Source organism: Actinosynnema sp. NPDC004786 (genome assembly GCF_053601135.1).
The window spans coordinates 163091-220761 of record NZ_JBSGBG010000008.1 but is presented as its reverse complement, the minus strand read 5'-3'; the positions used below and the strand labels follow the sequence as shown (position 1 = coordinate 220761).

The window sequence follows — 57671 nt, the reverse complement described above, 5'->3', positions numbered from 1 at the left end:
CGCGCCCCGCTGCCTTTCCCTCCGACTCCACCCGCCTCGAAGCAGCGTGCATTCATCCGATCTTTATCCGCGTTTGCGGGAAGTTCCGGAACGATTGCCCGGTGTTGACGGTCGATCCCTCCGATGTTATTCCTGGATGACCCCCGGAGAGGAAACGATCGATGAGGATCTTTCTTCGCACCCTCGCCACGCTCGCCACCGGCGCCCTGCTCGCCGCGGCGGTCGCGCCGGTCGGACCGGCGACCGCCGCCCCGACCGACCACGCGTTCAACGCCGCGACCGGAGCCCTGGACGTGGACCTCGCGAGCTACCTGGCCAAGCACGACGTGGTCTACAACCGACCCAACACCAACAACCTGCACGGCCTGACCGTCGGCAACGGCCGCGTCGGCGCGATGGCGTGGCAGCAGAACGGCCTCACCATGCAGGTGTCCAACGTGGACGCCTCGCAGCAGACCGCGTTCGGCGCGGGCCTGCTCAACCTCGCCACCACACCGGCCATGGACAGCGGGTACACGGACCACCGGCAACGCCTGTCCCTTTACGACGGCACCCTGACCACCCGGTACGACAACGACCGCACGGTCACCGTGATGGGGTCGCCGAACTCGGAGGTGATGGGCGTCCACGTCGAGGACTCGCGTGCCACCGTGCAGTCGGTCGTGCTGGACCTGAGCCTGTGGGACGTCTCGCAGCTGCCCAACAGCGGGGACGTGCCCAACCTCGACACCTGGAAGACCGTGTCGACCTACGCCGACTCGACGGGCGTCGGCCTGAGTCGCGGTCAGGGCGACCCGCAGGGTTTCGGCTACACGCTCGCCGCGACCGTCGAGGGCGCGAACCACACCGCGCAGGTGGTGGACGGCCGCAAGGTCCGCCTCACCATCACGCCCGCGCGCAGCTACACGGTCTGGTTCACCGCGACGAGCCGGATCAACGCGCCCGACCGCGACTCGGTCCGCCAGGCGCGCGCCGCGTTGGCCGCCGTCAAGAGCGCCGGCTACCAGGCCACCCTGGACGCCTACCGCGCCTGGTGGCACGCCTTCTGGGGCAAATCGTTCGTCCAGTACTCGGGCCTCGGCGGCGACGCCGACTACCTGGAGAACGTCTACTACCTCAGCACGTACATGATCGCGGCCGGCGGGTACGGCAACTACCCGTTCCACTTCATCAACGGCGTGTTCCGGGCGACCGGCGACACCACGAAGTGGAGCAACGCCTACTGGTACTGGAACCAGCGCGACGTCTACAACTCGTTCCTCGCCTCCAACCACGTGGACCTGATCGCCACGTTCAACCGCTCCTACAGCCGCAACCACAACGCCCTGAAGGACCTCACGCGGTCGCGCTACGGCGTGGACGGGATCTGGGTGCCGGAGACCATGGGCTGGGACGGCAACGCCCGCGGCACGGTGAACTCCGACTACACCAAGAACATCTTCTCCACGGGACCCGAAGCCGCGTTCAACATGTACCTGCAGTACCGGTACACCAACGACGAGAACTACCTGCGCGGCACCGCGTACCCGTTCATGCGCGAGACGGCGAAGTTCCTCCAGAGCCGCTTCTCGTACGACGGCGACAAGTACCACATGGCCGGCTCCAACGCGCACGAGACGTACTGGAACGTGCCGAACGCGATCACCGACCTGGCCGCCGTGCGCAGCCTGTTCCCGGTGCTCATCCAGACCTCGCAGCAGCTCGGCCTGGACGCCGACCTGCGCCCGCAGTGGCAGCGGCTGCTGGACAACCTGGTCGCGTACCCGACCGACGGCAGCGCCTACCTGCCGCACACGCCGCCGATCGCGCCGACCCGCAACAACGAGAACGTGGCCGTGGAGCTGGTGTGGCCCTACAACCAGACCGGCATCGGCTACCCGGACCACCAGACCGCGGTGAACACCTGGAACCGGCGGCCGTTCCCGTACGGCAACGTGTGGGCGCCCGACGCGATCCAGGCCGCGCGCCTCGGGCTGGGCGACCAGGCCTACCAGGGCATGAAGCAGATGCTGCGCCAGTACCAGAACTACCCGAACGGCATGACCAACAACACCAACGGCGTGTTCGAGTACCTGGGCGTGCACCTGTCGGTGGTCAACGAGTCGCTGATGCAGTCCTACAACGACAAGATCCGCGTGTTCCCGGCCGTGCCCGGCGACGCGTCGTTCGCGGGCCGGTTCACCCTCCTGGCCAAGAACGGGTTCCTGGTCAGCTCCGAGCGCGAGGCGGGCGAGACGAAGTACGTCGGCCTGCGGTCGCTGCACGGCAAGACCACCAGGGTGGTCAACCCGTGGGGCTCCCAGCAGGTGCGGGTGCGGCGCGCCGCGGACGGCGCCGTCCTGCTGACCACCTCGGCGGGGGAGTTCGACCTCGCCACCGCGGCCGGCACGACGTACGTGGTCGAGCGCACGGCCAAGCCGCTCACCGCCTACTCCGGGACGCGGCTGACCGGGTACGTCAACCAGGACGCGAAGTCGTTGAGCGGCACGGCGTCCACGCTCGGCCTGGGGCGCGCCGCCAACCCGATGGTCAACAACACCGAGCTGACCTACGACGGCAACTGGCACCACACGACCAACCGCGGTTACGGCGACTACAACGACGACACCCACCACAGCACCGTCAACGGATCCGTCGCGCAGCACACCTTCACCGGCACCGGGGTGCGCTACTACTCCGAGCGCAACGGCGACATGGGGCCGGTCGACGTGTACCTCGACGGCGCGTTCCAGGCCACCGTCAACCTCAGGGCCGACGGACCCCGGCAGTCGCAGCAGGTGGTGTGGGAGCGGTCCGGGCTCGCCCGGGGACAGCACACCATCCGCATCGTCAACCGCAGCACGTCGGTCGGGATGGTGGACGCCCTCTACATCGTCCCCTAGCGCGGCCCCGCTGCCCCCTGCCACCAGCCCGTGAGCCACCGGGCGCACGTCCGCCGACAACGTTGTCACCCCCGTTGGGAGAGCCCTGCCATGAGCCCGCGAAGGTCGCGCCCGGCCGTCGTCCTCGCGTTGGCGCTGGTCGCGTCCGCGACGACCGCCACCGCGCAAGCCCAGCCATCCCCGGTCACCGACCCGACGAGCCTCGTCAACCACTTCATCGGCACCGGCAGCGGCGGCGAGCACGTCGGGTCGGTCAACACCTTCCCCGGCGCCGTCGCGCCGTTCGGGATGCTCAGCTGGAGCCCCGAGACCACCTCCCGGCCGGCGGGCGGCGGCTACGACCACCGCGACAACGCCACGATCGGCCTGAGCGTCACGCACCTGTCCGGCGTCGGCTGCCCCGTCCAGGGCGACCTGCCGATCCTGCCTACCGTCGGCGAGGTCACCGGCGAACCCGCCCGCGCCACCCAGCCGTTCAGCCACGCCGACGAGAAGGCGAGCCCCGGCCTGTTCGAGACCAGGCTCGGCGGCGCCATCACCGCACGGGTCGCCGCCACCACCCGCACCGGCGTCGGCCGGTTCGCCTTCCCCGCCGCGGAGAAGGCGAACCTGCTGTTCAAGGCGGGCTCATCCCAGGTCGCCAACAGCGCCGTCCAGGTCCGCGTCACCGGCCCGGACCAGCTCGCCGGCACCATCACCGGCGGCCGGTTCTGCGACCAGCCCAACACCTCCACGGTGCACTTCGCCGCCGTCTTCGACCGCCCGTTCACCGGGACGGGCACGTGGCACGACGACGTGCTCACCCCCGGCGGCACGGCGGTGGACCACCCGCGCGGCGGCGCGTGGGTCACCTTCGACACCCGGCAGCAGCGCCAGGTCGGCGTGAAGGTCGCGATCAGCTACGTCAGCCAGGCGGGCGCGTTGGCGAACCTGCGGGCCGAGGCGCCGGGCTGGGACGTGGACGGCGTGGCCCGGCAGACCCGCGCGGCCTGGCACCGGCTGCTGTCGAAGATCCAGGTCGGCGGCGGCACGCGCGACCGGCAGGCGCAGTTCTACACCGCCCTCTACCACTCCCTGCTGCACCCCAACGTGTTCAGTGACGTGGACGGCCGCTACACCGGCTTCGACCGGCAGGTCCACACCTCGAACCGCGTGCGGTACGCCAACTTCTCCGGCTGGGACACCTACCGCACCCTGGTGCAGCTCCAGGCCGTGCTGGCGCCGGCCGAGACCAGCGCCATGATGCAGTCCCTGGTGGACATGGCCGCCGAGGGCGGCTGGCTGCCGAAGTGGCCGGTCGCGAACGGCTACACGGGCGTGATGAACGGCGACGCCGCCGCGGCGCTCATCTCCTCGGCTCACGCGTTCGGCGCCCGCGACTTCGACACCCGCGCCGCGCTGGCGGCCGTGGTGAAGGGCGCGACCAGGGTCCCGACCCCCGCGGAACTGGGCCAGGGCTGGTACGAGCAGCGGCCCGGCCTGGCCGAGTACCTGCGCGACGGCTACGTGCGCAACACCAGGGCGTTCGACATCTCCCACGTGCCCAACGGCGCGTCGGCCACGCTGGAGTACGCGCTGGCGGACTTCGGCATCTCGCGGTTCGCCGCCGCGCTCGGCGACGAGGCCACGGCCCGGACCTTCCTGACCCGCTCCCAGAACTGGACCACCCTGTTCAACCGCGGCTCGGGCTTCCTGCAACCCCGGGACGCGAACGGCGCGTTCCCGGCGGGCAACCCGGTCACGACCGGCATGGGCGTGTTCGGCCAGTCCGGCTTCCAGGAGGGCAACGCGGCCCAGTACCTGTGGCTGGTGCCGCACAACGCCCGGGGCCTGCTGGACGCGATCGGCGGCGACGAGCGGGCGGTCGCCCGGCTCGACCGGTTCTTCACCCAGGACAACGCGGGGCCGAACAACCCGTTCTACTGGGCGGGCAACGAGGTCAACATGCACGTGCCCTACCTCTACAACTACGCGGGCACGCCGTGGCGCACGCAGGAGGTCGTGCGCCGGACCCTGGAGACCCGGTACGCCAACACCCCCGGCGGCGAGCCGGGCAACGACGACCTGGGCGCGCTCAGCTCCTGGTACGTGTGGTCGGCCATGGGCCTGTACCCGGCGACACCGGGCACGGACGTGCTGACCGTGACCTCGCCCCTGTTCCCCTCCGTGCGCATCGACCTGCCCGGCCACCGCACCACGATCACCTCGACCGGCAGCGGCGCGTACGTGCGCGGCCTGTCGGTGGACGGCGTGGCGACGCAACGCACCTGGTTGCCGGGGTCGGCGCTGCTGGGCGACGGTCCCGGCGGGCGCACCGGCACCGCGCTGACCTTCGCCCTGACCGGGCAGCCGGACCGCTCGTGGGGCACGTCCCGGGACGCCCGACCGCCGTCCTTCCCGGCCGGCGCGCCCGCGTTCCCGCCCGGTGTCACGCCGGTCGAGCTGACCACCACGCCCGCCCGCCCCACGGTGGCCGTCGGGTCGCCGTCCACGGCCGCGCTGTCGTTCGCGGTCGGCGTGGGCGCGGAACCGGCGACGCCGGTGTCCGTGCGCTCGGTGTCCTGGCGGGCCACCCCGCCGGCCGGGGTCACCGTGACGCCGGCGGAGGGCACGGCGCAGGTGGTGGACGGCGTGGCCACCGCGCAGGTCGCGCTGCAGGCGGCCGAGGGCGTGGTGCAGGGCTTCACGACCATCCCGGTGACGCTGACCGCGGACGTGGCGTTGTCGCCGGTCTCGGTGCCGGTCGCCGTGGTCGGCGCCGGCGCCGCGGCCCGCGTGTGCGGAGTCCTGGGCACGACCAACCAGGCCAGGGGCATCACGCACATCGAGAGCGGCGGCGACGGCGTCACCACCCCCGTCACGGTCGGCGGGCGCGAGGCCCGGCGGATGGTCGAGCGCGTGCCCGGCGGCCTGCACATGTACTTCTCGGTCGACCAGCGGATCGCGTCCGACGGCCGGTTCCCGACCACGTTCACCGTCGACTACCTCGACGAGGGCACCCACTCCTGGAGCCTCCAGTACGACTCCCGCGACGGCGGCGCCTACCGGCACGCGGGCAGCGTCGCCAACACCGGCGCCGGCACGTGGAAGACCGCCACGTTCACCGTGCCCGACGCGGCCCTCGCGCACCGCCAGAACGAGCGCGCCGACTTCCGGCTGGCCTCGGCGTCGCCCGTGACGGTCCACCGGGTCACCGCGGTGGTCGACGGCCCCGGCGTGCTCCCGATGGACCTCTGCGGCTGAGAAACCGCCCACGAAAGGAAACCCTGCGATGTCCGAGTCCCCACCGCGGTGGACGAGGGCGTTCGGCGCCTCCCTGCTGACCGCCTCCCTGCTGCTGCCCTTCGACCAGGCCACGGCCGCCGCGGCGATCCCGCCCGGCGACTACCAACAGGTGCAGCTGGCCGCCGGCGCCGCCAAGCTCGGCGAGCCCATGTCCCTCGCCGTCCTGCCGGACCGGTCCGTCGTGCACACCGCCCGCGACGGCACGGTCCGCGTCACCAACGCCGCGGGCAACACCACCACCGTGGCCGGGAAGCTCAACGTCTACACGCACGACGAGGAGGGCCTGCAGGGCGTCGCGGCCGACCCGGGCTTCGCGACGAACCGCTGGCTGTACCTGTACTACTCGCCCCGGCTGAGCACCCCGGACGGCGACGCGCCGACCGAGGGCACCGACGCGACGTTCGCGCCGTGGCGCGGTGAGCTGTACCTGTCGCGGTTCACCCTCAGGACCGACAACACGCTCGACCCGGCCAGCGAGAAGATCGTGCTGCGGGTGCCCAACGACCGGGGCCAGTGCTGCCACGTCGGCGGCGACATCGACTTCGACGCCCAGGGCAACCTCTACCTGACCACCGGCGACGACACCAACCCGTTCGTGTCGGACGGGTACACCCCGACCGACGAGCGCACGAACCGCAACCCGCAGTTCGACGCGCAGCGCTCGTCGGGCAACACCAACGACCTGCGCGGCAAGGTGCTGCGCATCAAGCCGCAGCCCGACGGCACCTACACCATCCCGGCGGGCAACATGTTCGCCCCCGGCACCGCGCGCACCCGGCCCGAGATCTACGCCATGGGCTTCCGCAACCCGTTCCGGATGAGCGTCGACAAGGCCACCGGCGTGGTCTACCTCGGCGACTACGGCCCGGACGCGGGCGTGACGAGCCCGACGCGCGGCCCGAGCGGGCAGGTCGAGTTCAACCGGATCACCCGACCGGGCAACTTCGGCTGGCCGTACTGCACCGGCACGAACACCACGAACGAGACCTACGTGCGCTACACGTTCCCCAGCGGGCCGTCCGGGGCGCGTTACGAGTGCGGCACGGGCGTCACCAACACCTCGCCGCGCAACACCGGCCTGACGACGTTGCCGCCCGCGCAACCGGCCTGGATCCGGTACGCGGGCGACGCGGGCTCGCCGCCGGAGTTCGGCAGCGGCTCCGAGTCGCCGATGGGCGGCCCGGTCTACCGCTACGACCCGAACCTCGACTCGGCCACGAAGTTCCCGCAGTCGCTGGACGGCCACTACTTCGCGGGCGAGTACGGCCGCCAGTGGATCAAGGCGATCGGCGTCAACGGCGACGGCTCGCCGGGCGTGATCGAGGCGTTCCCGTGGAGCGGCACGCAGGTCATGGACATGCAGTTCGGCCCGGACGGCTCGCTCTACGTGCTGGACTACGGCACCGGCTCGGGCAACCAGGCCATCTACCGGATCGACTACAAGGGCAACCAGCCGCGCAACCCGGTGGCCCGCGCGTCGGCCGACAGGGTCTCCGGCCCCGTGCCGCTGACCGTGCGGTTCTCCTCCGCGGGCAGCTCCGACCCCGAGGGCGGCGCCCTGCGCTACCGGTGGGACTTCGGCGACGGCGCCACGTCCACCGAGGCCAACCCCACGCACACCTACACCAGGGCGGGCAACTACTCGCCGACGCTGACCGTCACCGACCCGCAGAACCTCACCGGCACGGCCAGCGTCCTGGTCACCGCGGGCAACACGGCCCCGTCCGTGACGCTGCAGGCGCCCGGTGACGGCGCGCTGTTCGCGTTCGGCGACACCGTGCCGTTCCAGGTGACCGTGTCCGACCCCGAGGACGGCGCGATCGACTGCTCCCGCGTCAAGGTCACCTACCTGCTCGGCCACGACAGCCACCGGCACCAGATCACCCAGGCCACCGGCTGCTCCGGGCGGATCGCGGTGCCCGTGGACGGCGAGCACGACGCCGCGGCGAACATCTACGGCGTCTTCGACGCGGAGTACACCGACAACGCGGGCCTGACCTCGCACTCGGTGAGCATCCTCCAGCCGCGCCACCGGCAGGCCGAGCACTACGGCGCCCAGCAGGGCATCGAGCCCGCCAACCACGGCGGCGCCGAGGGCGGTCGCACGGTCGGGTTCACCGACAACGGCGACTGGATCTCCTTCCAGCCCTACCGGCTGGGCAACGCCCGCTCGGTGACGGCCCGCGTGTCGTCCGGCGGTCCCGGCGGCACGATCGAGGTGCGCGCCGGGTCGGCGACCGGGGCGCTGCTCGGGACGCTCACCGTGCCCAACACCGGCGGCTGGGACACGTTCACCGACGTCTCGGCGCCCCTGTCCGGCGCACCGGCGGGCACGTCCGCGCTGTTCCTCGTGTTCAAGGGCGTGACGGGGCAGGGCAACCTGCTCGACCTGGACGCGTTCACCTTCACCACCGGCTCCGAACCGCCGCCGGCCGCCGAGGTGCTGGTGTTCAGCAAGACCGCCGGCTTCCGGCACGACGCCATCCCGGCGGGCATCCAGGCGATCCGCGAACTGGGCGCCACGGGCGGGTTCGCGGTCACGGCCACCGAGGACGCCGGCGTGTTCACCACCTCCGGCCTGTCGCGCTACGCGGCGGTGGTGTTCCTCAACACCACCGGTGACGTGCTGAACGCCTCCCAGCAGACGGCGTTCCAGTCCTATGTGGACGGCGGCGGTGGTTATGTCGGCGTGCACGCGGCGGCGGACACCGAGTACGACTGGCCGTACTACGGCCAACTGGTGGGCGCGTACTTCCACTCGCACCCGAACATCCAGCCGGCCACCGTCCGCCCCGAGGACCGGTCCCACCCCGCCACCGCGCACCTGCCGACCGCGTGGAACCGCACGGACGAGTGGTACAACTACCGCACCAACCCGCGGGCCACGTCCCGGGTGCTGGCGAACCTGGACGAGTCGAGCTACAGCGGCGGCGCCATGGCGGGCGACCACCCGATCTCGTGGTGCCGCACGCAGGCCGCGGGCCGGTCGTTCTACACCGGTCTCGGCCACACGATCGAGTCGTACGCCGACACCGCGTTCCGGACCCACCTGCTGGGCGGCATCCGGTACGCGGCGGGCCTGGTCGCCGCCGACTGCTCGCCGCAGTCGCAGCCGTCGCAGCGGGTGGAGGGCGAGTCCTACACGTCGTCGTTCGGCGTGCAGGTCGCCTCGCACGGCACGGCCAGCGGCGGTCAGACCGTCGGGTACATCGACGGCGGCGACTGGGCCGGCTACGGGCAGACCAGCCTCGCGGGCAAGCGGCAGTTCGCCGCGCGGGTGTCGTCGGGCAACGCGGGCGGCCGCATCGAGGTGCGCGCCGGTTCGCAGACGGGCCCGGTGCTCGGCTCGGTCGCCGTGCCCGGCACCGGCGGCTTCGACCGGTTCGTGGACGTGTCCACGGCGCTGACCGGCAGCGGGACGGGACCGGTGTTCCTGGTGTTCGTCGGCACGGGCGCGGGCGGCCTGTTCGACGTCGACCACTTCACCCTGTCCTGACCCGTGCCCGGCTTCGCGGGTCGGAACGGCTCGGGGCCGTTCCGACCCGCGAGGAGCTTCACCGGCCGAACCGGTCGCCGCGGACCGTGTGGCCCGGTGATGTGGTGGCGACACGCCCTCCGGCCCCTTCGGCGCCACAGTGCGCGGCATTCCGCGCCGGGTGTCCGGTCCGACGGCGCCGGCGGGCCGGGTCCCCGGAATGGCGGTTCCGCCAACTCCGGTCGGGTGCGGGGGAGGGCGGGTCCGCGCCGTGGTTCGACGTCGCCGCCGACGTGCGCTGCGCGCCATGCGGCCAACGACACGGCTGATTCACACCTTCCGGTGAACAGGTCGATCTTTTGACCGGACGGGTTCCGCCTTCGACATCATGGGGCCTGGCACCGGACACGGCGGCGGGACGGCGGCGCACTCCGGCCGGCGTCCCGCCGCGACTTCTCGACGGGAGATGGAAACGTGAACCACGCTCAAGCGGCGTTGAGCCGGGTGGACCTCGTCTTCGACTTGTTCGACGCCGACGGCTCGGGCGCGATCGAGGCGGTGGACTTCGAGGTCATGGCCACCCGGGTGACCGAGGCGGCGGTGCTGTCCGACGCGGGGGCGAAGGGGGCGATGACCGCGGCGTTCCGCCGCTACTGGGAGACCCTGGCCGCGGAGCTGGACGACGACCGCGACGGCCGCGTCAGCCGGGAGGAGTTCGAGGACGTCGTGCTCTCGCCCGAGCGGTTCGACGCCACGATCGACGAGTTCGCCCGCTCGCTGGCCGGGTTGGGCGACCCGGACGGCGACGGGATGGTGGAGCGGCGGATCTTCACCGCGCTGATGTCCGCCATCGGCTTCGGGCGGCGGAACATCGACACGCTCTTCGACGCCCTGGGGCCCGACCCGGACGACCGGATCCCCGCGTCGGACTGGGTGGACAGCATCAAGGACTTCTACCGACCGGACGCGGCCGGGATCCCGGGCGACCACCTGGTGCCGAGTGCCGGATGACGGCGCACGTCGGACTCGCCGTGGGCCGGGGCACGGGCCCGGAACTCGCGGCCGTCTTCGAACGGGTGGTGGACCGGCTCGCCCGGCTGCACGGCGTCGAGCCGGTCATCACCCGCTCGTCCCGGATCTACCACTCCTACCACTCGCTGCGCGCCGAAGCCGGGGGGATCGAGGACCTGCGCCGGCTCACCGACGACGACGCCGGGCACTACGAGCGGTTCTGCCGGTCGCTGGCCCGGCAGGGCGCCACGGCGGTGTTCCGCACGGCGGTCAACGCCCAGTCGCTCTACCTGGTGAGGGAGCGCCTGCGCGCGGTGAAGGTCGACGTGATCGCGGCGCCCGGGTCGGCGCCCGACGCGGCGCTGCTGCTGGTCCGGGACCAGGCCCAGGGCTTCTACACGGGGGAGAACCGGCACGCGCCCGGCGTGCTGACCCGCACCACCCGGTTCAGCCGTGAGGTCACCGACGACGTCATCGCCCACGCCCTGGCCCGCGCGCGGCGGCAGTGGCCGGACGGCGGCCCCGACCGGATCGTCATGGCCTACAAGCACCACCTGCTCGACGGCGCGCTGGACGACTGGGTGCGCGCCGCGGCCGACCGCCACCGGGTGCGGATCGAGCTGACCCAACCCGACACGGTGAACCGGAACCTGATCCAGCACGGGCTGCCGCGGCGCACGGTCGTGGTGGCGGGCAACGAGTGGGGCGACATCATGCACGTCGTCCTGCTGGACCGCTACGGCGTCGGCAAGCAGGAGAACCGCTGCACCGAGAACGCCTACCTGCACCCGGACCTGGCCGGGCTGGTGGAGTACCAGACCGTGCACGGCTCCGCCGACGACCTGGCCGGCCGCGACACCGTCAACCCGGTGGCCACCGTGCGGGCCGCGGCGGCCGTCGTGGAGCGGCACTGCGGCGGCCCGGGCGCGATCGGGGCGGTGGAACGCGCGCTCGCCGCCCTGACCGCCCGCGGCGTCCGCACCCCCGACCTCGGCGGGCGGCACTCGACCACCGCCGTGGTCGACGCGGTGCTCGCGGAGCTGCCCCAACCGCGCGGCGGGCGGCCGACGAGGCTGGAGGTCGGCACGTGACCCGGACGGCTCTGATCGTCGTGGACCTGCAGAACGACTTCTGCACCGGACCGGCCGCGACGGCCAGGTACCGCAAGGACCCGGCGCGCCTGGACGAGGTCACCACCAACGCCGCGCGCGCGGTCGACCTGGCGCGCGACCGCGGCGTCGAGGTGGTGTTCGTCCGCTTCGTCGGCGACGAGGCGTACCAGGGCCCGAGCTGGCGCCGGCGCAACGAGCGCAAGGGCCGGGCGGCGACCTGCGTCGAGGGCAGCTGGGGTGCGCGGTTCCACAAGGTCGCACCGGCGCCGGGCGAGTTCGTGGTCACCAAGCGGGCGTGCTTCGACGCGTTCCTGGCCGCCGGTTTCGAGGAACACCTGCGGCGGCAGGGCATCGGGCACCTGGTGCTCGCCGGGGTGTACGCGGACGTGTGCGTGGACTCCACCGCCCGCACCGCCTTCCAGAAGGGCTGGCACATCACGCTCCTGGTCGACTGCACCACCAGCCTGCTCCAGCGCGACGAGGACACCGTGCGGTTCATGGCCGAGCTGTACGGGGCCCGCACGACCACCCACGACCGCCCGGACACGTGGTGCGGTCCCGTCGGACGAGAGGATGAACGGTGCTCGGTGACGGCGTCGCGCTGACCGCGCTCATGGTCGCGGCCGCCCGCGCGATCGAGACCCACCGCGCGGACTGCCTGGCCCGCGACGACTACGCCGAGCACTTCGTGCGGTCCGCGCCCGCGTCCGCGGACTGGCCCGTGCGCCCGGAGGACGTCCCGGCCGGCGACGCGAACCCCCTGTGGGGCAGGCTGGCCCGCTATTTCGGGCTGCGCACCAGGATGCTGGACGACGTCGTGCTCGCGGCGGGCAACCGGCAGGCCGTGCTGCTGGGAGCCGGCCTGGACACCCGGGCGTTCCGGCTGGCCTGGCCGCCCGACTCCGTCGTGTACGAGGTCGACCGGCCCGCGGTGCTCGCCTTCAAGCAACAGGTCCTGGACGGCCTCGGCGCACGGCCGCGCGCCACCCGCCACCCCGTCGCCGCCGACCTCCGCGACGACTGGGCGCACCTGCTGCCGGGGTTCCGGCCCGACGAACCGACCACCTGGGTGGCCGAGGGCGTGCTGCTGTACCTGCCCAGCGCCGCCGAACGCCGGCTGATCGACACCGTGGACCGGCTGTCCGCGCCCGGCAGCACCCTGGCCTACGAGGTCAAGCCGCTCCCGGAGAACGCCTCGGCGCGCGACAGCCCCGTCTACACCTCGACCAAGGACCAGATCGGCATCGACCTGCTGGCCCTGTTCGACGCCGAGCCGCGACCGGACTCGGCCGCCACCCTCGCCTCCCGCGGCTGGACCACGCACGTCCACACACCGTTCGAGTTCACCCGCCGGCACGGGCGCGGACCACTCCCGGAACCGCACGACGCGCTGGCCGCGAACCGCTGGGTCATCGCCACGAAGACGTGATGCGCGCATCCCGCTGTCAGGACGCGTCCCCCTCGCCTCGCGCTCGGCGGCCACCCATCCCGGGGCATACCGGTCGATAATGGCCCAATGACGGCATGGCGCATGGTGGTACCGCGTGGGGGAAGGCCCCAGGCCCGGCTGACCGCGGTCCTCAGCGGTCTCTTCCTGGTGGTCGCGCTGGTCGTGACGGCATGGGGCCGGGGTACCTGGGGCACGGTGTTCCTGGCCTCGATCTTCACCGTCTCGGGTGTCGTCTGGTGGCGCATCGCGCGGACGGGCATCTACGTCAACTCGCGCGGCGTCAGGATCTGCGACACGATCAAGCGCGCCGTGGTGGTGCCCTGGGGCGAAGTCGTGCGGTTCGAGGCGCACCCGGTGCACGTGCCGAACCTGCCGGACGTGGGCGCGACCATCTCCCTCGTCGGGTCCCGCGTGCACCCGACACCGGTCAAACTGGCCCGCAACCGGAAGTTCGACGTCAAGGCGTACCGGCCGAACTACGACGTCGTGCTGGCCGAGGACGAGTTCTTCGCGGCGGTCGACTACCTCAACATGGAGATCGGTCCGCACCTCGGGCAGTCGTCCCGGCCGGACGGGGCGCCGCCGCCTCCCGCCGAGTGACCGCCGGGTCGGCGTGATCACCCGGGGAGCCGGGGTATCCACCTCCCGGGTGGTCCGACGGCGTCCGCGACGGGGACCTCGCTGCGGTGATCCGAGCGTTCGGGCCCGGAACCCCTGTCGGCCACCGGCGGGCGGGGGCTACGGTCGGACCGGTTGCCGGCCAAGGGGATGAGGTGCGCGTGGCCCGCTTGCCCGTCGTCGTCGGCCTGCTGGCCGCGCTGCTCGTTCCCGGGGCCACCGCGTCGGCCGCCCGGGCCGGCACGATCGAGCCGGTGGCCGAGTGCGCGGACCTGGTCCACGACTTCGCGATCCCGGGGACCCGCGTGCACGTGACGGGCGCCGAGCCGGTGCGGGCGGGCGCGGAGGCCGCGCACTGCGCGGTGCTGGGGTACGTCGAGCCGCGGGTGCGATTCCACCTGAAGCTGCCCACCACCACCTACACCGGCCGTTACCTCCAGTACGGGTGCGGCGGGTTCTGCGGCTCGCTCGCGGCGCCGGCGTTCCCCGACTGCGGCGCGGACGTCGGCGGCCTCGCGGTCGCCACCACCGACGACGGGCACGTGAGCGACGCCCCGGTGCCCTCCCTGGACGGCGCCTGGGCCGCCGACGACCGGGCCGCCCGCGACGACCTGGCGTTCCGCGCGCCGCACGTGGTGTCGATGGCCGCCAAGCGGCTCATCGAGGAGTTCTACGGCGATCCGCCGTCGTTCTCGTACTTCGGCGGGTGCTCCAATGGCGGGCGGGAAGGGCTGCTGCTGGCCCAGCGCTACCCGCACGACTTCGACGGGATCGTCGCCGGCGCGCCCGTCAACTACATGTCCGCGCTGCTGCTCTACCAGGCGTGGCTGGTCCGGGCCAACACCGGCGCGGACGGCCGCCCGGTGCTCACCGCCGACCGGCTGCCCGCGCTGCACGACGCGGTGATGAGGCACTGCGACCACCTCGACGGCCTGGTGGACGGCCAGATCGACGACCCGCGCCGGTGCGACCACGACCCGGCCGCGCTGCGGTGCCCGCCCGGCGTCGACCGGCCGACGTGCCTCACCCCGGCCCAGGTCGACGTGGTCCGCCGGCTGTACGCCGGACCCACCGACGCGCACGGCGCCAGGCTCTACCCGGCCGGTCAGGAACGCGGCTCGGAAGCGGCCTGGGCCGGCTGGGTCGTCCCCATCCCCGGGTTCGGCGACACCTCGACGGCCGCCGTGCTGGCGGACAACTACCTCCGGCACATGGGCTACCCGACGGGCACGCCGCACTCGTCGTTGGCCGAGGTCGAGTTCACCACCCGCGAGTTCGCCCGGCTGGCCGTGGAGGGCTCCCGCGGCAACGCGATGAGCCTGGACCTGAGCGAGTTCCGCCGCGCGGGCGGCCGGTTGATCCTCTGGCACGGCTGGAGCGACCAGGCCGTCCCGCCGCGCGGCCTGCTCGACTACTATGAACGGCTGGCGCGCCACGACGGCGGGGACGTGCGGCGCTGGGCGCGGGTGTTCATGGTGCCCGGCCTCCGGCACTGCGGCGGCGGCGCCGGGCTGACCGGGTTCGACCCGGTGCCCGCGCTGCTGGCGTGGGTCGAGCACGGGACCGCCCCCGACCGCATCACCGCCGCCGGCCGGGACGCCGCCGGGCGCGTGGTGCGCACCCGGCCGGTGTTCCCGTACCCGCTGACGGCTCGCTACGACGGCACCGGGAGCGTCGACGACGCGGCCAACTTCCACCCCGCCCCGCCAACCCGCCCGACGCGCGACGCGGTCGACTGGGTCGGCTCGTCCCTGCACCACAGGTCGGGCCCGGTCGCACCCTGACCCGCGGCTCGGCCACGACGGTCCCACGGCCGGCCCGGCGCGGTCCTACCGGTCGGCCAACCGCCCGTGCAGCACGTCGAGCGTCGGCCAGGGCGGACCGTCGCGCAGCGCGCGCAGCAGTCCCTCGCCGAACAGCCTCCCGTTCGGGAACTCGTCGCCCCGCTCCCAACGCCACGCCGCGACCATCGCGAGGACGAGCTGCCGGCACTCGTCCAGCAGCCCCCGGTCGAGGCCCGGGTAGCGGTCGCAGACCGCCTCGGGCACGTGGGCGAGGTCGAACTCGACGGGGCCGCGGCAGCACGTCTCGAAGTCGATGAACACCGGACCGCGCTCGGTGCCGAGCACGTTGCCCGGGTGCGGCTCGCCGTGGAGCAGCTGCTCCGGGGCACCGCGTTCCTCGATCGCGCGGCGCAGTGCCGCGAGCCTGCCGCCGAGGAAGGCGCGGTCCGCGTCGGCGAGCCCCGGCGAGCGATCCGGGTCGGCGACGACGTCCTCCGCCTGCGTGACCCGGTCCGTGAACCGCGGACTCGGCAGGTCGACCTCGCGCATGCCGGCGTGCAGCAGTTCCAGCGCCTTCGCGAAGTCCTGCGGCGGGACGTGCGCCACGGGCTCGCAGTAGGTCCACAGCGTCACGGCGAAGCCGTCGCGCGTGTGCACGCGCGGGTCCACGCGGGGCTCCAAGGGGCACACCGGGCCTCCGACCTCGGCGAGCCGCCGGGCCAGCTCGACCTCGAACCGCGCGACCTCCTGCCCCACCGGGGCGACCCGGGCGAAGACGTCGCACGGCGTCAGCCGCAGTGCCAGCTTGTTCGAGTTGTGGAGCACCTCCGCGCCGCCGACCGGCAGGCCGAGCGACGCGGCGACCGCCGTCGCGGCCGCCGTCGCCCGCGTCACGGTGGACATCTCCATCCGCGGATCCTGGCACACCGGCCACCGTCCTCTGGAACCACTTCTCCCCGGCGAGGGCCTGCCGCGGGTTGCCGTGCGGCGGGCCGGTCGGATGTCGCCTGCTGCGGCTTGCCCGGCGGGCCGGTCGGTCGGCGTCTGCCGCGGGTTGCCCGGCGGGGGCGACCCGCGGCACGCCGGTCAGACGTCGCGCCAGCGTTGACGCGGGTCGGCCGGGTTGCAGGCGGTCACGCCCAGCCGGTCCGCGGCGACGTAGTCGCGGGTCAGGCACCAGTTGGTGGTGTAGTAGCGGTACTGGTACTCCGTGGAGCCCCACCGGTCGGTGCCGACGGGGGTGGTGGTCCACAGCTGGTTCACCGGGTACGCCACGCCGGGTTGTGGTGCTCCGGGGCTGCACCACGCCCAGGACACCGGAGCGCCCGTGCCGGTCAGGGCTCCCACGGTCAGGCACGCGTCGCGCCACTCGTTGTGGATCCGGTTGATCACGTGGCCGTCCGGCAGCGTCCAGCGGAACTCGAGGCTGAGGTCCTGCTCCAGCAGCATGGCGAAGCGCGACATGACCGCCGCGCCGGACGACGTGTAGGTGATGACCTTCGTGGTGGGCGGGTCGGTGATGGGCACCGGGTTGACCAGCGGCCGGATGTAGTCGAACGCCTGGCCGTCACGGCTGCCGCACACGTCCTGGTAGAGGCTCTGGCCGCGCACCGCCGGCATGGTCAGGCACAGGCCGCTGCCGCGGTTGACGTAGCGCTGCAACGTCGTGCCGGGCAGCCACTCCACGCGCCACAGCTGCGCGTCGAGGCCGTTGCAGGGCCACTGCCACACCGGCGCGCCGATCGCGTGGCTGCCCCACTGGACGTCCAGGCACTTGCCGCTGAAGGCGTTCACGACGTCGTAGTAGCCGGCGGCGGGCTTGCGCCGCCACCGCCAGAACTCGTTGGAGTAGCCGACGAACCCGAAGGGCGCGATGACCGCGCCGTCCTCGCGGTTGAAGTCCTTGACGTGCACCGTCATGCCGAAGTCCACCGAACCCATGACCACGGGCCAATCCGTGCGGTCGAACGTGACCGGCAGCGCTTGGGCGTTCGGCGCGATGGCCGCGGTCAGCGAGGCGAACAGGGTGGCGACCACCACCAGGGCACGAGCACGTGGGGCGAAGCGCAACGGGACCAGCTCCTCTCACCGGCTTGATCCGGTCGGTCGGCACGGGGGCCGACCGCAACAGTGACCGCGGGCGCCGCCGCCGCGCCTCCGGGGAAACCACGAGATTCGGCCCGCGAAGATCCCTCCGCCGCCACGGAGCAGCAGGATGGGGGTGTGCGAGCGAGCGTCCTCCTGGTGGACGACCACGCGGGGTTCCGGCGCGTGGCCCGTCGACTGCTGGAGTCCGAGGGGCTGACCGTGGTCGGCGAGGCCGCCGACGGGCGGGAAGCCCTCGCCCGAGCCCGCGAACTGCGGCCCGATGTGGTGGTCCTTGATGTACTGCTACCGGATGTGGACGGACTCACGGTGGCCGAGGAACTCGCCGCGCTCCCCGTGCCCCCGCGGGTGGTGCTGATCTCCAGCCTCGCCCGCGCCGAGCTGGGGGAGCGGATCGACGCGTCGCCGGCGGCGGGGTTCCTGCCCAAGGACGAGTTCAGCGGCCTGCGGGTGGCCGGGCTGGCGGGCCTGCCGCCGTGGTGAGCGTGCCCGTCCGGGTGGTGGTGGCCGCGGGCCTGGGCCTGACGGCGGTGGACGCCTGGCTGGCGGGCCGGTACGGCGCCTACGGGTTCCTGTTCGACCTCAAGGAGATCGGTCAGGTCCTCACCTGGCTCGTCGCCGGCTACCTCGCCGCCCGGATCCGGCCCGGCAGCCGGATGGGGCTGCTGATGACGATCCTGGGGACGTTGCTCGCGAGCACCGCACCCGCCGCGTTCGCGCTGGAGACCGGCTCGGGCGCGGTGAACGGCGTCGTGGCGGTCGCGTTCGTGCTGACCGCGTTCCAACTGCCGCTGGGCGCGCACGTCTTCCTCGCCTACCCGTCCGGGGTCGTGCACGACCGGCTCGGGCGTGGGGTGGCGGTCGCGGGGTGGGTGTTCGGTGGCGTGACGGCCCTGGCGCAGGCGCTGGCCGGGCCCATCCGGCCGGAGGGCCGGTGCCGCGACGTGTGCGCGCCGATGCCGCTGGTCGACCACCCGGGCCTGGCCGCGGCGACGGCGCAGCTGTCCGGGCTGGGCTCGGCGGTGCTCACCCTGGTCGGGGCGTCGGTGATCGTGCACCGGCTCGTCCGGGCGAGCCGGCGGCAGCGGCGGGTGCTGGCCTTCCCGGGGGTGGCGATGGTCGCGACGGCGGTGCTGTTCGCCGTGGTGGGCCTGCTGGCGGCGGCCTCGCCGGACGGGGTGGACCAGGCGCTCGCGCCGGCGCAGTTCGCCTCGCTCGTCGCCGTGCCGCTGGCGTTTTTCCTCGGGCTGCTGCGGGCGCGCCTGGACGAGGCGCGGGTGTCCGACCTGGTCCGGCACATCCGGTTCGTGCGGGCCGACCGGCTGCGGGAGGCCCTCTCCACCGCGCTGGACGACCCCGGGCTGCGCATCGGGTTCCCCACACCCGGAGGTTGCGTGGACGCCGCGGGCGAGGCCGTCGACCTCCCCGACGACCCGGCCCGGCGCACGGTGGTCGGCGACGCCGACGACCCCCTGGCGGTGATCGTGCACGACGCCGGCCTGCGGACCGAACCCGCGTTGCTGGAGTCGGCGGGCGCGGCGGTGCGGCTGGCGCTGGAGAACGCGCGCTTGCAGGAGGCGATGTGGCGTCAGCTCGAGGAGGTGCGCGCGTCCCGGGCCAGGCTGGTCACGGCGGGCGACGACGCCCGCCGCCGGCTGGAACGCGACCTGCACGACGGCGCCCAGCAACGGCTGCTCTCGGTCGGCCTGATCCTGAACCTGGTGCGGCAGTCGCTGAGCCCCGACGGCACGAGACCCGAGACGGTCGCGCTGCTCGACGAGGTGGAGGCCGAGCTGCGGCTGGCGACCCGGGAGCTGCGCGAACTGGCCCGCGGCATCCACCCCGCCGTGCTCACCATGCAGGGCCTGCGGGCAGCCGTCGAGCAACTGCTCGTCCGCGTCCCGCTGCGCTCCGACGTGCGGATCGGCGAGCTGCCGCGGCTGCGGCAGGCCGTCGAGGCCACCGCGTACTTCGTGGTGAGCGAGGCCGTGGCCAACGCGGTGCGTCACGCGCGGGCCGCCCGGATCGGGGTCGAGGTGCACGTCGAGGTCGGCGGATGCCTGGTCGTGCGGATCGCCGACGACGGGGTCGGCGGCGCCACGCCGGCACCCGGTTCGGGGCTGTCCGGCCTCACCGACCGCGTCGCCGCCGTGGGCGGTCGGCTCACGCTCCACAGCCCCGCCGGGCACGGCACGACCCTGACCGCGGAGCTGCCGTGCGGGTGATCATCGCCGAGGACTCGTTGCTGGCCAGGGAAGGGCTGGTCCGCGTGGTGACCGGGCTGGGCCACGAGGTGGTCGCCACCGCGGTGCGGTCCGAGCAGGTGCTCGGGCTCGTCGCCCGCCACGCGCCGGACGTCGCCATCCTCGACGTCCGCCTGCCGCCGACGTTCAGCGACGAGGGCCTGCGCCTGGGCGTCGCCATCCGGACGCGCCACCCGCGCGTCGCGGTGCTCGTGCTGTCGCACTACGCCGAGCACACCTGGGCCACCGCGCTGCTGGACGGCGGCGCGACCGGGGTCGGCTACCTGCTCAAGGACAACCTGTCCGACGGCCGGATGCTGGACGACGTGCTGCGCCGCATCGCCGGGGGCGGCACCGCCGTGGACCCCGACGTGGTGTCCACGCTCGTGCCGGCCGGGGGCCGGGAGCTGTTAGCGCACCTCACCCAGCGCGAGCGCGACGTGCTCACCCTGATGGCGCAGGGACTGTCCGACCAGGGCATCGCCGACCGGCTCAAGATCGCCCTCACCACCGTGGGCACCCACACCGGCAACGTCTTCCGCAAGCTCGGCATCGCGGCGGGGCCGTCGGGCAACCGGCGCGTCACCGCGGTGCTCGCCTACCTGACCGACCGCGACCGCGCCGCCCCGTAGGCACCGACGGGATCCGCTCGGCGATGGTGCCGCCCATCGCTCCGGTGAAGCCCTTGGTGACACTGGGCCCAAGCCCAAGCCCAAGCCCAAGCCCAAGCCCGAGCCCCAGGCCCAGCCACAGCCCCAGCCCCAGCCCCAGCCCCAGCCAGAGCCGAAGCCCGAGCGAGCCCAAGCCCGAGCCCGTGGGCGCGGTCGCGGTCGCCGAGCCGTGGGAAGGGGCGAGCGCGGTGTCGGAGGTGTTCCTCGGCAGGCCGCGGCCGTGGTCCACGACGCGCAGCTCACCCCGTCCGCGCTCGGGCATGCCTACCCGGCGGCCTCGACCGCGCGGTTGAGCGCGGTGACGTTGACACCCGGCTCGCCGAGGAACCCCGCGGCGCGTCCCTCGGTGCTCTCGGCGACCAGTCGGCGCACGACGTCCTCGGGCAGCCCGTTCTCCCGGGCCACCCGCGGCACCTGGAGTTCCGCGTACGCCGGGCTGATGTGCGGGTCCAGGCCGGACGCGGAGGCGGTCACCGCGTCCGGCGGCACCCGGTCCTCGGGCACGCCCTCGCGCCGGGCGACCGCCGCACGTCGCTCGGCGATCACCGCGTCGTACTCCGCGTTCAGCTCACCCTTGTTGGAGCCGCCCGAGGCGGGCGGCGTCGCCGCGGAGGGGCGGGTGCGGAACCACTGCCCTCCCTCGCGGTCCACGCCGACCAGGGTGGTGTCGACGGCCTCGGCCTTGGCGTGCAGGCCGGGCAGCCGGGACACGCCCCACACCGCCGCCGGGTAGAGCACGCCGGTGATGGCGGTCAGCACGACGAGGACGCGCAGCCCGGCCAGGGCCTGCTTGACGAAGTTGCGCACGGTTGTCACCCGATCCCGGGGATGAGGCGGACGAGCAGGTCGATCAGCCAGATCCCGGCGAACGGCGTGACGACGCCGCCCAGGCCGTAGACCAGCAGGTTGCGCCGGAGCAGCGCCGCGGCGCCGGCCGGCTGGTACCGGACCCCGCGCAGGGCCAGCGGGATCAGCACCACGATGATCAGCGCGTTGAAGATCACCGCGGACAGGATCGCCGACTGCGGCGAGCCCAGGCGCATGATGTCCAGCCGGTCCAACTGGGGGTGGATGGCGGCGAACATGGCGGGCAGGATCGCGAAGTACTTCGCCAGGTCGTTGGCCACGCTGAAGGTGGTCAGCGCGCCGCGCGTGATCAGCAGCTGCTTGCCGATCTCCACGATCTCGATCAGCTTGGTCGGGTCGGAGTCCAGGTCGACCATGTTCCCGGCCTCCTTGGCGGCCGAGGTGCCGGTGTTCATGGCCACGCCGACGTCGGACTGGGCGAGGGCCGGGGCGTCGTTGGTGCCGTCACCGGTCATCGCGACCAGCTTGCCGCCCTCCTGCTCCTCGCGGATCAGGGTCATCTTGTCCTCGGGCCTGGCCTCGGCGAGGAAGTCGTCCACCCCGGCCTCGTCGGCGATGGCCCTGGCGGTCAACGGGTTGTCGCCCGTGACCATGACCGTGCGGATGCCCATGGCGCGCAGCTCGGCGAACCGCTCCCGCATCCCGGGCTTGACCACGTCCGACAGGCGGATCACGCCCAGCACCACGTCGTTCTCGGCCACCACGAGCGGGGTGCCGCCCTGCTCGCCGATCGCGTCGACCACGGCCCTGGTGGTGTCATCCAGGGTGAACGCGCTCGCCGCGCCCTTGCGGATGCGGCGGCCGGCCAGGTCGACACCGCTCATCCGGGTCTGCGCGGTGAACGGCACGAACTCGCCGGCGCGCTCCGCGTCGGCGGGCTCGGCGGAGCGGCCGTGCCCGGTCACGCACAGCTCGATGATGCTGCGGCCCTCGGGCGTGCCGTCGGCCAGGCTCGACAACCGGGCGGCGTCCACGAGCACGTCCATCCCGGTCCCGTTGACCGGGATCAACTCCGTCGCCCGCCGGTTGCCCCAGGTGATGGTGCCGGTCTTGTCCAGCAGCAGGGTGTCGACGTCACCGGCCGCCTCGACGGCCTTGCCCGACGTCGCCAGCACGTTGCGCTGCACCAACCGGTCCATGCCCGCGATGCCGATCGCGGACAGCAGCGCGCCGATCGTGGTCGGGATCAGGCACACCAGCAGGGCGGTCAGCACGACCACCGACTGCTCGCCGCCGGAGAAGACCGCGAACGGCTGCAACGCCACCACCGCGAGCAGGAAGATGACCGTCAGCGTGGACAGCAGGATCGTCAACGCGATCTCGTTGGGCGTCTTCTGCCGCCGCGCGCCCTCCACCAGCGCGATCATCCGGTCGACGAACGACTCGCCGGGCTTGGTGGTGATCCGCACGACGACCCGGTCCGACAACACCGTGGTGCCGCCCGTCACGGCCGACCGGTCGCCGCCCGACTCCCGGATGACGGGGGCGGACTCGCCGGTGATCGCCGACTCGTCCACCGTGGCGATGCCCTCGACCACGTCGCCGTCACCCGGGATCACCTCGCCCGCCTCGACCACGACGAGGTCGCCGACGCGCAGTTCGGCGCCGGGGACGCGTTCCTCGCCGCCGTCCTCGGCGAGGCGGCGGGCGACGGCGTCCCTCTTGGTGCGGCGCAGGGAGTCGGCCTGCGCCTTGCCCCGGCCCTCGGCGACGGCCTCGGCGAGGTTGGCGAACAGGACGGTCGCCCACAGCCACGCCGCCACCGCGATCGTGAACACGCCGGGGTCGCCGATGGCGAACACGGTCACCAGCAGCGAGCCGATCCACACGACGAACATGACCGGGTTGCGCAGTTGGTGACGCGGGTGCAGCTTGCGCAGCGCGTCCGGGAAGGACTCGACCAGCTGCCGGGGGTGGAACGCGCCCGCGGCGACCCGGCGGCCCGGGTTCCGCGCGTGGCGTTCGCGGATCTCCCGCGAGTGTGCGGTCGTGGTGGTCACAGCAGGGCCTCCGCGATGGGACCGAGGGCGAGAGCGGGCACGAAGGTCAGCGCGGCGACCAGCACGATCGCGCCGCCCAGCAGCGTGGCGAACAGTGGGCCCGTGGTCGGCAGGGCACCGGCCGTCTCGGGCGCCTTCCGCTGCGCGGCCAGCGAGCCGGCCAGGCACAGCACCGCGATGATCGGGACGAACCGGCCCACCGCCATGCACACGCCCAGCGACGCCTGGAACCAGTCACCGGTCACGGTGAGGCCCGCGAAGGCGCTGCCGTTGTTGTTCGACGCCGACGCGTACGCGTAGAGGATTTCCGACAGGCCGTGCGCGCCGGGGTTGTTGAGCGAGCCTCGGGTGCCGGGCAGGATCGTGGCGACGCCCGCGCCGAGCAGCATCACCGTCGGCATGGCCAGGATCGCCACGGCCGCCGCCGTGACCTCCCGCCTGCCGAGCTTCTTGCCCAGGTACTCCGGCGTGCGGCCGACCATCAGGCCCGCCAGGAACATCGCGATGACCGCCATGACGAGGATGCCGTAGAGACCGGTGCCGGCACCGCCGGGCGTCATCTCGCCGAACAGCATGTTCAGCAACGCCGCGCCACCGCCCAGCCCGGTGAAGCTGTCGTGCATCGAGTTCACCGCGCCGGTCGACGTGCCCGTGGTGGAGTTGGCGAACAACGCCGAGCCGGGAACGCCGAACCGCAGCTCCTTGCCCTCCAGGGGGCGCAGGCCGGCCGCCTCCGCGACCCAGATGACGGTGAGCATCAGCGACCAGATCACGCCCATCACCGACAGCAGCACGTAGCCCTGCCGGCGGTCGCCGACCAGCGTGCCGAACGTGCGGGTCAGGCTGACCGGGATGACCAGGATCAGGAACACCTCGATCAGGTTCGACCAGGCGTTGGGGTTCTCGAACGGGTGCGCCGAGTTGGCGTTGAGCACACCGCCGCCGTTCGTGCCCAGCTCCTTGATCGCCTCCTGCGAGGCGACCGGCGCGGTGGCCACGGTCCGCCCGTCGACGTCCACCCCGGACTTCAGGCTCATCACGACCCCCGTCACGACCAGCACGACCGCGAACGCGAACGACACCGGCAGCAGGACCCGGACCGTGCCGCGCACCAGGTCGACCCAGAAGTTCCCCAACCGATCGGTCCGGTGCCGCACGAACCCGCGCACCAACGCGACCGCCACCGCCATGCCCACCGCGGCGGACACGAAGTTCTGCACCGTCAGGCCGGCCATCTGCACCGTGTGCCCCATGACCGTCTCGGGGACGTAGGACTGCCAGTTGGTGTTCGTCACGAAGCTGACCGCGGTGTTGAACGCCATGGCGGCCGGCACGTTCCCGCGCCCGTGGTCGAACGGCAGCACCGACTGGATCCGCTGCAACGCGTACAGCACCACCGCGCCGACGAACGAGAACGCGATCACACCCTGCGCATAGGTCCCCCAGCGCTGCTCGGAAGCGGGATCGACCCCGGCGAGCCGGTAGACGGCCCGCTCGACCCGGGAGTGCCGGGTGCCGGTGTAGACGCGGGCCAGGTAGTCGCCGAACGGCCGGTGCACCGCGGCCAACGCGACGATCAGCACGCCGACCTGGAGCAGACCGGCCACCGTGGTGGGCATCAGAACTTCTCCGGTCTGATCAGCGCGACGAACAGGTACACGATCAGCGCGAGCGCCAGGACACCGCCGACGACGTTGGCGACCGGCCCGGTGCCGCTCACAACCGCCCCAGTCCGCGCACGGTCAGTGCCAACAGCAGGAACACACCGATCAGCAGCACCACGTAGGCCATATCGGCCATGTGCGCGCTCCCTTCCCGACGCTCGAACCCACGAGGGTGATGACACCGAACAGGGTGCATCCCCGGACCGGGCATTCCGTGCGGCCTGACGGGGTACTGACACCCCCGATCGGGTCCTTTACGCCTTGTTGACGACGACGAGCCCCGTGCCGTGTTCCGTCACACATCCGTGGCGGCACGAACGGCGGAGTCCGGCGACTACCGGTGACCGCCGTGCCGGCCGGGTCCTGCCGCCCATCGCCGCGTCCCCCGCGCGGCGGCACGTAGTCGGCACTCGGTGAACCGCACCGCAGGGTCGTCGGCGACTGCGGACACCTGCTCCACCCCGCCCACGACGGCCCGGACGACGTGCTCGGCGTCGGCCGGCACGCCCCTGTCGACGTGGTTCGACGCCCCGGTGATCGGGGGCGCGTTGACCTTCACCCCGTCGCGGCAGAGGTTGAAGGCGGTGCCCGGCGCGTCACCGGTCGGCACGCGCCAACCGACGTAGTCGCCGTCGCCGGTGTGGACGCTGACCACACCGCGGTTCAGGCGTTCCCCACGGCCGGGGCCGACCGGGCCGAAGTCGTGACCGACGCGGCCACGAGGGTGATCGTCGCGAGTCCGCGCCCGAGGGATGCTGCGCGCACGCCACCTCCACATGTGCGAGAACGACGTTGTCGTCGAACACGTTCGGCGGCGAGGACCCACGATCGGCCGCGACGCTGCGTGACGGCCTGGATGGGGACCGCACGCAGGCCCGGTCCCGGCGCGCGATGAAACGTCTCAGCCGAATCGCCCGCCTTGACGGACCGATGTGACCTGGATAACGTCGGTCGCCGGGAATGAAACGTTTCACAACGTTCCGCGAGAGCGAGGTCCGCGTGCGCCCGTTGCTCGAACTCCGCGACGTCGGGAAGTCGTTCCAGGCCGTCCGGGCGTTGCGCGGCGTCTCGCTCTCGCTGCACGCGGGGGAGGTGCACGCGCTGGCGGGGGAGAACGGCGCGGGCAAGTCGACCGTGGTGCGGATCATCGGCGGCGAGCACCGGCCGGACGCGGGCGAGGTGCTGCTCGACGGCGAACCGGTGCGGTTCGCCTCGCCGCGCGACGCCCGGCGGCGCGGGGTCGCGGTGATCCACCAGGAACCCGTGCAGTTCCCGGACCTCGGCGTGGCCGAGAACGTCTTCATGGGTCGGCAGCCGCTGCGCCGGGGCCGGCGGATCGACCGCCGGGAGATGCACCGGCGCACGACCGAGCTGCTCGACCTCCTCGGCGTCCCGATCGACCCCGCCCGGCCCACCCGGGGCCTGTCGATCGCGGACCAGCAGATCATCGAGATCGCCAAGGCGCTGTCGGCCGACGCCCGCGTGATCGTGATGGACGAGCCGACCGCCGCGCTGTCCGCGGTCGAGGCCCGGCGGCTGTTCCGGGTGGCGCGCGGGCTCGCCGAACGGGGCGCGGCGCTGCTGTTCATCTCGCACCGCCTGGAGGAGTTGTACGAGCTGTGCGACCGGGTGACCGTGCTGCGCGACGGCGCGCTCGTGTCGACCGACCCCATCGCGGAGGTCGGGCACGACGAGCTGGTGCGGCGCATGGTCGGCCGCTCGGTCGAGCAGCTCTTCCCCGCCCGCCGCACCGAGGTCGGCGAACCCCGGCTCGTGGTGGAGGGCCTGACCCGCGCCGGCGTGTTCCGCGACGTCTCCTTCGAGGTGCGGCGCGGCGAGATCGTCGGCCTGGCCGGGCTGGTCGGCTCCGGCCGCACGGAGGTGGCGCGGGCGGTGTTCGGGGTGGACGGCCGGGACGCGGGCACGGTCCGGGTGGACGGCGTCGAGCTGCCGCCCGGCGACCCGCGGGCCGCCATCGACCGCGGTGTGGCGCTGGTGCCGGAGGACCGCCGCGAGCAGGGCCTGGTGCCGGAGCTGTCGGTGGAGCGCAACGCGAGCCTGGCCCGGCTGCGGCGCGTCTCGCCCCTCGGGATCACCCGGCGCCGCCGGGAACGGGCGCTGGCGCGGGAGTGGGGCGGGCGGCTCTCGGTGAAGGTCGGCCGCTGGACCGACCCGGCCGCCACGCTGTCCGGCGGCAACCAGCAGAAGGTCGTGCTGGGCAAGTGGTTGGCCACCGAACCGTCCGTGCTCATCGTGGACGAGCCGACCAGGGGCATCGACATCGGCACGAAGGTCGAGGTGCACGCCCTGCTGGCCGACCTCGCGGCGGGCGGGATGGCGATCCTGCTGATCTCGTCCGAGCTGCCCGAGGTGCTGGGCATGGCCGACCGGGTGCTGGTGGTGCACGAGGGGCGGATCGCCGCGGAGCTGTCCGGCGCGGAGGCGACCGAGGAGGCCGTGATGCGCGCGGCGACCGGGAGTGCGGCATGAGGCCGCGCGCCCTGCTGTCCGGCCGCGAGCTGGGCGTCGTGATCGCGCTCGTCGTGGTGGTGGCCGGCACCGCGGCGGTGCGGCCGTCGTTCCTCAACGCGCAGGGGCTGCACGACCTGTTCCTCAACGCCTCCGTCATCGCGCTGCTGGCCATCGGCCAGGCGCTGCTGGTGATCACCCGGAACATCGACCTGTCCGTCGGCTCCGTGATGGGCCTCGCCGCGTTCCTGTCCGGGCAGCTGTTCCTCGCCGACCGGGACCTGCCGGTCGTCCTGGTGGTGGCGGCGGGCATGGCGCTGGGCGCGGTCTGCGGCGCGGTCAACGGCGCGCTGGTCGCGGTGGCCAAGGTGCCCGCGCTGGTGGTCACGCTCGGCACGCTCTACGTGTTCCGCGGCCTGGACTACGGCTGGGCGAGCGCGACCGGCGTGCGGCAGGTCAACGCCGACCGGATGTCGCCGGACTTCCTCGCGTTCGGCAGCGGCGCGGTGCTCGGCGTGCCCAACCTGAGCCTGATCGCCCTGGCGGCGCTGGTCGTGATCGGGTACGCGCTGCACAACTGGCGGTCCGGCCGGGAGCTGTACGCCATCGGGTCGAACCCGGAGGCGGCGCGGCTGGCGGGCATCCCGGCGGGCAGGCGGGTGTTCACCGCGTTCGTCGTGTCCGGCGCGCTGGTCGGCCTGGCGGGCGTGCTGCACGTGGCCTACTTCGGCACGATCAACGCCTCCGTGGGCACGGGCCGCGAGCTGGCCGTGGTCGCGGCCGTCGTGGTCGGCGGGGTGGCGATCTTCGGCGGCAGCGGCTCCGTGCAGGGCGCGGTGCTCGGCGCGCTGCTGCTCACCACGATCAGCGGCGCGCTGCCGGTCCTGGGCGTGCCCGCGTTCTGGCAGCGGGCGGTGGACGGCGCGGCGCTGCTGCTGGCCATCTCGCTGGACCGGGCCGTGGTGCTGCGGGTGGCCGCCCGCCTGCGCCGGGAGAGGAGCCTCGGTCGTGCGTGACCGGCTGGTGCGCTGGGAAGTGGTCCTGCTCCTGCTGTGCGGCGCGGTGTTCGCGTTCGGCTCGACCGGCACGCCCGGTTTCGCCGACGCGGGCAACGTCGGCTTCCTGCTCCAGGACTTCACCGAGGTGGCGCTGCTGGCGATGGCGTTGCTGCCGATCGTGCTGACCGGCGAGATCGACCTGTCGGTGGCGTCCGTCCTCGGCTTCTGCTCCGCGCTGATCGGCGTGCTGTGGGACGCCGGCGTGCCGTTCGAGACCGTCGTGCCGGCGGTGCTGGTGGCGGGCGCGCTGCTGGGCGCGGTCAACGGGGGCCTGGTGGTGGGGTTCGGGCTGCCCGCGCTGGCCGTCACGATCGGCACGCTCGGCCTGTACCGGGGGCTGGCGTACGGGGTGCTCGGCGACGGCGCGGTGACCGGGTTCCCGGAGAACTACCGGCCGTTCGCCACCGACCTCGTCCCCGGCACCTTCCTGCCGTACGCCCTGATCCCGGTGCTCGTGGTCGGGTTGGTGGCCGCGGTGGTCGTCCACCACACGCCGGCCGGGCGCGCGCTGTACGCCATCGGTCTCGGCGAGCAGACCGCGCGGTTCTCCGGCATCCGGGTCGACCGCGTGAAGTTCACCCTGTACGTCGTGTCCGGCGTGCTGTGCGGGGTGGCGTCGTTGATCTACACGCTGCGGTACAACAGCGCCCGCGCGGACAACGCGAACGGCCTGGAGCTGGTCGCCGTCACGGCGGTGCTGCTGGGCGGGGTGTCCATCTTCGGCGGGCGCGGCACCGTGCTCGGCGTGGCGAGCGCGTTGCTGCTGATGGCGGGGCTGCGCAACGTGCTGTTCCTCAACGACGTGACGAACGAGGTCCAGAACGTCGTGAACGGCCTGCTGCTGATCGTCTCGGTGCTCGTGCCGGTCGCCGCGAGGGTGCTGCGCGGACGACGACCCGTCTCATCCCTGGAGGAACGACGATGAAGCTCCACACCGCGCCGAAGCTGGCCGGGGTCGTGCTCGCCCTCGTGCTCGTCGCGGCGTGCGGCGGGACGACCAAGGACTCCACCGCGGGGCAGGACGCGGGCCGCGGCACGGGGGCGGTCGGGACCGCGGACCCGAACGCGCCGGTCGAGGAAGGGCTGAAGATCGCCTTCCTGCCCAAGGAGGTGGACAACCCGTACGAGATCGTCATGGACCGGGGCGGCATCGAGGCGGTTACCGAGGTCAAGGGCGAGGGCAAGGAGGTCGGCCCCTCCGACGCGTCGGCCTCCTCGCAGGTCTCCTACATCAACACGCTCGTGCAGCAGCGGCAGGACGCGATCGTGATCGCGGCCAACGACCCGAACGCCGTCGCGCCCGCGCTCAAGGACGCGATGGCCAAGGGGATCGCCGTGGTGACGGTCGACTCCGACGCCGCGCCCGACGCGCGCCAGGTGTTCGTGAACCAGGCCGACTCCGAGGAGATCGGGCGGTCCCAGATCCGGCTGATCTCGCGGCAGGTCGGCGGCCGGGGCAAGATCGCGATCCTGTCCGCCACGCCCAACGCCACCAACCAGAACACCTGGATCGGGTTCATGGAGGACGAGCTGGCGCAGCACCCCGGCCTCGAACTGGTCAAGGTGGCGTACGGGGACGACGACGACCAGAAGTCGTTCCAGGAGACGCAGGCGTTGTTGCAGTCCATCCCGGACCTGAAGGGGATCGTGTCGCCGACGACGGTGGGCATCTCCGCCGCCGCGCGGTACCTGTCCTCCTCTCCGCACAAGGGGAAGGTGGCGCTCACCGGGCTGGGCACGCCGAACCAGATGCGGCAGTTCGTCAAGGACGGCACGGTCACGGAGTTCGCGCTGTGGGACCCGCGGGAACTGGGCTACCTGGCGGGCTACGCCGCCGCCGCGCTCGCGTCCGGGCAGATCACCGGCGCGGAGGGGGAGAAGCTCAAGGCGGGCAGGCTCGGCGAGCGGACCATCGGCGAGAACGGCGAGATCGTCCTCGGGCCGCCGACGACCTTCGACGCGGGCAACATCGACCGGTACGACTTCTGACCGGTCCGGGTGCGCGGGGTCGGCGTCCACGCCGCCGACCCCCCTTCGATCAGCCCGCGACCGGTGTTCGACCGTGGCCCGGAGTGGCCGTCAGGGGTGCATCCGAGCGCCCTTGAGCACCTTGTCCACCGCGTTGCGCGGGCCGTGCACCCCGATGCCCACGAGGTCGAGCGCGTCACGCGGCACGGCGCGCACGGCGGCGCGGTTGTCCACGTCGTTGCCGGTGGCGAACAGGTCGGAGGTGAACACGGCCAGCGGGAGCCCCCGCCCGACCGCGCGGGCGTGCGCGGCGGTCAGGACCTCCTTGCCGCCGGTCAGCACGACCACCGGCCGGCCGAGCATGGGCAGGTACCGCGTCCCGTCCGCGTCCTCGTACGGCTCGCCGACCGCCTCGGGCACGGCGGCGGTGAGGCCGCCGGCCAGGAACGCGGTCACGTTGAGCGCCTGCCACGGCGCGAGGTCGTCCCGGAGCAGGAGGGCGAACTTCGTGTCGAATCGTTGCACCCGGACACCGTCGCCGGTGCGGCCCGGCGGCGTCTTGTACGTTCTTGACGTGGGCCCTGACATCGCCGCGTGGCGGCCCGCCGTGCCGGGCATCGTGGAGGTGCTGCACGCGCACTTCACCGACCACGCCTACCCGGCGCACACGCACGCCGCGTGGACGCTGCTGCTGGTGGACACCGGCACGGTGACCTACGGCCTGGACCACCGCGAGCACGGCGCGCCGCCCGCCTCGGTCACCCTGCTGCCGCCGCACGTGCCGCACGACGGGCGCAACGCGACCCCGGAGGGCTTCGGCAAGCGGGTGCTGTACCTGGACCCGGAGGTGCTGGGCACGGACCTGGTCGGCGCGGCGGTCGACCGCCCGGCGTTCGCCGACCCGGCGCTGCGGCTGCGCGTGCACCAGTTGCACGGGGTGCTGCGCGGCGGCGACGAGTGGGAGGCCGAGTCCAGGCTGGCCCTGGTCCGCGACCGGGTGCAGGCCCACCTGCGCCGGCGCGAGCCGACCGCGCCGACCCCCGAGCCGGGCCTGGCCCGCGCGCTGCGGGACCTGCTGGACGCGCACGTGACGGACGGCCTCACCCTGACCGACGCCGCCGCCCGGCTGGCGGCCGGCCCCGAACGCCTGGTCCGCGCGTTCACCCGCGAGTTCGGCCTGCCGCCGCACCGGTACCTCACCGGCCGGCGCGTCGACCTGGCCCGCCGCCTGCTGCTCGACGGCGTGCCGCCGGCCGAGGTCGCGCCCGCCGTCGGGTTCTACGACCAGTCGCACCTGACCCGGCACTTCCGCCGGATGCTCGGCACCGCGCCGGGCGCGTACGCGCGATCGGGCGCGCGGCGCTGACCCCGTCGGCCGGGGCGTGGCCGGGAAGCCCGCGCGCTCGGCGCCGCCCGCCGGGAACTCCTGGTTTCCCAGGACGACAGCGCGTTCACCGCCGGGGACGATGACGACCGCCGCCCGGCCGTGGGCGTCGCCTCCGGGGAAGGGAACGTGCCATGTTCGTGTTCAGCCGGCGATCACGCGGGAGATCCCGCCTGCTGCCGATCGTCCTCTCGGTGCTGCTGGGCCTGCCCGTGGCCGCGGTCGCGGCGGCGCCGGCCGCGCACGCCTCGCCGCCGACGGCGCTGCGCACCGGCAGCGGCGTGGTGATGGCAGGGCTGCACAGCGGTTTCGTGTGGGACGTGGGCGGTGGTGGCGGCCAGGGCGCAGAAGTCGTGTCCTACCCGTTCGTCGGTTACGCCAACCAGTTCTTCGTGTGGGAGGAGAGCCGGCGGCGGCCCGGCTACTTCTCGGTGCGCGCCGCGCACAGCAACCTGTGCGTGGACGTCGAGTGGGGCAACACCGCGCCCGGCACGCCCGTCTGGAGCTGGCCCTGCTACGACGGCGACCCCCAGCTGTGGCGGATCGACACCACGGGCAACGGCGGGTTCCGGTTGGTCGGGCTGGGCGGGCTGTGCCTGACCGTGCCGTCGGTGAAGGGCCGGCCCTTGTTCATGGACCACTGCGGTGCGCGGGACGAGCAGTGGATGACCTACAGCGCGCCGTTGGTGCAGCCGGCGCCGATCAGCGACCCGCCCACGACCAAGGTCCTGACGATGGTGTACTCGTTCGAGTCGGTCATGACCCGTTACGGCGCGAGCGAGCACGAGGACTTCCTCGTCCGCCCGGTGGTGGACTCCGCGGGCCGGGTCGGTCACCTCCTGTACGCGCCGGGCAAGCGCCTGTGCCTCGGCTCGGCCGGTTACTCCCACAGCCCGGTGGGCGGGTACCCCTGCGACCCGGGCACCACCCGCGACGCCTACCTGCTGTGGTTCCGGGAACAGGTGGGCACCAGTTGGCTCGGCACCCCGGAGTACCTCTACCGCTACGGCGCCGATCCGCGCCTGTGCCTGACCGGGGGCGGTTACCTCGCCCAGTACGAGGACCGGGTCGAGGTCTACCCCTGCTACCCGACCTACGCCAACCAGCGCTGGCGCTAGCCGGCCGAGGGCGGCCCGGACGTCCGGCGGCCCGGAGGAGGGGTTCCGGGCCGCCGGCGCCGTGGCGCGACCGGTCAGGAGGTGGAGCCGGTGACCGACGTGCCGGACTTGGTGACGTAGTAGGTGAGCTTCGCGCCGCTCCAGTAGTGGAACGTCAAGGTCACCCGCGCGCCGTCGTTGACCTCGGCGAAGAACTCGGGCTTCAGCACGGTCGTGTTCGCGGTGTAGTTCGGCGCGAAGGTCACGTCGAACTCCTTGAACGAGGTCCAGTTGTGCGGCCCGGCGTTGGTGCCGTCGGCGTACCTGGCCTCCATGGTGGCGAGCTGGTCGCCGCGGAACTGGGTCGGGACGGCGAACGCGCCGGTCGTGCCGGTCGCGTTCGACAGCACCGGCGTGTCGTAGGTGACCAGGTTGATCCGCCACGGCACGCCCGCCGAGAACCGGGCGTGCAGGGTGGCGTTCGTCCCGTACGCCCGCGACCCGCTCAACCGGGTGATCAGCGACGCCTTGATGGTCAACTGGTCGCCGCTGACCGTGTAGTCCGTGCCGCGCACCAGGTCCGTCGAGCCCTGGCGCAGGCCGGAGAACGTGGTGCCGTTCAGGTTGAGCGTCAGCGTCTTGTCGGTGACCGCCGACGCCTTGGCGCTGAACACCTGGTCCGACGACGCCGTGCCGGACCGGGTCGTCCAGCTCGACTTGATCTGCGCCCACAGCTCCGGGTCGCTCCACTGGAACGAGGTGCGGCCGAAGTGCTGGCCGTTGTCCCACAGCATCGTGGTGATCTTCTTGGTGCGGGCGTAGTAGCCGAGGAACTCGAAGAACTTCAGCTTCTCGCCCTGCTGGATGGTGCCCGTGTGCCGGTCGAAGCCCAGCAGGCCGTACTCGCCGAGGATCACCGGGATGCCGCGGGCCACGAACGCGTTGTGCATGCGGTCGAACGAGTCGGTCAGGTCCTTCTGCACGGTGGCGTCGAACTTCGTCCCGCCCGCCACGTTCACGCTGAACGGCCAGTAGCCGTAGAAGTGGAACGTCGCGATCAGGTTCGGGTCGTTCAGCGCGGTGAAGGTGGCGACCAGCTCGTCCACCCGCGCCTGCTCCGACGACGTGTGCAGGGTGGGCAGCACGAGCAGGCGGGTGGCGTTGTTGCCGCCCGAGGCGCGCACGATCCGGTGGAACGACTTGTTCAGCTCGTCCAGCAGCTGCGCGTTCTGGGCGTCACCCGAGCTGTTGGCGAACTGCGGCTCGTTGACGCTCTCCAGCATCAGCTTCGGCGAGGCGTCCCGGAACGCGGCCGCGATCTGCGTCCACGCCGCGTTGTACCGGGCCAGCACGTTCGTCCGGTCGGTCGGCATGGCGTTGATCCACTGCCACGAGTCGTGGTGGATGTTGACCATGACGTAGAAGCCGTCGGCCAACGCCCAGTTCACGACCTCCTTCACCCGCGCGAGGTAGGCCGCCTCGATGGTGTAGCCCGGCGCGCCGCCCTGGTGCGCGCTCCACGTGACCGGGATGCGGATGCTCTTGAAGCCCTGCGCCCGGACGTTGTCCAGCAACGCCTCGGTGATGCGCGGGTTGCCCCACGAGGTCTCGTCGCTGCCGGTGGCGTCGAGCGAGTTGCCGAGGTTCCAGCCGGGCTGCATCTCCGCGACCCGCGCCATGGCGTCACCGGTCGGCGGGTTGCCGGTCGTGGTGGTCGTGGTCGTGGTCGTGGTGGTGGTCGTCGTGGTGGTCGTGGTCGTCGTGTCGCCGGTGCAGTTGACACCGTTGAGCGCGAACGACGTCGGGGCCGGGTTCGAGCCCGACCACGAGCCGTTGAAGCCGAACGACACCGTGCCGTTGGTGGGGATGTTGGCGTTGTAGCCGACGTTGGTCGCGGTGACCTGGCCGCCCGACGACGTGACGGTGGCGTTCCACGCCTGGGTCACGGTCTGCCCGGCCGGGAACGCCCACGTGAGGCGCCACCCGGCGATCGGGTCACCCAGGTTGGTGATGGTGACGTTGCCGCTGAACCCGCCCTGCCACTGGCTGGGTACCGAGTACGCCACCCGGCAGCCCGCCGCCGCCTGGGCGTCGGTGACCGCGACAACACCCATGCCGGCGAGCAGCGAGGCCATTCCGGTGGCCAGCAGGCCAACCCGCCAACGGATTTTTCTCAGCTTGTCGCGCATATCGGCCATGACGCTCCTCGTAATCGCGTGCGGCAGCGGGAGGGGTGGGAACCGAACGTGCGCGGACGTCGTGGCCGGGCGCGGTGTGCACTCGAATGCGCCGGTCGCCGCCCGGCACACCGGCGCGCCGCGACGGGAGACCGGGCGCGGCGGCGTGTTCCGGCGCTGCCTCGCCATGATGTTGGCGGTAACGGATGGGTGACGCAAGAGTTTCGACTGGAATCGACAGCGCGGCGCGGTCGGCGGATGCGGAATTCGGGTTCCGGGTCGAAATCATTCGACGTGCGACCGGGCTGCCATTCGACAAATCCGTCGAACGTGTTCGACGAAGGCGCGTCGAAAAGCGGCTGACCCGGTCGGGGATCGCCCGATCGTGGAACGGGCCGTCTCGCTAGGTTGCCCGGCGTGCCGCTTCCGAAGATCGGGGTCGTCCTGGCGCGGACCGGGCGCCTGTCGCCGCTCGGCGTGCCGCTGGAGTTCGTCGCCACGGCCCTGCCGTGGCCCGTCGAGGTGCTGCTGCGCGACACCGGCTCGACGCCGGCGGGCGCGCGGGCGGCGGTCCGGTCCGCGGTCGGGGCCGGCGCGCGGGTCGTGGTGACGCTGGGCGGCACGACGACGTTGCCCGCCGTCGTGGACGCCTGCGCCGAGCGCGAGGTGCCGTGCGTGTCCACGACGCTGCCCTGGCAGGTGTTCCACCACACCCGGCGGTGGCCGGGGACGGCGTTCCACTTCTGCTGGGGCGTGGACGACATCGCGTCGGTGTTCGCGGACCTGTGGGAGCGGCTGGGCGCGGCGCGGACCGTCGGGTGCGTGTGGAACGACGGCCCGCAGGGCGGCGCGCTGCGGCGGTGGTTCGCGCCCGTCGCCACCGCGCGCGGGCACCGCCTGGTCGACCTGCCGTACCGGGAGTCGAGCGGCGTCGTGCCCGCCGTCGGCGACGTGGAAGTGGTGACGAGCGCCGCGACCGCCGCCGACCTGGCCGAGGTGGTGCGGGCGCGACGGCCCCGGCTGGTGACGTGCTCGCGGTGGCTGACCGACCCGTTCGGCGTGGCCCGGCACGGGCTGGCGCGGGTCGCCACGATCGTCTCGTGGACGCCGGAGCACGAGCACGTCGGCCGCGGCGGGCGGACGCCGCGCGACCTCGCCCGCGCCTACGAGGACGCCACCGGGTCGGCGTGGCTGCAACCGCTCGGGCTCGCGCACGCCCTGTTCGAGGTCGCGGTGCACGCGCTCGGCGAGGCGGACGCGTCCACCCCGGTCACCGAGGTGCTGTCGCGGACCCGGTTGGCGACGGTGGCAGGCGTGCTCGACTGGACCCGCGGTCCCGTGCCGGGCGTGGCGACGCTGCCGCTGGCGGGCGGGCAGTGGCGCGGCGGTCCGCGACCGTCCCTCGCGGTCGTGGACAACCGCCGCGCGCCGCTCGTGCCGGTGTCGGGCGAGCTGGTCGTCCAATGCCGCACCTCGGAACGTTGACCCCTGATCGGCCCGGCGACGGATCCGCCTGATCGCCCGGACCTGCGCCGCCTTGTCCGACGGCTGCAGCTCGATCAAGATTCCCGGCACCGTCCAATCGACATCCAGAGTCCGTCCAGAGTCCGTCCAGACGTGAACTCTAACGTCCTGTCTGCAATGAGCGACTCGTTCCATTGCCATTGACGGGAAAGGTGAGATGTCCATGCGAATCCGCGCCACGGCTTGGTCGTCCGTCGTCATGGCGGTAGCCGCGACCGCCGCGCTGATGGCCTCGTCCGGTGTGGCCACCGCGTCGTCCGCCACCGCCGAACGATCTCGACTACAGCAGGCGCCGGCAACGCAGGCGGTCCCGGAATCGGCGGTCGTCTTGCGCAGACTGGATTCCCGACAGGGGGAGGCCGCCGGCACGAGCGGCCCGCCGGTGATCACGTGCAACGCGATCAGCGACTACCCGCACAACTCCTCGCACGTCCCCGGCACGATCAACGTGGTGGGCCGTGGGGTGTGCGACTACGCGGTCGGGAGCATCGACGTGGTCACGGGCTTGTTCCGGGGCGGGACGACCGTCGTCGGCACCGGCGCACGAGTCCAGGCCAACGTTGCCAGCCTCTCCGCCCCCGCCTCGGCGCCGTGCGCCGCCGGTAGCTACATCGGTGTGGCCGACGTCATCTTCACCGCGCCACCCGGCTACTACCCGCCGGCCATCCGCCTGGTCGGCCAGTCACCTTCCGTTTCCCTCAGCTGTTGAGCCCGCCCTGGGGCATCGCTGTGCAGCGCAGGGCGGTGGACTCGGCGTCGGTCCGGTTCGGCCGGGAGCTGGAGGTCGGTGGGAACATCGCGCCGGCGTCGAGCGGCCCGGCCTCGGACGTCGCGGGGCGACGGTGGGCGGGGAGTTGTCCATGACGAGGTAGAGGCGTTGGCCCGGCCATCGGGCCCGTGATGGCCGGGACCGCCTGCCCCCTGCCGCGTCACCTCGCCCTCGCCGCGAGGACAAGCCACGGGTTGACCTGCACGACGAACACCTCCACCGGGCACGGGTTTTCGTCGGAAGCTAGTTCGGGAATGGCGTCGGCGGTCGGCCGACTCCACCTTCGGCTGAATTTGAGCAGCGATCGTGTGACTTCCGCTTCACGAGTGTGAACATTTCCGACGAATCCTCGGGTCGAGGAGCGGATCGACCCGGGGAATCCGGGCTGATATGACCGTCGCATGACGAGAACAGCGGTCGTGCCCGGTGGCGGGACGGGGATCGGCAAGGCGGTGACCGCCGAATTGGTGAAGCGCGGCCCGGACGTGGTGATCACCGGCCGGCGCGAGGACGTGCCGGCCGCCGCGGCGGAGGCCGGCGCGCGGGCGGTCGCGTTCGACGCGGCGGACCCGGCGGCCGTGGCGGCGGCGTCGGCCGAGTCGCCCGAACAAGTCGTGCTGGTGAACAACGCGGGCGGCGACCTGGCCCGCCGCCGTCCTGCGGCCGGGGCATCACGGCCGACGTCGTGTCGCCGGGCGTCACGGAGGAGACGGAGTTCTTCGGCGCGCCGCTGCCCGAGGAGCGGCGGCGCGAGCTGGTCGGCAACCCCGCCAACGGGCGCGCCGGCAGGCCCGCCGACGTGGCGGCGGCGGTGGCGTTCCCGACCTCGCCGGAGGCGGGGCACGTCACCGGTCAGGTGATCGGCGTCAACGGCGGCGCGGGGTCGGGGCGCGGATCCGCCGGCTTGACCGCCTCCAGGCGTTCGACGGTGCCGAGCTTGAGGCGTTCGCCGCGGCGCACGGTGAAGCCCGCCGCCTCCACCAGCGGGAGGGGTCGGCGGGTCTGGTGGTCACCGATCAGCGGCAGGGTCAGCTTCTCCAGCAGGCGTTGGAGGAACAGCACCGGCCGGCGGTCGCTGCCGACGTGGTCCAGGAGCAGCAGCCGCCCGCCGGGGCGCAGGACGCGGTGCGCCTCGGCGATGGCGGCGCGGTCGTCCGGGACGCCGCACAGCCCCAGCGAGCACACCACCGCGTCGAAGACGGCGTCGCCGAACGGCAGCGCCTGGGCGTCGCCCTCGCACAGGGTCACGTCCAGGCCGAGGTCGGCCGCGCGGGCGCGGGCCCGGTCGAGCATCGCCGGGCTGAGGTCCAGGCCCGTCAGGCGGACGCCGGGCGGGTAGTGCGGCAGGTTCAACCCGGTGCCGATGGCGACCTCCAGCACGTCGCCTTCCGCCCGTGCGCAGACCCACTCTCGACCGCCCGCCAGCCAGAGCCGTTCGGCCGGCCGGATGTCCCGGTCGTACCGGGGCGCGTACCGGTCCCACTTGGCGCGCAGGTCTTCGTCCACGGCGTCATCCTCCCCGGTGCTTCGCCTACCGTGTCCGCATGCGGGTGTGCGTGTTCTGCGGATCTTCCAGCGGGCGGGTGCGGCACGTCGATGTTGCCCGCCGGGTCGGCGCGGCGCTGGCCGGGCAGGGCGTCGAGGTGGTGTACGGCGGCGGCCGGATCGGCACCATGGGCGCGCTGGCGGACGGCGCGCTGGCGGCGGGCGGGACGGTGATCGGGGTGATCCCGCGCAGCCTGGTGGAGTGGGAGGTCGCGCACACCGGCCTCACCCGGTTGCACGTCGTGGGGTCGATGCACGAGCGCAAGGCGTTGATGGCCGAGCTGGCGGACGTGTTCATCACCCTCCCGGGCGGCGCGGGCACCCTGGAGGAGATGTTCGAGGTGTGGACTTGGGCCCAGCTCGGGCTGCACGCCAAACCGGTTGGAATGCTGAACGTCGACGGGTACTTCACGCACTTGGTCAGGATGGTCGACCACATGGTCGCGGAAGGGTTCCTCAAACCGCCGTACCGGGAAATGCTGCTCGTGGACGATGACTTCGACCGCCTCCTCGCGCGGTGCCGCGACTACCGGATCCCCGACTACACCTGGACCGAGGAGAAACCACTCCCATAGATCAGTGATCTGGGTAACGTGGTCAACCTGAAGGCTTTTTGCGGTCGGATTCACGCCATGCGGGGGGTGCGGGCGATGGACATCGGACATTGGCAGCGGCGGTTGGCGGAGCTGTGCGAGGCGCACCGGGTGCCGGGCGCGTCACTGGCGGTCCTGGTGGACGGGGAGATCCACGAGTGCGCGACGGGGGTGCTGCACCGCGGCACCGGCGTCGAGGCCACCCCGGACTCGCTGTTCCAGATCGGCTCGATCACCAAGCTCTACACCGCCACCATCATCATGCAGCTGGTCGCCGAGGGGCTGCTCGACCTGGACGCCCCGGTGATCTCGGTGCTGCCCGGGTTCGCCGTGGCCGACGCCGTGGCGACCAAGACGGTCACGACCCGCCAACTGCTGTCGCACACCAGCGGCATCGACGGCGACTTCTTCCACGACACCGGGCGCGGCGACGACTGCGTGGCCGCCTACGTCGCGGCGTGCGCCCGGCTGGGCCAGAACCACCCGCCCGGCGTCACGATGTCCTACAGCAACAGCGGTTTCACCGTGCTCGGCCGGATCATCGAGGTGCTGACCGGCGACATCTGGGACGTCGCGCTGCGCAAGCGGCTGCTCGACCCGCTGGGCGCGCACCACACCGTGACGCTGCCCGAGGACGTGCTGATGTTCCGCTCGGCCCTGGGCCACCTCGGCGACCCCGGCGAGGAGCCGGTGCCCGCGCCGGTGTGGGGGCTGTCGCGGTCCGCGGGGCCGGCCGGGACGATCAACGCGACCGCGGCCGACGTCCTCCGCTTCGCCCGCCTGCACCTCGACCGCGGTCGCGCGCCGGACGGCACCGTCATCCTGGACCCCGCGCTGGTGGCCGAGATGGCGCGGCCGTGGGTGGAACTGCCCACGAGCCGCGCCGACTGCACGCGGTGGGGCCTGGGCTGGGTCGTCTACGACTGGCCCGGCGGCCGGGTCATCGGCCACGACGGCGCGACGGTGGGGCAGAAGGCGTACCTGCGGGTCGTGCCCGAGGCGGGCGTGGCGGCCGTGCTGCTCACCAACGGCGGCGTGCCGGCCGAGGTGTACCAGCGGCTGTTCACGGAGTTGCTGACCGAGCACGCGGGCGTCTCGGTGCCGCGGTTCGAGCCGCCGGCCGAGCCGCCCGTGGTCGACATCGCCCCGCACGTCGGCAACTACCGGCGGGAGGGCTACGACGTGCGGGTGGTCGAGCGGGACGGCGTCCTGCACCTGCGCGGCGAGAGCATCGGCGAGCTGGCCGCGATCAACGCGGTGACCACCGCGGAGCTGGTGCCGGTGGACGACGGGCTGTTCGCCGCGCGGCGCAACGAGCACGAGCCGTGGGTGCCCGTGGTGTTCTACGAGCTGCCCGACGGCACGCCGTACCTGCACTTCAGCATGCGCGCGACGCCCAAGGCGCGAGCCTGACCCGGTGGCCGCGCCGGTTTGCGCCCGAGCCCGTGTAACCACTATAACCAGTTACATGGCATTGAGTTGGAAGCTGGTCGTGGACAGCGCGAACGCGCCCGTGCTCGCGGACTTCTGGGCCGCCGCGCTGGAGTACGAGGTGGAGGACCCGAGCGTGCTCGTCGGGCAACTGCTCGCCGCCGGGCACCTCGGCGAGGACGCGGTGGTCGAGCACGGCGGCCGCAGGACGTTCCGCGGGTTCGCCGGGATCCGCCACCCCGACGACCCGTTCGACCCGACCAGCGGCGTGGGGCGCGGCCGGCGGATCCTGTTCCAGGACGTGCCCGAGGGCAAGTCGGTCAAGAACCGGCTGCACATCGACGTGCACAGCGAGCCGGGCGGGCTGGAGGCGCTGGTGGCCAGGCTGGAGGGGTTGGGCGCGACCCGCGTGCGCGAGGTCGACCAGGGGCCCGCCGGGCACTGGTGGGTCATGCGCGACCCCGAGGGCAACGAGTTCTGCGCGTCGTAGGCCGGGTCACGGGAACGGCCACCCGTTCGGGCGGCACACCTTGCCGTCCGACGGGATCGCGACGCCCTGCGGCACGCCCGCGGTGATCGCGGCCACCTCGTCGTTCGCCGTGCCGAACGTCTGCTGCATCATCACCGGGGCGAGCGCGCCGTGCTCCGGGCAGGGCCGGTGGCCCTCGCCCAGCGCGTGGCCCACCTCGTGGTTGACCACGTACCAACGGTAGAACTCCAGGACGCCGTCGAACGCGACCGCGCCGCGCACCCACCGCGCCGCGCTGAGGTGCACCAGCCCGCCGTCGCGGCACGACACGTCCACCGGGATCCGGTAGCCGCACACCGCGCGGGCGGTGTCCTGCGACGTGAGCCTGATGCGCGGGGTCGCCGGCCCGGTCACCCGGCGGAACGCCACGTCGCCGCGCGCCGTCCACCCGCGCGGGTCGGGCAGGGTCTCCTGCACGAACGCGGCGAACCCCGGCTCGTCGTGGACGACCCCGTCCTCCGCCTCCACCGCGTAGGTGGGCACGACGCCCGTCCCGACGCCCGGCGACGACCCCGGCACCTCGTGGAACGTCCCGAGGCCGGTGATCGGGACGGGTCCGCCGTCGGGCAGGTCCGAACTGGACGCGTACGTCCGCCTGGTGGTCGTGGTGGTCGTGACCGTTGTCGTCGGCCGGGCCGTCGTGGTGGGCGGGGGCGGTGAACTCGACGCCGGAGAAGGCCGACTCGCTGAACCGCGCGTTGCCCGCCCGGGGTTCGGCGAACTCCCGGTCGGCGAAGTACCCCGTGGTGGCTGTGGGCGGTCGGGTGACCGCCGGAGCGTACCGGCCGGCCCGCGTGGCGCTGCCCACACACCACTATTGAGAATGATAATCATGTTGCTAGGTTCGCCGGGCCCTGTCCGCCCGACGCTGGGACGACCCGTGCGCCACCGCCTCACCCTGCTCGCCGCCGCCTGCGCCCTCCTGCTGTCCGGGTGCTCCACCGCGGAACCCGCCGCCGACGGCCGGATCAAGCTCGCGATGCTGCAACCGCCGCGGTCCGGCCTGACCCCGTTCAGCGACGACGCGTTCAAGCTCTCCCGCTGGTCCACCGCCGAAGCACTGGTCACCCTCGACGCGGACGGCAACGCCCGGCCCGGCCTGGCCACCGCGTGGCGGCGGGTCTCCGACCGCTCCTGGGAGTTCACCGTCCGGCCCGGCGTGACCTTCCACGACGGCACCGCGCTGACCGCCGCCGCCGTCGCCAACACCCTCACCCGCGCCACCGCCGCCGTGCCCAAGCCCCGCATCCTCGACGGCGTGGAGCTGACCGCCGAAGCGAGGGGCGACACCGTGGTCGTCACCACCGGGGAGCCCGACCCGCTGGTGCCGCACCGCCTGTCCTCGCCGCAACTGGCGATCCTCGCCGAGAGCGCCTACCTCCCCGACGGGCGGGTCGACCCGGTCGGCACGGGCACCGGCCCGTTCGAACTGGTGGCGGTGAACGGGACGACGACCGCCGCGCTCGACCGGTACGACGGCTACTGGGGCCCGAAGGCCAACGCCGCGGGCATCGACGTCTCGTTCGTGCCGGACGGCGCCGCCCGCGCCGCCGGGATCCGGGCCGGCGCGGCGCACATCGCGGAGGCCGTGCCGGTGTCGCAGGCCGCGCTGCTCGACCCCGCGACGATCACCGAGGTGCCGATGCCCCGCACCAACACGCTGTACCTGAACACGAAGACGGGACCGTTCCGGGATCCGGGGTTGCGCGCCGCGGCGCGGGAGGCCGTCGACGCCGGGCAGCTGGTCCGCGGCGTGTACGAAGGCCGCGCCGACGTCGCCGAAGGGCTGCTCGGCCCGGCCCTGCCGTGGGCCGCCGCCGGACGCGCGCCGCTCACCGGCCGCACCGCCGCCACCCACCCGAACGGCGCCGCGATCACCCTGGCCACCTTCTCCGACCGCGCCGAGCTGCCCGAGGTGGCCTCCGTGCTGCAACAGCAGTTGCAGGACGCCGGGTTCACCGTGACGCAGGTCGTGCGCGAGTACGCCCACATCGAGGAGGACGCGCTGGCGGGGGAGTTCGACGCGTTCATCCTGTCCCGGGCGACCGTGCTCGACTCGGGCGACCCCGTGGCGTACCTGCGGTCCGACTTCACCTGCGACGGCTCCTTCAACATCGCGCGGCTGTGCGACGGCGACGTGGACGCGGCCGTGCGGACCGCCGCCGCCACCGAGGCGGGCGACGCGCGGCGGGCCGCGATCCTGGCGGCGGAGGCGGCGGTGCTGCGGACCGACGCGGCGATCCCGATGCTGCACGAACGCGTGATCCAGGGCGACGCGACGTCGGTGGTCGACTCGGCCAAGGACCCGCGCGAGCGGACGCTGGTCACGTCCGCGACCCGCCTGCGGTGACCGCGCTCGTCGCCCGCGTCGTCGGGCTCGCCGCGGTCGTCGCGGTGGTCGGGCTGCTGCCGTGGTTGTCCGGGCGCGACCCGGCCCTGTCGGTGCTGCGGGCGCGTTCCGCCGAGCAGGAGCCCACGGCCGAGGCGTTGGCCGCGGTGCGCCGGGAGCTGGGGCTCGACGCCGGTCCGGTGGCGTTGTTCGGCGACTGGCTGGGCGGCGTGCTGCGCGGCGATCTCGGCCGGTCGTGGGTCGGCGGCGCCGAGGTGCTGCCGTCGGTGCTCGCGGCGGCGGGCGTGTCGTTGTCGCTGATGGGTGCGGCGTTGGCGGTCGCCGTGGTGGTGGCGGGCGCGTTGTCGGCGTCGGCCTTCGTGCGCGGTGCCCGGGGAAAGGGACGCGCGGGCACGGGGGCCGCGTCGGCCGTGCTCGCGGCGCTGCCGGAGTTCCTGGTGGCGGCGGTGCTGCTCGTGGTGGTGTCGGTGTGGCTGGGTTGGCTGCCGCCGTTCGGCTGGCACGAGCCGCGGCACCTGGTGCTGCCCGCGCTGGCGCTGGGCCTGCCGGCGGGCGGGATCCTGGGCCGGCTGGTGGCCGACGCGGCGCCCGCCGTGTTCGAGGAGCGGTGGGTCGTGCTGTGGCGGTCGTGGGGGTGCCCGCCCGGTGTCGTGGCACGGGCCGCGGCACGTCGTGCGCTGCCCGCCGTGCTGCCCCAGCTCGGGCTGGTCGCCGTCGGGCTGACCGGGGGAGCGGTCGCGGTGGAGGTGGTGTTCGCGGTGCCCGGCCTGGGCCGCACCGCGTTGGGCGCGGCCGAGGCGCAGGACCTGCCGCTGTTGCAGGGGTCCGTGCTCGCCCTCGTGCTGCTCGGGTCGGCGGGCGGGGTGCTGGTGGACCTCGTCCGACGGCGGATGCTCGGACCGGCGCTGCGGGCGGCGGCCCTGCCGGCGCCGCCGCCCGTGCCGGTGCGGGCGGGCCGGGCGCATCGCGTGGTGGTCGCGGTGAGCGCTCTCGTGCCGGCGGTCGTCGTCGGCTGGGGCCTGCTGGGCGACCCGTTGCGGGTCGACCCGGCCGCACGCCTCGCCCCGCCGGGCTGGGCGCACCCGTTGGGCACCGACGCGGTGGGCCGTGACGTGCTCGCCCGGCTCGGGCACGGCGCGGCGGCCACGCTCACCGTGACGGTGCTGGTGTGCGCGTGCTCGTTCGCGGTGGCGCTGGTCGTCGGTTTCCTGCCGGGCCTGGCCGAGGGCGCGGCCGAGACCGCCAACGCCGTGCCGCCGGTGATCGCGGGCATCCTCGTCGCGGCGACCGCCGGACCCGGCGCGGCGGGCGCGTCCCTCGCGGTGGCCCTGGTGTCCTGGCCACCGCTCGCCGCCCACGCCGCGGCCCTGGTGCGGGAGAACCGCGCGGCCACGCACGTCACCGCCCTGCGCGCCCTCGGCGCCCCGCCGTGGTGGACGTGGACCAGGCACGTCCTCCCGGCCGTCGCGGGACCGGTCGCCCGGCACGCGGTCGTGCGGCTGCCGGGGATCGCGTTGGCGTTGGCGTCGCTGGGTTTCCTGGGCCTGGGCGCCCCGCCGCCGAGCCCGGAGTGGGGACTGGCGCTGGCCGAGTCCCTGCCCTACCTGGAACGCGCCCCCTGGGCGGCGTTGGCGCCGGCGGTGATGCTGGCGTTGACGGCCACGTTGGCGGTTTCGCTGTCGACGATCGCGTTGCGCCCGCCCGAGCGGCGGGCGGATGATCGCGGCACGGCGGAGCGAAAGGGCGGGAGTCGTGGCGGACCTGCGCGGACGGGCGATGCGCCTGCTCCGTGAGCGTGCCCCGCTCCTGCCTCTCGAGCCGCGCGGACGTCCCGCCGTGCGGTGAACCCACCGCACCCGGGAGCCGCCCATCGGGACAACGGGTCCGGGCGGCTCCGGCGGTTTCCGCCCCTGGTGGGCACCGACCGCTTCGCGGACCACGCCGGCTCCCGGCACCGGGACCGCGTTACCGCCGTCCCGTCGTCGCGACGACGGTGGAGGAGAGGTATGCCTGCTCGGGGCTGGTCGGGACCAGCAGGGTCTCGATGCCGCTCAGGTGCCGGTTCATCTGCGCCATCGGCAACTCGTGCCCGAGGTCGGCCGGGGTGCGCAGGCCGCGCACGATCACGTCGATCCCGGCGCCGCGGCAGTAGTCCACGAGCAGCCGGCCGGGGCTGGAGTCGACCGTGACGTTGTCCAGGTCGCGGGTCAGGTCCTCCAGCAGGGCCAGCCGTTCGGCGAGCGGCAGCCTCCCGGACTTCGCCGGATTGGTCAGGACGCACAGGACGACTTCGTCGAACATGCCGGCGACCCGGCGCGCCACGTCGAGGTGGCCCTGCGTGGCCGGGTCGAAGGAGCCCGGGAATACGGCGCGCACGGTTCGTCATGCTAATGGCGACCCCGTAGTCGGAACGGGTGAACCTGGCCCGGCGCACCCCGTGCACAAGATCACCCCAACGTGTGGCGGCGGGCTGGAATAGGGGATCGGTCGCCGGCGGTTGGTGGGGGCATGACGGACAACCGCTTCGACCCCCACGCCCTGCTCGCGGACAGCCGCCTCGGGGTGCTGGCGACGATCAAGGCCGACGGACGCCCGCAGCTGACCCCGGTCACGCCGGCCTACGACCGGGAGGACGGCGTGATCCGGGTGTCCACCTCCGCCGGCACCGCCAAGGTGGCCAACCTCCGCCGCGACCCGCGCGTCGCGCTGGAGGTGACCAGCGCCAACGGCTGGGAGTGGGCCACGGCCGAGGGCACGGCGACCATCGTCGGCCCCGGCGACGACCCGCACGGCCCCGAGGTCGAGGCGCTGGTCGACTACTACCGCAAGGCCGCGGGCGAGCACCCGGACTGGGACGAGTACCGGGCGGCCATGGTGTCGGACCGCCGCGTGCTGGTGACGATCGCGGTCGAGCGGGTGTACGGGGCCAAGGTCGACTGACCCGTCACCAGTGCCCGAAGCGCACGGCCTCCTCGAACGGCCGGCGCTTCCGGGTCCGCGGCGACGCGCCCTCCGCGATCTCGTCCTCGTCGCCGTGCCCGATCGCGATCGCGCCGATCGGCACGTGGTCGGCGGGCACGCCGAACTCCTCCCGGAGGCGGTCGAAGTCGTCCGCGCCGATGCCGAAGTACACCGCGCCCAGCCCTTCGTCCACGGCGGTCTGCAGGGCCAGCAGCACGGCCATGCCGGTGTCGACGTACCAGAACGGCACCGGCCAGCGCGATTCGCTGCGGTCGGTCCACCCCTTGTCCGGCTCGGCGTACCGGTCGAGGTACGCGTCCTTCACCGCGAACGCGACGACGAGCACCGGCGCGGTCCTGACCGATTCCACGGTCCACAGGCGCACCGAGTCGTAGAACCGCGTCCGCTCCTCGCCGCGCAGCACGAGGAACGCCTGCCCCTGCGAGTACCCGGCCGACGGACCGCGCAGCGCGTTGCGCAGGATCCGCCGCACGCTCTCGTCGGACACCGGCTCGTCGGTGAACCGGCGCACCATCCGCCGGCGCCGCACCACGTCCTGGAACTCCACCGCAACCCCGCTTCCGCTCGGCCTCCGCGGCGTCAGCGCGAGGTCGGCAAGTCGCCGTTGCCCACCCGGTCGACCTCGACCCCGCACAGCCCGCTCCGCCACGAGGCAACCACATCGGCGAGCACGGCGGCAGGGACCGGACGGCGGCCGCCCCGACCGGGCGCGGACGTCCGACGAGCCCGCCGCCTCGAACGCCGCGAGCACCGCCCACCCCGCCGAACGGCGCGGAGCCGGGGCCGCGCGGTCCCGGTCCCGCGGGGAGAAGCCGGAGAACCCCACCCGGTGTACTCGATCGAGTGACGTGCGTAGACGTCCTCCCCGCAGGTCCGCCACCCTCGCGGCCCCGCGACCCGCCCACCTCGGCAACCCGCAGGTCGTCCGCCGTCGCGCGGGCCGACCACGGCAGGTGGGTCGTGCGCGGGTACGGCGTGCGCATGACCCCTCACCGGCCGCGGAGCCGGTGAGGGCGACGGAGACCGCCGACGTCGTGATCGACCGCATTTCGCCGGCCGCCCCCGCCGGTCCGGCGACTGGATACGATGACGGGTCGGCGGAGGTCGGCAACGCTCGGACAAGAAAGGACGAACGTGGAAACGCTCGAGTTCCAGTCGGAGGCGCGTCAGCTCCTGCGGCTGATGATCCACTCGGTCTACTCGAACAAGGACACGTTCCTGCGCGAACTGGTGTCCAACGCCTCGGACGCGCTGGACAAGCTCAGGCTGGAGACGTTCCGCGACAAGGACCTGGTCGCGGACACCTCCGACCTCCACATCGCCATCGAGGTCGACCGCGAGGCACGCACGCTCACGATCCGGGACAACGGCATCGGCATGACCCGCGACGACGTGGTCGGCCTGATCGGCACGATCGCGAAGTCCGGCACCGCCGAGTTCCTGCAGAAGCTCAAGGAGTCCCAGGACGCCGCCGCCTCGCAGGACCTCATCGGCCAGTTCGGCATCGGCTTCTACTCCTCGTTCATGGTCGCCGACAAGGTCACCCTGGTGACCAAGCACCCCCGGTCGGCGGAGGGCGTCCGGTGGGAGTCGGCCGGCGAGGGCACCTACACGATCGAGGACGTCGCCGACGCGCCGCAGGGCACGGCCGTCACCCTGCACCTCAAGCCGGCCGACCCCGAGGACCACCTGGCCGACTACACGTCGACCGCCAAGATCACCGAGATCGTCAAGCGCTACGCCGACTTCATCACCTGGCCCATCAGGATGGCCAAGGAGGACGGCGCGGAGCCGACCACGATCAACTCGCGCAAGGCGCTGTGGGCGCGGCCCGCGAGCGAGGTCACCCAGGACGAGTACGCCGAGTTCTACCGGCACGTCAGCCACGACTGGAACAAGCCGCTCGAGACGATCCGCATGCACGGCGAGGGCGTCTTCGAGTACCAGGCGCTGCTGTTCATCCCCTCGCAGGCGCCGCTGGACCTGTTCATGCGGGAGCGCAAGCGGGGCGTGCAGCTCTACGTCAAGCGCGTCTTCATCATGGACGACTGCGAGGAGCTGATGCCGGAGTACCTCCGGTTCGTCAAGGGCGTCGTGGACGCCCAGGACCTCTCGCTCAACGTGTCCCGCGAGCTGCTCCAGCACGACCGCCAGATCCAGCTCGTGCGCCGCCGGCTGGTGAAGAAGGTGCTGTCCACGGTCAAGGGCCTGATGAGCGAGAAGCCGGAGTCGTACGCGACGTTCTGGCGCGAGTTCGGCGGCGCGGTCAAGGAGGGCCTGCTCAGCGACCCCGACAACCGCGACGCCATCCTGGAGATCGCCTCGTTCGCCTCCACGGCCGACGCCGAGAAGCCGACCACGCTCGCCGAGTACGTCGAGCGGATGAAGGACGACCAGCAGCACATCTACTACATGACCGGCGACTCGCGGGCCACGGTGGAGAACTCGCCGCACCTGGAGGCGCTGCGGGCCAAGGGCTTCGAGGTGCTGATCCTCACCGACCCGATCGACGAGATGTGGGTCGACGCGGTGCCCGGGTTCAAGGACAAGACCTTCCAGTCGATCGCCAAGGGGCAGGTCGACCTGGAGACCGACGAGGAGAAGGCGAAGGCGGAGGAGCGGCAGAAGGACTTCGCCGACTTCCTCGGGTGGATGACCAAGACCCTGGCCGACAAGGTCAAGGAGGTGCGGCTGTCCTCGCGCCTGACCACGTCGGCCGCGTGCGTGGTCGGCGACGCGCACGACCTGACCCCGACCCTGGAGAAGATGTACCGGGCGATGGGCCAGGAGCTGCCGCCGGTCAAGCGGATCCTGGAGCTGAACCCCGACCACGCGCTGGTCTCGGGCCTGCGGGAGGCGTTCGCGCAGCGCGGCGGCGACGACGCGTCGCTCGCCGAGTCGGCCGAGCTGATCCACGGCATGGCGCTGCTCGCCGAGGGCGGCGACCTGCCCGACCCGGCCCGCTTCGTCCGGCTGATGTCGGAGCACCTGGAGCGGGCGCTCTGATCCCGTGACGCGGGTGGCGGCCACTCCCGGGTGGCCGCCACCCGCCCCGGGGCTCGTCAGCGCTGGCGGGCGAAGGCCGGCACCCGGTCGCGGTCCTGATCTCGTGGTCGGCCGGGCGTTCCTGGAACGGTCGTCGGGACATCGCGCGCGGTCGCGTCCACCAGGTCACGCGGCTGCGCCCGGCGTCGGGGGTGCCGGCGCCGGGCGCAGGCGGGGTCAGCAGGAGAGCAGGTCGCGGAAGACCTGGTGCGAGTGCGCGCCCACGCCCGCGACCTCGTGCGAGAAGCAGAAGTAGTACGTCGGCTGCGACCTCGGCACCAGGGGCTGCGCGAGGTAGAGCTGGGTGAACGGCCCGCGGTAGCCGGCATCCCGCAGGATGTCGAGCGCCTGGAACTGGTCCAGGGCGAACTCCTCGACCACCTGGATGCCGAAGCGCCACGCCCACTCCCGTTCCCCGATGAACTCGCCGTCGACGGTGTAGACGTAGCTGAACCCGGTCCGCCTCTCGTCGTCCTCCTCCCGGGCGGGGAAGAAGTTGAGCGCCCAGCGCTCCACCCCGCGCGGCTCCCAGATCGGCGAGTCGAACTCCGCATCCGCCCCGAAGAAGTCCGCGCCGGGATGCTCCCAGGCCGCGCGTTCCTTCGCCTGCGCCACGAGCCCCGGCAGGTCGACGGCCTGCGTGGTGCGCGCCTGCGCCGCGCCGGTCACGAGACCGGTGGCGGCCAGGCACAGGGCCAGCGCGGTGAGCAGCGACTTCGGTCGGATCGACATGGAACCCTCCAAGGATTTCGTGGAACACGTCCTCGGGGATTGTGGGTCGCCCCGACCGGCCCGCGCCCGAAGTTGACCTGGACGAGCGATCGTCGGATTGGGCCCGCGGACCTGCGGGTACGGGTGACGGCAACGCGGGCCCGGGGTCACCGCCGCCGGTGAATCCCGGACCCGCACGGGTGAGCCGCCCGCGTCGGAAGATGCTCGCGCCCCAGGTCGGGAAGACCGGGTAGCTGCCGCCTCCTTGGTGTCCGTGGTGCCGCCAGGGGCCATCCGTCTGTGCCTGTGCACGTCGGCGACCCGCAGACCCCGCCCCGCCCTGACCGGGCGAGGCGGGGTGACCGGTCAGCGCTCGGTCGGGTGGAACTCCGGCCGGGGCACCAGCGCCACCACGGGGCGGCGCGTGGCGTGCAGTTCGAGCACGGTGATCTCGTTCGCCCCCGGCCGCAGCACCGGAGCGGGCACGTACAGCGTGTGCTGGGGCCCGCGCGACCAGTACCGGCCGAGGTGGAAGCCGTTGACCCAGGCGTTGCCCTTGGTCCACCCCGCCAGCGACAGGAACGTGTCGGCCGGGGCGTCGACGTGCACCACGCCCCGGTGGAACGCCGGGCCGACCGCCGGCCCGGCCGCGGGCGCGAAGGGCAGGGCCGCGAGGTCGTCCAGCGGCAGGGCGCGGCTGGTCCAGCCCTCCACCGCCACGCCGTCCAGCAGCACGGGCCCCGTGACGCCCTTGCGGTCGTGGATGCCCTGGCCGTAGTCGACCCGGCCCTGGTTCTCCACCAGCAGCGCCAGCGTCGCGCCCGCGTACGGCACGGTGAGCGCCAGCACGTGCTCGTGCCGCTCGCGCTCCAGCACGCCCGCCGGCCGGCCCGCGACGAACACCTGCACCCGGTCGCCGAACGCCGTGACGTCCAGCAGGGCCGCGCCCGGCCGCTCCACCGCGGTCTCGTACAGCACGAACCCGGACGCCTGGCCGAGTTGCTCCATGGTCAGCGGCCGGACGTCCGGCTTGGCCACGCCGAGCACGCCGACGTGGTCCAGCAGGGGCGCGCTCTCGGTCAGCGCCACGTCCGGCACGGCCAGCTTCGGCCCGGCCTCCGGCGGCGGACCCGACGGCACCGGCGCGTGCCGGGCGATCACGTCCCGGAACGCGAAGAACTTGGGCGTCGGGTCGCCGGCCTCGCTGAGCGGCGCGTCGTAGTCGTAGGAGGTGGTGATCGGTCGGTACACGCCCTTGTCGTTGGCGCCGCTGGTGAAGCCGAAGTTCGTGCCACCGTGGAACATGTAGAGGTTCACCGAGGCGCCCGCGGCGAGCACCTCGTCCAGCGTCGCGGCGGCGTCGGCCGCGGACCGGGTGACGTGGTGCCCGCCCCAGTCGTCGAACCAGCCGTTCCAGAACTCCGAGCACATCAGCGGGCCGGTCGGCTGCTGCTCGCGCAACGCGGCCAGCGACTCCGCCACGCGGCTGCCGAACGTGACCGTGCGCAGCACGCCCGGCAGCGCGCCCCGGGCGAGGTCGGCGGGCTGGTCGCAGGTGAACAGCGGCACGTCCACGCCGTTGCGGCGCAGCATGTCCGCCAACCGGCGCAGGTACTCGGTGTCGTCGCCGAACGCGCCGTACTCGTTCTCCACCTGGACGGCCAGCACCGGGCCGCCCCGCGTGGCCAGCTTGTCCACCAGCATCGGCCACAGCGCCGCGAAGTAGGACTCGACCGCGTCCAGGAACCGCGGGTCGGTGCTGCGGTAGCGGATGTCGGGCTCCGTGAGCAGCCACGGCGGCAGGCCGCCGCCGTCCCACTCGGCGCAGATGTACGGTCCCGGGCGCAGGAGCACGTGCAGGCCGTGCTCCCGCGCCAGGTCCAGGAACCGCGGCAGGTCGAGCCCCGCCTCCGCGCCCACCACACCCCGCTGCGGTTCGTGCAGGTTCCACGGGATGTAGGTGTCGATGGTGTTCAGGCCCATCCACTTCGCCTTGCGCATCCGGTCCGCCCACTGCCGCGGGTGGACGCGGAAGTAGTGCAACGCGCCGGAGATCACCCGGAACGGCGCGCCGTCGAGGGTGAAGCCGTCGTCGGCGATGCCCAGCACGCTCATGCGCTCCCCTTGTGTGCTCGTGGTCCGGCGGTCACGGTCCGACCGTGAAGCCCTGTTCCCGGCCGTACTTGGCCGACGACTCCTGCCACGCCTTCAGCCCGTCGGCCAGCGTCGTGCCGGACACGTACGCCTTGCCGACGGTGTCGTTGAAGATGCTGTTGGCGTAGACCTGGAACGGCAGGTAGGACCAGCCGGGGACGACGTCCTTCGCGGCCTGCGCGAACACCTCGTTGGCCTTCTGCCCGCCGAAGTAGGGGAACTCGGCGCCGAGGAACTCCGGGGAGTTCAGCTCGGCCGTGGTCGCGGGGAACGCGCCGCCGTCGACCCGGGTCTTCACGCCCTCCTCGGCGGTGGCGTACTTGACGAACGCGTAGGCCAGCGCCTTGTTCGAGCCGGCGGTCGGGATGGACAACGCGCTGCCGCCGTTCTCCGCGACCGCCTTGCCGCCCTTCTCCCACTGCGGCATGGGGGCCACGCGCCACTTGCCCGCACCGGCCGCGACGCCGGACTGGAGGTTGGCGGGCATCCACGCGCCGATCACCAGCGTGGCGATGCTGCCGTCGCCGAGGCCCTGGTACCACTGGTCGCTCCAGCCGGTGACCGGCGCGACGAGCTTCTCGGTCACGAGCTGCTGCCACAGGGTGCTGAACCGCCGGGAGCCCTCGTCGGAGAAGTCGATGGTGACGTTGGTGCCGTCGACCTCGTACGGCTTGCCGCCCGCCTGCCAGATCATGCTGGTGGTGAAGCCCGCGTCACCGGTGTCGCTGGTGATGTAGACCTTCGGGTCGGCGGCGTGCAGCGCGCGGGCCGCGGCGACGTACTCGTCCCACGTGGTCGGCACCGCGATGTTGTGCTTGTCGAACACTTCCTTGTTGTAGAACAACGCCATCGGGCCGGAGTCCATCGGCAGGCCGTAGATGCCCTCGCCCGCGTGCACCGAGGTCCACGGGCCGGGGGTGAACCTGCCGTCGAACGAGCCCGCGTCGAACGACCTGAGGTCCGCGACCGACTCGGCCAGCGCGAACTGCGGCAGCGCGTAGTACTCGACCTGGGCGACGTCGGGCACGCCGGAGCCGGCCGCGATCGCGTTCTGCAGCGCGGTGTACTGCTTGTCGCCGGTGCCCGCGTTGACCAGCTCGACGTTGACCTTGGGGTACTTCTGCCGGAACCCGGCGACGACCTCCTTGAGCGTGGGCTCCCACGCCCACACCTTGATCGTGCCGCCGGCGTCCAGCGCGGCCTGCACGTCCTGGGCGGAGACCTGCTCCCGGGCGTCGGTGTCGGAGCCGCCGGAACCACAGGCGGCCAGGGCGAGCGCGAGGGCGCCCGCCAGTGCGGTGAACGCGGAGCGACGGCGTTGTCTGATCACGGTGCGACGACCTTTTCCGATGCGGGACGGGGGAGCGGTGCGGTGGGCGGGTCAGCCCTTGACCCCGCCCGCGGCCAGCCCGGACTGCCAGTACCTCTGGAGCAGCAGGAAGGCCGCGATGAGCGGGACGATGGTCAGCAGCGAGCCGGTGATCACGAGGTCGAACACGGCCTGCCCGCCCGCGGTGGTGGCCTGCGCGTTCCACGCGTTCAGGCCCACCGTGAGCGGGTACCAGTCCGGGTCCTTGAGCATGATCAGCGGCAGGAAGTAGTTGTTCCACGTCGTGACCGACGTGAACAGCAGCACGGTGACCAGGCCGGGCGCGAGCAGCGGCAGGCACACGCGGAAGAAGATGCGGAACTCGCCCGCGCCGTCGAGGCGTGCCGCCTCCAGCAGCTCGTCCGGGATCGCGTCGGCCGCGAACGTCCACATCAGGTAGAGCCCGAACGGCGAGATCAGGCTGGGGACGATGATGGACCACGGCGTGTTGGTCAGCCCCATTTGGCTGAACATCAGGAACGTCGGCACGGCGAGCGCGGTGCCGGGCACGGCCACCGCGCCGATGACCACCGCGAACACCGCGCGCTTGCCGGGGAAGTCGAACTTCGCCAGCCCGTACCCGCCCACGGCCGCGAGCAGCGTCGCGCCGCCCGCGCCCGCCACCACGTAGAGCAGGGTGTTGGACAGCCAGCGCAGGAAGATGCCGTCGTCGTAGGTCAGCGTGCGCCCGACGTTGTCCCACAACGCGAAGTCGTCGCCGAACCACAGGCCGAACGACGAGAACAGGCCCGCCTGGGTCTTGGTGGCGTTGATCAGCAGCCACGCCAGCGGCACCAGCGAGTACAGGGCGACGAGCGCGGTCAGCGCGGTGAGCAGCGCGCTGCGCCGGGGTCGGCGGCCGGCGCGCGGTCGGGAGGCCGGGCGCAACGGGGCGACCCGGGTCCCGCTCGCCCGGGTCCGGGTGGGTGCGGTCATCGTGCGCCGTCCTTCCGCATGCCGCGCAACTGCACGAGGTAGGCCACGACCATCGTGAGCACGCCCATGACGATCGCCACCGTGGCCGAGTTGTTGAACTGCCGACCGGAGAACGACAGGGAGTAGGCGTACAGGTTCGGCGTGAAGGAGGTGGTGATCGCGTTCGGCGCGAGCTTCTGCAGGATGCTCGGCTCGTTGAACAGCTGGAAGCTGCCGATGATCGAGAAGATGGTGGCGATCAGCAGCGCGCCGCGCAGCGCGGGCAGCTTGATCGACAGCACCACCCGCAGCTGGCTCGCGCCGTCGATCTCGGCCGACTCGTACAGCGACCGGGGCACGACCTGGAGCGCGGCGTAGAAGATCAGCATGTTGTAGCCGATGAACTCCCACGTCACGATGTTGCCGATGGAGGCGAGGACCAGGTCGGGCGACAACGGGTCGGGCAGGGTGACGCCGAACGCCTCGTTGATGTTGCCGACGAGCCCGAACCGCGTGCCGTACATGAAGCCCCACATGAGGGACGCCACCACCGCGGGCACGGCGTAGGGCAGGAACACCGCCAGGCGGAAGAAGTTGCGGCCGTAGAGCCGTCCGCTGTCGATCGCCAGCGCCACCAGGAGCGCCAGGAACAGCATCACCGGCACCTGCACGACGAGGAACAGCGACACCCGGCCGACCGCGGCCCAGAACAGCGGGTCCGCCAGCACCTGGCGGTAGTTGTCGAGCCCGACGAACGAGTTGCCGCCCACCAGCCGGTCGCGGAAGAGGCTCAGGTGGATCGAGTAGGCGATCGGCGCGAGGAAGACCAGGGCGAACACCGCGAGGAACGGGCCGACGAACCGCCAGCCGACCCACGACCGCCGCCGGCGCGCCCGGCTCCGCGACACCACGCCGGGCACGGCCGTGGCGGGTGGAGGTGGTGCCACCGTGCTCCTCGCTTCCCGCCGCGTCGTCGCGACCCGTCGTGCGTGATGTTTGCGCAAACATCATCGGCCCTGCGGGATCCCGACGCGAAAGGGTCTGATCGGCGGAGGGGATGTTTACGCAAACATTTCGGCGCTATAGTGGCAGCGCGGTGCCGTGGCGTCAAGGCTCGGCGCGGGAGGGAGTTGTCCAGCGTGAGCCTGACCAGGTCGGCCGCCGGGGTGCCACCGGACCCGCCCGCGGGGCGTGCCCGCCGGGTGTCCATGGCGGACGTCGCCCGCCGCGCCGGCGTGTCGGCGCAGACGGTGTCGCGGGTGTCCAACGGTCACCCGGGGGTCGTCGGCTCCACCCGCGAGCAGGTGCTCGCGGCCATGAAGGAGCTGGGGTACCGGCCCAACAGCGCGGCGCGGGCGTTGAAGTACGGCCAGTTCCGCACCATCGGCGTCATCCTGTTCACGCTGTCCACGGTCGGCAACAGCCGGACGCTGGAGGCGATCGTCGACCACGCCGCCGAAGAGGGCTACGCGATCACCCTGATCCCGGTCGCCGTGCCGACCCGGGACGGTGTGCTCGGCGCCTTCACCCGCCTCGGCGAGCTGGCCGTGGACGCGGTGATCGTGATCATGGAGATCCACCTGCTCGACGCCGCCACGGTCAGCCTCCCGTCGGGCGTGCCGGTCGTCGTCGTGGACTCCGACGCCGACGACCGCTACAGCGTGGTGGACACCGACCAGGTCGACGGCGCGCGCCAGGCCGTCCGGCACCTGCTCGACCTCGGCCACCGCACGGTGTGGCACGTGGCCGGGCCGGAGGAGTCGTTCGCGGCCGAGCGGCGGGCGTCGGCGTGGCGGACCGAGCTGGAACGGGCCGGTCGGCCGGTCCCGCCGCTCGCGCGCGGCGACTGGTCGGCCGAGTCGGGCTACCGCGCCGGGCTGGCGCTGGCCGACGAGCCGGGCTGCACGGCGGTGTTCGCGGCCAACGACCAGATGGCGCTGGGGCTGCTGCGGGCGTTCCACGAGCGGGGCAGGGTCGTGCCGGACGACGTCAGCGTGGTGGGCTTCGACGACATCCCGGACTCCGGGTCGTTCGTGCCGCCCCTGACCACCGTGCACCAGGACTTCACCGAGGTCGGCCGCCGCTGCGTCGAGCGCGTCCTGCGCCAGGTCCGCGACGAGCCCGTGGAGCCGGGCACCAGCCTGGTGGCGACGCGGCTGGTCCTGCGCGACAGCACGGCCCCGCCCCGCGCCTGACCCGCCCCCGCGCCCGACCTGCCTCGCGCGCACCCCACCTCGCGTCTGCCCCGCGCCGGTCCCGCCCCGTGTCTGCCCCGCCTGCGGCCGACCTGCCCGCGCCCGCTCTGCCTCCCGCCGGTCCCGACCGCCGCCCCGGCTCTCGGCCCGCCAGGCCCCGACCCGGCCCGGCTCGTCCCGCCCGATCGCGGCTCGCCCGTGCCTGACGCGGCGCATCCCGGCTTGCCCTGCGCCCGAC

The 57671-nt window shown here is 72.9% G+C and carries 46 protein-coding genes and 1 pseudogene; 29 read left to right on the top strand and 18 right to left on the bottom strand.

Translation table 11 applies throughout. The features are described 5' to 3' along the window. Positions 1-161: 161 nt before the first annotated feature. The 9 genes from ACWEFJ_RS09865 (at position 162) to ACWEFJ_RS09825 (ending at position 15617) form a co-directional block, all read left to right on the top strand. The gene (locus tag ACWEFJ_RS09865) at positions 162-2882 is read left to right on the top strand and encodes a glycosyl hydrolase family 95 catalytic domain-containing protein (RefSeq protein ID WP_449713489.1); all 2721 of its coding nucleotides are present in this window, start codon (positions 162-164) and stop codon (positions 2880-2882) included. Between the two features lie 90 nt (positions 2883-2972). Then, positions 2973-6125, top strand: a complete 3153-nt coding sequence (locus ACWEFJ_RS09860; RefSeq protein WP_449713488.1) for a GH92 family glycosyl hydrolase — start codon at positions 2973-2975, stop codon at positions 6123-6125. 28 nt (positions 6126-6153) lie between these two features. Further along, the gene (locus ACWEFJ_RS09855; RefSeq protein ID WP_449713487.1) at positions 6154-9663 is read left to right on the top strand and encodes a ThuA domain-containing protein; all 3510 of its coding nucleotides are present in this window, start codon (positions 6154-6156) and stop codon (positions 9661-9663) included. Between the two features lie 453 nt (positions 9664-10116). After that, entirely contained in the window at positions 10117-10653 is a 537-nt protein-coding gene (locus ACWEFJ_RS09850) for an EF-hand domain-containing protein (RefSeq protein ID WP_449713486.1), read from the top strand. Continuing rightward, positions 10650-11744: an isocitrate/isopropylmalate family dehydrogenase gene (locus ACWEFJ_RS09845; RefSeq protein WP_449713485.1), complete on the top strand. Its 1095-nt coding sequence runs from the start codon at positions 10650-10652 to the stop codon at positions 11742-11744. Before ACWEFJ_RS09850 ends, ACWEFJ_RS09845 begins: the two co-directional genes overlap by 4 nt. Continuing rightward, positions 11741-12370 (top strand): cysteine hydrolase family protein, encoded by a 630-nt coding sequence (locus ACWEFJ_RS09840; protein ID WP_378097794.1) that lies wholly within the window; start codon positions 11741-11743, stop codon positions 12368-12370. The genes ACWEFJ_RS09845 and ACWEFJ_RS09840 overlap by 4 nt, the downstream gene beginning before the upstream one ends. Then, positions 12346-13194, top strand: coding sequence for an SAM-dependent methyltransferase (locus ACWEFJ_RS09835; RefSeq protein ID WP_378097791.1), 849 nt, complete (start codon positions 12346-12348; stop codon positions 13192-13194). Before ACWEFJ_RS09840 ends, ACWEFJ_RS09835 begins: the two co-directional genes overlap by 25 nt. A gap of 87 nt (positions 13195-13281) precedes the next feature. Next, a complete protein-coding gene (locus tag ACWEFJ_RS09830) occupies positions 13282-13815 on the top strand; it encodes a hypothetical protein (RefSeq protein ID WP_378097789.1) in 534 nt (177 codons plus the stop codon). Between the two features lie 179 nt (positions 13816-13994). Continuing rightward, entirely contained in the window at positions 13995-15617 is a 1623-nt protein-coding gene (locus tag ACWEFJ_RS09825) for a tannase/feruloyl esterase family alpha/beta hydrolase (protein WP_449713484.1), read from the top strand. A 45-nt stretch (positions 15618-15662) separates the two neighbouring features. Here the strand turns inward: ACWEFJ_RS09825 and ACWEFJ_RS09820 are convergent, their stop codons facing one another. Together ACWEFJ_RS09820 and ACWEFJ_RS09815 are read right to left on the bottom strand one after the other, a co-directional pair. Beyond that, the gene (locus tag ACWEFJ_RS09820; RefSeq protein WP_449713483.1) at positions 15663-16526 is read right to left on the bottom strand and encodes a phosphotransferase enzyme family protein; all 864 of its coding nucleotides are present in this window, start codon (positions 16524-16526) and stop codon (positions 15663-15665) included. 177 nt (positions 16527-16703) lie between these two features. Next, positions 16704-17687 (bottom strand): RICIN domain-containing protein, encoded by a 984-nt coding sequence (locus ACWEFJ_RS09815; RefSeq protein ID WP_449713482.1) that lies wholly within the window; start codon positions 17685-17687, stop codon positions 16704-16706. A 153-nt stretch (positions 17688-17840) separates the two neighbouring features. On the opposite strand from ACWEFJ_RS09815, the gene ACWEFJ_RS09810 reads away from it, so the two are divergent. The 3 genes from ACWEFJ_RS09810 to ACWEFJ_RS09800 are packed head-to-tail and all read left to right on the top strand — an operon-like array spanning position 17841 to position 20598. Continuing rightward, positions 17841-18206, top strand: a complete 366-nt coding sequence (locus ACWEFJ_RS09810; RefSeq protein WP_449713481.1) for a response regulator — start codon at positions 17841-17843, stop codon at positions 18204-18206. A 2-nt stretch (positions 18207-18208) separates the two neighbouring features. Next, complete coding sequence (locus ACWEFJ_RS09805) at positions 18209-19948, top strand: ATP-binding protein (RefSeq protein WP_449713480.1); 1740 nt, start codon at positions 18209-18211, stop codon at positions 19946-19948. Then, on the top strand, positions 19939-20598 hold the full coding sequence (locus ACWEFJ_RS09800; RefSeq protein ID WP_449713479.1) for a response regulator transcription factor: 660 nt from the start codon (positions 19939-19941) through the stop codon (positions 20596-20598). Before ACWEFJ_RS09805 ends, ACWEFJ_RS09800 begins: the two co-directional genes overlap by 10 nt. A gap of 303 nt (positions 20599-20901) precedes the next feature. On the opposite strand, the gene ACWEFJ_RS09795 is transcribed toward ACWEFJ_RS09800, so the two are convergent. The 5 genes from ACWEFJ_RS09795 to ACWEFJ_RS09775 all read right to left on the bottom strand — a co-directional run bounded on the left by ACWEFJ_RS09795 (position 20902) and on the right by ACWEFJ_RS09775 (position 25946). Next, positions 20902-21444, bottom strand: coding sequence for a potassium-transporting ATPase subunit C (locus ACWEFJ_RS09795; protein WP_449713478.1), 543 nt, complete (start codon positions 21442-21444; stop codon positions 20902-20904). 5 nt (positions 21445-21449) lie between these two features. Further along, positions 21450-23474, bottom strand: a complete 2025-nt coding sequence (kdpB, locus tag ACWEFJ_RS09790) for a potassium-transporting ATPase subunit KdpB (protein ID WP_449713498.1) — start codon at positions 23472-23474, stop codon at positions 21450-21452. Between the two features lie 26 nt (positions 23475-23500). After that, a complete protein-coding gene (kdpA, locus tag ACWEFJ_RS09785) occupies positions 23501-25123 on the bottom strand; it encodes a potassium-transporting ATPase subunit KdpA (protein WP_449713477.1) in 1623 nt (540 codons plus the stop codon). Beyond that, positions 25123-25224: a K(+)-transporting ATPase subunit F gene (gene kdpF / locus ACWEFJ_RS09780; protein WP_378090941.1), complete on the bottom strand. Its 102-nt coding sequence runs from the start codon at positions 25222-25224 to the stop codon at positions 25123-25125. The genes kdpA and kdpF overlap by 1 nt, the downstream gene beginning before the upstream one ends. A gap of 278 nt (positions 25225-25502) precedes the next feature. Continuing rightward, positions 25503-25946, bottom strand: coding sequence for a rhamnogalacturonan endolyase family protein (locus ACWEFJ_RS09775; protein WP_449713476.1), 444 nt, complete (start codon positions 25944-25946; stop codon positions 25503-25505). 182 nt (positions 25947-26128) lie between these two features. Between ACWEFJ_RS09775 and ACWEFJ_RS09770 the strand changes: the two genes are divergently transcribed. Genes ACWEFJ_RS09770 through rhaS form a run of 4 tightly spaced genes read left to right on the top strand, consistent with a single transcriptional unit; the run spans position 26129 to position 30684 of the window. Further along, positions 26129-27658 carry a sugar ABC transporter ATP-binding protein gene (locus ACWEFJ_RS09770; RefSeq protein WP_449713475.1) on the top strand — a complete coding sequence of 510 codons (1530 nt, stop codon included), beginning with the start codon at positions 26129-26131 and terminating at the stop codon, positions 27656-27658. Further along, positions 27655-28653 (top strand): ABC transporter permease, encoded by a 999-nt coding sequence (locus ACWEFJ_RS09765; RefSeq protein ID WP_449713474.1) that lies wholly within the window; start codon positions 27655-27657, stop codon positions 28651-28653. The genes ACWEFJ_RS09770 and ACWEFJ_RS09765 overlap by 4 nt, the downstream gene beginning before the upstream one ends. Continuing rightward, positions 28646-29620 (top strand): ABC transporter permease, encoded by a 975-nt coding sequence (locus tag ACWEFJ_RS09760; RefSeq protein ID WP_449713473.1) that lies wholly within the window; start codon positions 28646-28648, stop codon positions 29618-29620. The genes ACWEFJ_RS09765 and ACWEFJ_RS09760 overlap by 8 nt, the downstream gene beginning before the upstream one ends. Next, positions 29617-30684: a rhamnose ABC transporter substrate-binding protein gene (rhaS, locus tag ACWEFJ_RS09755; RefSeq protein ID WP_449713472.1), complete on the top strand. Its 1068-nt coding sequence runs from the start codon at positions 29617-29619 to the stop codon at positions 30682-30684. Before ACWEFJ_RS09760 ends, rhaS begins: the two co-directional genes overlap by 4 nt. A 90-nt stretch (positions 30685-30774) precedes the next feature. On the opposite strand, the gene ACWEFJ_RS09750 is transcribed toward rhaS, so the two are convergent. Continuing rightward, positions 30775-31188 carry a DUF2000 family protein gene (locus ACWEFJ_RS09750; protein ID WP_449713471.1) on the bottom strand — a complete coding sequence of 138 codons (414 nt, stop codon included), beginning with the start codon at positions 31186-31188 and terminating at the stop codon, positions 30775-30777. A gap of 49 nt (positions 31189-31237) precedes the next feature. Between ACWEFJ_RS09750 and ACWEFJ_RS09745 the strand changes: the two genes are divergently transcribed. Both ACWEFJ_RS09745 and ACWEFJ_RS09740 read left to right on the top strand, forming a co-directional pair. Continuing rightward, a complete protein-coding gene (locus ACWEFJ_RS09745) occupies positions 31238-32029 on the top strand; it encodes an AraC family transcriptional regulator (protein ID WP_378090927.1) in 792 nt (263 codons plus the stop codon). Positions 32030-32181: 152 nt separating this feature from the next. Beyond that, complete coding sequence (locus tag ACWEFJ_RS09740) at positions 32182-33165, top strand: RICIN domain-containing protein (RefSeq protein WP_449713470.1); 984 nt, start codon at positions 32182-32184, stop codon at positions 33163-33165. A gap of 74 nt (positions 33166-33239) precedes the next feature. On the opposite strand, the gene ACWEFJ_RS09735 is transcribed toward ACWEFJ_RS09740, so the two are convergent. Beyond that, entirely contained in the window at positions 33240-35342 is a 2103-nt protein-coding gene (locus ACWEFJ_RS09735) for a cellulase family glycosylhydrolase (RefSeq protein ID WP_449713469.1), read from the bottom strand. Between the two features lie 396 nt (positions 35343-35738). Between ACWEFJ_RS09735 and ACWEFJ_RS09730 the strand changes: the two genes are divergently transcribed. The 3 genes and pseudogenes from ACWEFJ_RS09730 to ACWEFJ_RS09720 all read left to right on the top strand — a co-directional run. Beyond that, the gene (locus tag ACWEFJ_RS09730) at positions 35739-36806 is read left to right on the top strand and encodes an ABC transporter substrate-binding protein (RefSeq protein ID WP_449713468.1); all 1068 of its coding nucleotides are present in this window, start codon (positions 35739-35741) and stop codon (positions 36804-36806) included. Positions 36807-37002: 196 nt separating this feature from the next. After that, positions 37003-37554, top strand: coding sequence for a hypothetical protein (locus tag ACWEFJ_RS09725; RefSeq protein ID WP_449713467.1), 552 nt, complete (start codon positions 37003-37005; stop codon positions 37552-37554). Between the two features lie 461 nt (positions 37555-38015). Next, positions 38016-38506 (top strand): annotated as a pseudogene (locus ACWEFJ_RS09720) (SDR family oxidoreductase); the annotation flags it as partial. Here ACWEFJ_RS09720 and ACWEFJ_RS09715 read toward each other — a convergent pair. Beyond that, positions 38467-39120, bottom strand: coding sequence for a class I SAM-dependent methyltransferase (locus tag ACWEFJ_RS09715; RefSeq protein WP_378090918.1), 654 nt, complete (start codon positions 39118-39120; stop codon positions 38467-38469). The pseudogene ACWEFJ_RS09720 and the gene ACWEFJ_RS09715 overlap by 40 nt on opposite strands. A gap of 38 nt (positions 39121-39158) precedes the next feature. On the opposite strand from ACWEFJ_RS09715, the gene ACWEFJ_RS09710 reads away from it, so the two are divergent. The 3 genes from ACWEFJ_RS09710 (at position 39159) to ACWEFJ_RS09700 (ending at position 41673) form a co-directional block, all read left to right on the top strand. Next, positions 39159-39734: an LOG family protein gene (locus tag ACWEFJ_RS09710; RefSeq protein ID WP_378090917.1), complete on the top strand. Its 576-nt coding sequence runs from the start codon at positions 39159-39161 to the stop codon at positions 39732-39734. A 75-nt stretch (positions 39735-39809) separates the two neighbouring features. After that, the gene (locus ACWEFJ_RS09705; protein ID WP_378090916.1) at positions 39810-41165 is read left to right on the top strand and encodes a serine hydrolase domain-containing protein; all 1356 of its coding nucleotides are present in this window, start codon (positions 39810-39812) and stop codon (positions 41163-41165) included. A 55-nt stretch (positions 41166-41220) separates the two neighbouring features. After that, positions 41221-41673 carry a VOC family protein gene (locus ACWEFJ_RS09700; RefSeq protein ID WP_378090915.1) on the top strand — a complete coding sequence of 151 codons (453 nt, stop codon included), beginning with the start codon at positions 41221-41223 and terminating at the stop codon, positions 41671-41673. A 6-nt stretch (positions 41674-41679) separates the two neighbouring features. Here ACWEFJ_RS09700 and ACWEFJ_RS09695 read toward each other — a convergent pair whose 3' ends face one another. Beyond that, positions 41680-42546, bottom strand: a complete 867-nt coding sequence (locus ACWEFJ_RS09695; RefSeq protein WP_449713466.1) for a DUF3152 domain-containing protein — start codon at positions 42544-42546, stop codon at positions 41680-41682. A gap of 46 nt (positions 42547-42592) precedes the next feature. On the opposite strand from ACWEFJ_RS09695, the gene ACWEFJ_RS09690 reads away from it, so the two are divergent. Both ACWEFJ_RS09690 and ACWEFJ_RS09685 read left to right on the top strand, forming a co-directional pair. Further along, positions 42593-44062, top strand: coding sequence for an ABC transporter substrate-binding protein (locus ACWEFJ_RS09690; RefSeq protein ID WP_449713465.1), 1470 nt, complete (start codon positions 42593-42595; stop codon positions 44060-44062). Next, positions 44059-45855, top strand: coding sequence for an ABC transporter permease subunit (locus ACWEFJ_RS09685; RefSeq protein ID WP_449713464.1), 1797 nt, complete (start codon positions 44059-44061; stop codon positions 45853-45855). Before ACWEFJ_RS09690 ends, ACWEFJ_RS09685 begins: the two co-directional genes overlap by 4 nt. A gap of 172 nt (positions 45856-46027) precedes the next feature. Here ACWEFJ_RS09685 and coaD read toward each other — a convergent pair whose 3' ends face one another. Continuing rightward, positions 46028-46438 (bottom strand): pantetheine-phosphate adenylyltransferase, encoded by a 411-nt coding sequence (gene coaD / locus ACWEFJ_RS09680; protein ID WP_378090912.1) that lies wholly within the window; start codon positions 46436-46438, stop codon positions 46028-46030. Between the two features lie 132 nt (positions 46439-46570). On the opposite strand from coaD, the gene ACWEFJ_RS09675 reads away from it, so the two are divergent. Then, positions 46571-47002, top strand: a complete 432-nt coding sequence (locus tag ACWEFJ_RS09675; protein ID WP_378090911.1) for a PPOX class F420-dependent oxidoreductase — start codon at positions 46571-46573, stop codon at positions 47000-47002. 4 nt (positions 47003-47006) lie between these two features. Here ACWEFJ_RS09675 and ACWEFJ_RS09670 read toward each other — a convergent pair whose 3' ends face one another. Beyond that, positions 47007-47591, bottom strand: coding sequence for a nitroreductase family protein (locus tag ACWEFJ_RS09670; RefSeq protein WP_449713463.1), 585 nt, complete (start codon positions 47589-47591; stop codon positions 47007-47009). 539 nt (positions 47592-48130) lie between these two features. Here ACWEFJ_RS09670 and htpG point away from each other — a divergent pair. Next, the gene (gene htpG / locus ACWEFJ_RS09665) at positions 48131-50050 is read left to right on the top strand and encodes a molecular chaperone HtpG (RefSeq protein WP_449713462.1); all 1920 of its coding nucleotides are present in this window, start codon (positions 48131-48133) and stop codon (positions 50048-50050) included. Between the two features lie 216 nt (positions 50051-50266). Here htpG and ACWEFJ_RS09660 read toward each other — a convergent pair whose 3' ends face one another. The 5 genes from ACWEFJ_RS09660 to ACWEFJ_RS09640 all read right to left on the bottom strand — a co-directional run bounded on the left by ACWEFJ_RS09660 (position 50267) and on the right by ACWEFJ_RS09640 (position 56185). Further along, a complete protein-coding gene (locus ACWEFJ_RS09660; RefSeq protein WP_378090908.1) occupies positions 50267-50821 on the bottom strand; it encodes a hypothetical protein in 555 nt (184 codons plus the stop codon). A gap of 345 nt (positions 50822-51166) precedes the next feature. After that, positions 51167-52915, bottom strand: coding sequence for a glycoside hydrolase family 35 protein (locus ACWEFJ_RS09655; RefSeq protein WP_378090907.1), 1749 nt, complete (start codon positions 52913-52915; stop codon positions 51167-51169). 31 nt (positions 52916-52946) lie between these two features. Next, on the bottom strand, positions 52947-54284 hold the full coding sequence (locus tag ACWEFJ_RS09650; protein ID WP_378090906.1) for an ABC transporter substrate-binding protein: 1338 nt from the start codon (positions 54282-54284) through the stop codon (positions 52947-52949). A 51-nt stretch (positions 54285-54335) separates the two neighbouring features. Next, positions 54336-55259, bottom strand: a complete 924-nt coding sequence (locus ACWEFJ_RS09645) for a carbohydrate ABC transporter permease (protein ID WP_449713461.1) — start codon at positions 55257-55259, stop codon at positions 54336-54338. Beyond that, positions 55256-56185 (bottom strand): carbohydrate ABC transporter permease, encoded by a 930-nt coding sequence (locus ACWEFJ_RS09640; RefSeq protein WP_449713460.1) that lies wholly within the window; start codon positions 56183-56185, stop codon positions 55256-55258. Before ACWEFJ_RS09640 ends, ACWEFJ_RS09645 begins: the two co-directional genes overlap by 4 nt. Before the next feature lie 192 nt (positions 56186-56377). Between ACWEFJ_RS09640 and ACWEFJ_RS09635 the strand changes: the two genes are divergently transcribed. Then, positions 56378-57433, top strand: coding sequence for a LacI family DNA-binding transcriptional regulator (locus ACWEFJ_RS09635; RefSeq protein ID WP_449713459.1), 1056 nt, complete (start codon positions 56378-56380; stop codon positions 57431-57433). Positions 57434-57671: the final 238 nt, after the last annotated feature.

Excerpts from the sequence above, each read along its gene's own strand:
- ACWEFJ_RS09775 (WP_449713476.1), bottom strand. The coding sequence starts at position 25,946 with ATGTGGAGGTGGCGTGCGCGCAGCATCCCTCGGGCGCGGACTCGCGAC.
- ACWEFJ_RS09865 (WP_449713489.1), top strand. The coding sequence starts at position 162 with ATGAGGATCTTTCTTCGCACCCTCGCCACGCTCGCCACCGGCGCCCTG.
- ACWEFJ_RS09765 (WP_449713474.1), top strand. The coding sequence starts at position 27,655 with ATGAGGCCGCGCGCCCTGCTGTCCGGCCGCGAGCTGGGCGTCGTGATC.
- ACWEFJ_RS09700 (WP_378090915.1), top strand. The coding sequence starts at position 41,221 with ATGGCATTGAGTTGGAAGCTGGTCGTGGACAGCGCGAACGCGCCCGTG.
- ACWEFJ_RS09645 (WP_449713461.1), bottom strand. The coding sequence starts at position 55,259 with ATGACCGCACCCACCCGGACCCGGGCGAGCGGGACCCGGGTCGCCCCG.
- ACWEFJ_RS09660 (WP_378090908.1), bottom strand. The coding sequence starts at position 50,821 with ATGTCGATCCGACCGAAGTCGCTGCTCACCGCGCTGGCCCTGTGCCTG.
- kdpA (WP_449713477.1), bottom strand. The coding sequence starts at position 25,123 with ATGCCCACCACGGTGGCCGGTCTGCTCCAGGTCGGCGTGCTGATCGTC.
- ACWEFJ_RS09655 (WP_378090907.1), bottom strand. The coding sequence starts at position 52,915 with ATGAGCGTGCTGGGCATCGCCGACGACGGCTTCACCCTCGACGGCGCG.
- ACWEFJ_RS09770 (WP_449713475.1), top strand. The coding sequence starts at position 26,129 with ATGAAACGTTTCACAACGTTCCGCGAGAGCGAGGTCCGCGTGCGCCCG.
- ACWEFJ_RS09735 (WP_449713469.1), bottom strand. The coding sequence starts at position 35,342 with ATGGCCGATATGCGCGACAAGCTGAGAAAAATCCGTTGGCGGGTTGGC.
- ACWEFJ_RS09725 (WP_449713467.1), top strand. The coding sequence starts at position 37,003 with ATGTCCATGCGAATCCGCGCCACGGCTTGGTCGTCCGTCGTCATGGCG.
- ACWEFJ_RS09740 (WP_449713470.1), top strand. The coding sequence starts at position 32,182 with ATGTTCGTGTTCAGCCGGCGATCACGCGGGAGATCCCGCCTGCTGCCG.
- ACWEFJ_RS09855 (WP_449713487.1), top strand. The coding sequence starts at position 6,154 with ATGTCCGAGTCCCCACCGCGGTGGACGAGGGCGTTCGGCGCCTCCCTG.
- rhaS (WP_449713472.1), top strand. The coding sequence starts at position 29,617 with ATGAAGCTCCACACCGCGCCGAAGCTGGCCGGGGTCGTGCTCGCCCTC.
- ACWEFJ_RS09830 (WP_378097789.1), top strand. The coding sequence starts at position 13,282 with ATGACGGCATGGCGCATGGTGGTACCGCGTGGGGGAAGGCCCCAGGCC.
- ACWEFJ_RS09710 (WP_378090917.1), top strand. The coding sequence starts at position 39,159 with ATGCGGGTGTGCGTGTTCTGCGGATCTTCCAGCGGGCGGGTGCGGCAC.
- ACWEFJ_RS09695 (WP_449713466.1), bottom strand. The coding sequence starts at position 42,546 with ATGATTATCATTCTCAATAGTGGTGTGTGGGCAGCGCCACGCGGGCCG.
- ACWEFJ_RS09860 (WP_449713488.1), top strand. The coding sequence starts at position 2,973 with ATGAGCCCGCGAAGGTCGCGCCCGGCCGTCGTCCTCGCGTTGGCGCTG.
- ACWEFJ_RS09705 (WP_378090916.1), top strand. The coding sequence starts at position 39,810 with ATGGACATCGGACATTGGCAGCGGCGGTTGGCGGAGCTGTGCGAGGCG.
- htpG (WP_449713462.1), top strand. The coding sequence starts at position 48,131 with ATGACGGGTCGGCGGAGGTCGGCAACGCTCGGACAAGAAAGGACGAAC.
- ACWEFJ_RS09820 (WP_449713483.1), bottom strand. The coding sequence starts at position 16,526 with ATGGAGATGTCCACCGTGACGCGGGCGACGGCGGCCGCGACGGCGGTC.
- ACWEFJ_RS09845 (WP_449713485.1), top strand. The coding sequence starts at position 10,650 with ATGACGGCGCACGTCGGACTCGCCGTGGGCCGGGGCACGGGCCCGGAA.
- ACWEFJ_RS09675 (WP_378090911.1), top strand. The coding sequence starts at position 46,571 with ATGACGGACAACCGCTTCGACCCCCACGCCCTGCTCGCGGACAGCCGC.